This window comes from Mesorhizobium sp. (assembly GCF_024509055.1).
Classification (GTDB): Bacteria; Pseudomonadota; Alphaproteobacteria; order Rhizobiales; family Rhizobiaceae; genus Mesorhizobium.
In genome coordinates this window covers 1-42,719 of the sequence record NZ_JANINM010000208.1, presented here as the reverse complement: position 1 = coordinate 42,719, position 42,719 = coordinate 1, and the positions used below count along the sequence as shown (strand labels likewise).

The following is a 42,719-nucleotide window of genomic DNA, read 5'->3' as shown; positions in this document are numbered from 1 at the left end:
AAAAGCTGGATGCCCGCCGGCAGGCCGGCGAGGAACTCGTCGAAGCGCATCAGCGCCTCGTCGGCGCGGCGCGTCTGACCGAACGCCTTGAGCAACGCCGGCGTCAGCTCGGTCAGCCGCTCGCGCGCTTCCGCCGACTGGGTGACGCGGTAGCGGCCGAAATGCCAGCCGCGGATGACGCGGCAGATATCGCTCGGCCGCTGGAACCCCAGGCGATGCAAGGTCTGCAGCGTATCGGGGTCGTCGACATCGCCGGTGAAAACGAGGTTGCCGACACCGGCGGAAAGTTCCGGCGCAGTCTCGAAGAGCGCCGCGTAATGCCGCTCGACCTGCTGCAGCGAGGCGCGGAAGGCCCCGGCGAATTCCGCCTCGCCGGCAAAGCCCAGCATCAGCGCGATGCGCTCCAGTTCCTCATCGCTGTCCGGCAAGGTATGTGTCTGCTCGTCGGCGACCATCTGGATGGCGTGCTCGACGCGGCGCAGGAACCAATACTGGCTGGCAAGCGCATCGCGCGCGTCGGTCGTGATCCAGCCTCGCGCGGCAAGTTGGCCGAGCATCGGCACCGTCTCGCGGCCGCGCAGTTCCGGGAATCGGCCGCCGGCGATCAGTTGCTGCGTCTGCACGAAGAATTCGATCTCGCGGATGCCGCCGCGGCCGAGCTTGACGTTGTGGCCCTTAACCGCGATCTCGCCATGGCCCTTGTGGGCATGGATCTGACGCTTGATCGAATGGACGTCGGCGATGGCCGCATAGTCCATGTATTTGCGCCAGACATAGGGCTGCAATTCCTTGAGGAAGGCGGCACCGGCAGCAAGGTCGCCTGCCACCGGGCGCGCCTTGATCATGGCGGCGCGCTCCCAGTTCTGGCCGCGCGCCTCATAGTAGCGAAGTGCCGCCTCGACCGGGATCGCCAGCGGCGTCGAGCCGGGATCGGGCCGCAGCCTCAGATCGGTGCGGAAGACATAGCCGTGCTCGGTGCGGTCCTGCAGGATGCGCACCAGCCGACGGGTGAGACGCGAGAACAGTTCCGTCGCATCGAGCGGATCGACGACCGCCGGCGCTTCCGGGTCGAAGAAGACCACAAGGTCGATGTCGGAGGAGAAGTTCAGCTCGTGCGCGCCAAGCTTGCCCATGCCGAGCAGGATCCAGCCCGAGCCGCGCGCGGGATCTTCCGGATCGGGCAGCCTGAGCTTGCCTTGCCCATGCGCGTCGAGCAGCAGGAAATCGACGGCGGCGCGCGTGCAGGCGTCGGCCAAATCGCTGAGGCGACGCACCGTCAGCGCCGTCTCGGCCTCGCCTGAAAGGTCCGCCAGCGCGATCAGGAAATGCGCCTCGGCCTTCCACTGCCTGAGCGCCATCATCAAGCTCGATTCCGAAACGGACTCGGCCCGCCCGGCGCGGCCGATTGCCTCGCCGATATCGGCGAGCCGCGCCTCGACGGTCTGCTCGAAAAGCGCGTCGAGAATGGCAGGCCGCCGGCGGGCTACATCGCGCAGGAAAGGCGAGAGGTCGAAGACGGCCGCAAGCAGGTCCTGCGACGGCCCCTCACCGGCAAGGAACGCCGCCAGCCGCGAAAGGCCTTCCTCATCCGCGGCATCCGCGATCTCGGACAATTCCCGCCTGGCGTGGCCCTTGTCCAATGGACGAAGCGCCAGCGTCGGGCGCAATTGCCATTCGGATTCTGCTGCTTTCCTTGCCATCCTCACCGCCATCAGTGTGTCTCCCGTGCGGGGAAACTCATGACCACGGACAATCCGGGATTGGCGGGCAGAAGATCAAGCCTGCCGCTGTGGAAAGTCATGATTGCCTTGGCGAGGCTGAGGCCCAGGCCCGACCCCGGCTGCGAGCGGCTCTTCTCCAGCCGCACGAAACGTTCGGTGGCCCTGGCACGGTCGCTGTCGTCGGGGATGCCATGGCCGTTGTCGGCGACGGTAAGCTTGATATCGCCGCCGGCGCGCTCCAGCGTGACGCGCACTTTCGGGTTCTCGGCCGCGTCAGTCGAGTATTTGATGGCGTTGTCGACGATGTTGGACAACGCCTGACCGATCAGCTCGCGGTTGCCGTTGATCGTGAAGGCTTCCGGCACCGTGGTTTCCAGCGCGACGCCGGCCTCTTCGGCCACCGGCTCGTAGAGCTCGACCACATCGCTCACCGTCGCGGCAAGGTCGACAGGGGTGGTCTGCTCGGACGAATAGCCGGCCTCCAACCGCGAGATCATCAGGATGGCGTTGAAGGTCTTGATGAGCTGGTCGGACTCCGCGATCGTGTTCTCCAGCGCCTGGCGATAGTCGGTCGTTTTGTGCGCGCCGGCCAGCGTCGCCTCTGCGCGGTTGCGCAGCCTGGTCAGCGGCGTCTTCAAATCATGGGCGATGTTGTCGGAGACCTGCTTCAGCCCCTCGTTCAGCATCGCGATCCTGGCCAGCATCGTGTTCAAATTTTCCGACAGGCGGTCGAACTCGTCACCGGCGCCGGTCACCGGCAGCCGCCCGGTGAGGTCTCCGCCCATGATGCGGCGACTGGCCTCCGAGACGCCGTCGATGCGCTTCAGCGCCGCGTGCCCGACGAAGAACCAGATCAGCAGCCCGCCCAGCCCCATCATGCCGAGCGCCAGCATCAGCGAACGCTTGATGACGGCACGGAAGCGCTCGGGCTCGCCGAGGTCGCGGCCGACGAGCATGATCATCTGGTTGGGCAGCCTCAGCACCAGCGCGATGGCGTTGTGGCCCTTCTCGCCTTCGGATTGCGTGCCGGCGGCGCTGGGCGCCGGCCCGGGCTGATCTGGCGTGCCGTTGCGCAACCGGTCGAGCTCACCTTCGCCGAAGCGCTGGTAGGAGAAAGGCTCGGTCGTCCAGCCTTCCGTCTCAATGACGCCGGGCTGCAGGCTCTGCACGTTTCCGGTCAATATCTGGCCGTTGGCGTCGGCAATCAGGTAGAGATTGGCGCCAGGCTGGCGCGAACGCGCTTCGACCACACGCACCAGCACCGGCAGGCCGCCGCGCTGATAGGCGCGGGCCAGCCCCAGCACCTCGTCGTTGATGGTTTCCTGGGTCTGCGTGGTCAGCATGCGCGCCGACAGCGACGTCATGTAGAAGACGAGCAGCACGGCGCAAAGGGCGAAAAGCAGGAGATAAAGCGCCGAGAGCCGGGCCGCCGTCGTCTTCATGATGGCCGGCAGGGAAAGAGCCATGACGGGCCTTACCCACCTTTCAGCATATAGCCGGCGCCGCGGATCGTGTGCAGGATCGGCTTGTCGAAGCCCTTCTCGATCTTGCCGCGCAGGCGCGAGACATGGACATCGATGACATTGGTCTGCGGATCGAAATGGTAGTCCCAGACATTCTCGAGCAGCATCGTGCGCGTCACCACCTGGCCGGCATGACGCATCAGATATTCAAGCAGGCGGAACTCGCGCGGCTGCAGCGTGATCTCGCGTCCGCTGCGCTTGACCGAATGCGACAGCCGATCGAGCTCGAGATCGCCGACGCGGTAGACGGTCTCCGATTCCCGCGCGCTGGCGCGCCGGTTCAGCACCTCGACGCGGGCGAGCAGCTCGGAAAAGGCATAGGGTTTGGTGAGATAGTCGTCACCGCCGGCGCGCAAGCCCGTGACGCGATCGTCGACTTCGCCGAGCGCGGACAGGATCAGAACCGGCGTGGTGTTGCCCCGCGAGCGAAGTGCCGCGATCACCGACAGGCCGTCGCGGCGCGGCATCATGCGGTCGACAACCATGACGTCATAGTCGCCGGCATCGGCGAGCGTGAAGCCGGTCTCGCCGTCACCGGCGACATGGGCGGTGTGGCCCGCCTCGGCGAAGGCTTTCTGGAGATAGTCCGCCGCCTCGCGATCATCTTCCATGACGAGAATCTTCATGGAGCCGTTATACGCGATTTCGCTGGAATATTGAGGGGCGGCCATTCCTCTTCGCCTTTGTAGTTACCGGTCGCATGTCGTGGCCCCAAAACCGGGATCCACTTTGGGCGACACGCAAGAAAGCGGCAGCGGGTGATGGGAAACCCGCTGCCGCCGGGAGCGAAACACGGTGACTGACTGACGTGTTCGGCCCCATGTTTTCCCCACGTTGGCTCGGGGGTGTGAAACCACCGCAGGGAAAAGCCTTAAGTTCTGGGCGGTGCATGATCCTCCCCGAAAACCGCTCGTGGCTTTCGGGGATCATGCGATCAGCCCTTGCCGACCGGCAGCGCGACGAAGCGGTTGGTATCGTCGCGGCTGATCTGCATAAGCACTGCCTTGCGGCCGGCCTTGGCGGCGTCCGCCATTGCCTTGGAAACGTCGTCGGTGCTGTTCACCTCCGCCGCGTTGATCGTGGTGATGACGTCGCCGGGCTGGATGCCGCGATCAGCGGCTGCGCTGTCGGGATCGACATCGGTCACAACCAGGCCCTTGCCTTTATCCGCCTTGGTGACGGTGAGGCCGAGATCGGCGAGCGTGTCGGCCTTGGCGTCAGGAGCCTGCTGCTTGCTGCTGTCGTTGTTCGAGGCCTGCTTGTCGCTGGCGGGCAACGTGCCGAGATCGACCTTGACCGTCTGGCTCTTGCCGTCGCGCAGCACGGTCACGTCGACCGACTTGCCCGGCGGATAAGCGCCGATCATGCGAGCGAGCTCCTTCGGCGAGTCGACATCCTTGCCGTCGACCTGGGTGATCACGTCACCGGCGGTGATGCCGGCCTTTTTGCCGGGACCGGCGTCCTGGGCGCTGGAGACCAGCGCGCCCTTCTGCGACTTCAGGTTGAGCGATTCGGCGATGTCGGAGGTGACCGGCTGGATCTCGACACCGAGCCAGCCGCGCTGGACCGTGCCGCTCTTCATCAGGTCCTCGACGACCTGCTTGGCGGTCGAGGCCGGAATGTCGAAGGCGATGCCGACGCTGCCGCCCGAAGGCGAAAAGATGGCGGTGTTGATGCCGATCACCTGGCCGTTGAGATCGAAGGTCGGGCCGCCCGAATTGCCACGATTGACCGAAGCGTCGATCTGGATGAAGTCGTCATACGGGCCGGCGCCGATGTCGCGGCCGCGGGCCGAGACGATACCGGCGGTGACAGTGCCGCCAAGGCCGAACGGATTGCCGACGGCCACGACCCAGTCGCCGATGCGGATCTTGGAATCGTCGGCGAAGTCGACATAGGTGAACTTGCCGCCACCATCGACCTTCAGCACGGCGAGATCGGTGCGCGGATCGGCGCCGACCAGCTTGGCGTCGAGTTCCTTGCCGTCACTGGTGACGACGGTGTAGTTCGAGCCTTCCGAAACGACGTGGTTATTGGTGACGAGGTAGCCGTCCTCGGAGATGAAAAAGCCGGACCCTTGAGCGACCGGGCGCGGTTCGTCATTGCCGTGGTTGCGGTGGTGGCGCATGCCGAACTGGCCGCCCTGGTCGCCAAAGCCACGGAATTCCTTGAAGAAACGGCGCAGTTGCGGATTGTCGGGCAGGTTGTCGAAGCCATTCTGGTCGTCGGAGCCGTCATCGGCCGTCGGCTGGACCTTGGCCTTGACCTTGACGCTGACGACAGCCGGCGAAACATGCTCAACGACATCGGCAAAGCTCGGCATCTGCGGCGCCTGGACACGCACTGCGTCAGCCAGCACGGGGGCAGTGCCGGTGGCGAGCGCGCCTGCGCCGATCGCGCCCACAACCGCCAGGGAGGCGACGGCCGCCATCAGGCGCTTGCGGGTGCTGGAATATGAATTGGGGGCAATATTCATGGGGGTCTTATCCTCTTTCGAAGTGGATGCGCTCAGGCGAAGCATCCTCGGGCAAAAGGATTAGAGAGCCGCACATTACGGCGCCATTTCCGGTGCATGAAAGTTTTGTAATGTTGGGGGAGTTTCGTCATTCCAGGGCGAAGCAGGAGCAAAGCTCACTGCTCCGCGACAGAATGACGGCCATGGGAGCGGTTGCGGCCAAGGCCCGCAATGGCGTTAATCGCTTAGCATCTTGTCCAGCGCGGCCTGCTCCTCGGCGGAAAGCGCCGGCGATGCCGGGCGGCGCGAGCGGGAGCTGAGCAGGATGAAGACGCCGCCAGCAAGCAGCAGAAGCACCGGCGTGCCCCACAAAAGCGCGTTGCGCAGGCTGAAGCGCGGCTTCAAAAGCACGAACTCGCCATAGCGCGAAACGATGTAGTCCATCACCTGCTGGTCGGTGTCGCCAGCCACGAGACGCTGGCGCACAAGGACGCGCAGGTCACGGGCAAGATCGGCGTCGGACTCGTCGATCGACTGGTTCTGGCAGACCATGCAGCGCAGGCCTTCCGAAAGCGCGCGCGCCCTCGCCTCCAGTGTCGGATCGGCCAGCACTTCGTCTGGCTTCACCGCCTGCGCCGCCCCGGCGAAGAACAGCGCCAGCAGCAGGATCAGCGAAGCGATCGAAAACCTGGTCTTCATGCCGGGCTCGCAGGGACCGCAGCGGGGGCTGGTTTGCGACGCCTAGCCGGCGCGCCGACGCGCAGGCGGCGGTCGAGCAGCGACATGGCGGCGCCAGCCATCATCACAAGGCCACCACCCCAGATCAGCGTCACCAGCGGCTTCCACCACAGGCGAACGACCACAGAGCCGTCATTGTTCTCGTCGCCGAGCGCCAGATAAAGCTGGCTCAGGCCCAGCGTCCTGATGCCGGACTCGGTCGTCACCGTCTGGCGCACCGGATAGAAGCGTTTCGCGGAGGTTATCTCGCCATTGGCGTTGCCATCCGCGCCCACCAGCAGGAAGCGGCCGCGATCCTCGGTGAAATTGGGGCCTTTCTGGGGGAAGAGCCCTTCGAAGCGCAGCGTGTGGCCGGAGAGCTCTACCGTCTCGCCGACACGCATGGTGAGGATCTTCTCGGTGCCGAAGGAGAGCGTGGCGACGATACCGAGCAAGGTGAGCCCGAGACCGAGATGCGCTAGCGCGGTGCCGAAAACCGAGCGCGGCAGGCCGGCGAAGCGACGGAGCATGATAGCCGGTGCCACCGAGCCAACGCCCGACTTGATGGCAAGGTCGGTGAGCGCGCCGGCGACCAGCCAGACCGCGAGGCCGATCCCTAGCGCTGCGAAGACCGACGCGCCGTCGATGAACAGACCAGTGACCAGCATCGCGCCAAGCGCCAGCGCGAAGGCCGCCATCAGGCGCTGCGAGGCAGCGATGATGTCGCCCCGCTTCCAGGCAAGCAGCGGCCCGAAGGGCACCAACAGGAGCAAAGGCAGCATCAGCGGGCCGAAGGTCAGGTCGAAGAACGGCGCGCCGACCGAGATCTTGCCCCCGGTCAGCGCTTCCAGCGCCAGCGGGTAGAGCGTGCCGACAAGCACGGTCGCGGTCGCGGTGGTGAGGAACAGGTTGTTCAGCACCAGCGCGCCCTCGCGCGAGATCGGATGGAATAGGCCGCCGGCGGTGAGCCTGGAGGCGCGCAGCGCGAACAGCGAAAGCGAGCCGCCGATGAACAGCGTCAGGATGCAGAGGATGAAGACGCCGCGCGTTGGATCGGTGGCGAAGGCATGCACCGAGGTAAGCACGCCCGAGCGCACCAGGAAGGTGCCGAGCAACGAGAGCGAGAAAGTGAGGATGGCCAGCAGCAGCGTCCAGATCTTCAGCGCCGATCGCTTCTCCATGACGATCGCCGAATGCAGCAGCGCGGTGCCTGCGAGCCAGGGCATGAAGGAGGCGTTCTCGACTGGGTCCCAGAACCAGAAGCCGCCCCAGCCGAGCTCGTAATAGGCCCAGTAGGAGCCCATGGCGATGCCGCCGGTGAGGAACATCCAGGCGACCAGCGTCCATGGCCTGACCCAACGCGCCCAGGAGGCATCGATGCGGCCTTCGATCAGCGCGGCGACCGAGAAGGAAAAGCAGATCGAGAAGCCCACATAGCCGAGGTAGAGCATCGGCGGATGGATGGCGAGCCCCATGTCCTGCAGGACCGGGTTGAGGTCGCGGCCCTCGATTGGCGCGGGATTGAGCCGGACAAAGGGATTGGAGGTCGCCAGGATGAACAGGAAGAAGGCGGCCCCGATCATGCCCTGCACGGCCAGCACATTGGCCTTGAGCGTTGCCGGCAGGTTAGCGCCGAACGCTGCGACGAGTGCGCCGAAGAAGGTGAGGATCAGCACCCAGAGCAGCATCGAGCCTTCGTGGTTTCCCCAGGTGCCGGTGATCTTGTAGATCATCGGCTGCAGCGAATGCGAATTCTCCCAGACATTGGCCACCGAGAAATCCGAGCCGGCATAGGCGGTTGCCAGTGCAGCGAAGGAGAGCGCGGTAAGCGCGAAGCCGGTGATCGCGACAGGACCGCCGACCGCCATCAGGCGCTGGTTGCCGGTGCGGGCGCCGACCAGCGGCACCAGCATCTGCACCAGCGACAGCGCGAAGGCGAGCACCAAGGCGAAATGTCCGGTTTCAACCAAGTTATTCATCCGTCTTGCCGCAGGTTCTGGCCGCAAAACCGCGTTGCACTTTTGCGGAACCTGCTCATTCGCTCTTGCTTTCCTGCCAGACACCCTTGGCCTTCAGGCCATCGGCGACTTCCTTGGGCATGTAGCGCTCGTCATGCTTGGCCAGAACGCTGTCGGCGACAAAGACGCCGTCCGGGCCGAACGTGCCCTCTGTGATGACGCCCTGCTCTTCGCGGAACAGGTCGGGCAGGATGCCGGTATAGGTGACCTTGACCGATTTCTGCTTGTCGGTGACCGAGAAGGCCACGGTCGCGCCCTGCCCGCGCACGATGGTGCCTTTCTCGACGAGGCCGCCGAGACGGATGCGCTGGCCGGGCTGGACTGTTGCCGTGGCGAGATCGGCCGGCATGTAGAAATAGGAGGCCTTCTGGCCCAGCGCGTAGAAGGTCAGCCCGGCGGCGGCGCCGAGGAAGGCCAGCCCCGCCAGGATCACCGACAATCGCTTCTGCTTGCGCGTCATCCTCTACTCCGTCGCCGTCACGCCAAGCGAGGCGGCAAAGGCGGTGAATTTCTTCGCCTCCGGGCTGTCCGCGCCGAAGACTGCTACAGCACGACCCAGCGCATCGCGCGCCTGGTCCGCCTTGCCGAGCACCACATAGGAACGAATGAGCCGCATCCATCCTTCCTCGTCGCGGGGATTTTGCTTCAGCCTGTCGTCGAGGCTGGCGACCATGGTCTGGATCATCGCCTGCCGGTCTTGCGGCGACATCTGCTGCGCCGCCTCGACCTGCTGTGCGTCGGGGCCATTGGCCGGCGCGCCCGCCGCGACCGCAGGTTCGCCCGCCTGGGCGAGCGCCTGCTGGACGGCGCCGCGCCAGGGCGAGTCCGGCGCAAGCTGGCCGAGCATCTTTTGCCAGGCGGCGACAGCTTCGGCCTTCCTGCCCTCCTGGGCCAGGCCCATCGCCAGGTAGAAGCTTGCCTTGGCGTTGGCGGGGTCGAGCTTCAGCGCCGCTTCGAACGCCTCCTGAGCATCGGCCGAAACGACACCGCCGGCGGCGTTGGCGATCGCCTCGCCGAGGCCGGCGCGGCGGGAGGCGCTGTCGCCATCGAGGCGGATGGCATTGCGATAGGCGGTCACGGCGTCGGGATAGCGCTGCAGGCGCAGATAGATCGGCGCCAGCACGTCCCAGCCCTTGCCGTCGGAAGGATTGGCGGTGAGGTGGGCCTCTGCGCGGGCCACCAATTCATCGACCGAGGAATCGGCCGGGTTCTTGGCAAGCCGCTCGGCCAGCGGTTGCGAAGGCAGGTCGGGAGAGCCCAGCACGCCATAAAGTCCCCAGCTCACCAGCGGCACGGCCAGAACGGCGGCGCTGGCAATCAGCCTTGCGGTCCGCGAGGGACGTGACGCCTCGCTGTAGGGCGCCGCCCCGCCGAGGCGCAGGATGCGGCGGCCGATCTCGGCGCGCGCTTCTTCCGCTTCGCCCGGCTGGATCAGCCCGCGCGCCATGTCACGGTCGAGCTCGGAAAGTTGGTCGCGATAGACTTCGAGGTCGTGATCGCCGGCGCTGGACGCGCCTTTCTGGCCGCCGGCCAGCGGCAAAAGCACCGCCAGGCTGGCGCCCAGCGTGAGGATTGCGGCTATGACCCAGAACAGCATGGCTATTCCAATAAAGGCAGAGCCCTGCCCTGCCAACACAGGCATCCTGCGACGCTTTGACGGCGCCGCGTCCCCGGTGGTTGTCGGCGGCGGTTCAAGCGCCGCCCCAAAAGCGTCAGGTCAGCGGCGTCCAGCTGCCGTCGGCATTGCGGCAGGCGGTGCCGCGCGCGGTAGTGCCGGCGCCGCCGGTATAGACGGTATGCGTGTATTGGCGGCAGTCCTGCGAGCCGACCCGGTAAGGCTGGGCCGCGACGACCTCACCATAGTGGTTGGCGCTGTCGCCCTTCCACGTTACCTTCTGGCCGCTGGTGTTGTATTCCAGCGCCTTATACTCGGCCTCGAGCCCCTTGCGTTTCTCGGCATCGCTCAGGCCCGAGCCGATCGATCCGCCGATGAGCCCTCCATTCATCGCAGAGACGATGCTGGTCGAGACCTTGCCGCCGGAGGGCAGGGTGGAGACGGGCGTGGCGGGGGAGCCTGGCCCGCCTTTGCCCATTGTGGTGCAGCCGGAAACGGCCAGCAGGGCGGAAACGAGCGCGACGCGAATCTTCATGCCAACAACCGGTTCTCTTGAGCAGGATGAGCTGGGGGCCGCGTCATCGGGGAGGATGTCGAGGCCATAGTATTGATATTTGTCGGAAATTTGGCCGCGCGCCGCCGCGCGGAAATCAATGGGATTCATCACTGGAGGCTCCGCAATCCAACCACCGCCCTCAAGCCGCCCATGCCGGATCGTTCCAGCGCCAGGGCGCCTCCATACTCGTTGACGAGGTCGGCTACAATGGCGAGCCCAAGCCCGGTACCGGGCTTCGTCTCGTCGAGGCGCCTGCCTCGCTTCAGCGCCTCGCGCGCCTTGTCCTCGGGAATGCCCGGGCCGTCGTCCTCAATAACGATCTCGAACAGGCCGGCGCTTCCCGGAACCGTGGCGACAGAGACAAAAACAGAAGCTTTGGCCCATTTCACGGCATTGTCGAGCAGGTTGCCAAGCAATTCCTCAAGATCCTCGCGCTCGCCGGCAAAGACGATCTCGGCCGGCGGCAACGCCAGCGTCAGTTTCACCTGTGGGTTGAGCTTTTGCAACACGCGCACCATGCGCTCGACCAGCGGCGAAACGGGCGTGCGGAAAACGACGCTGTCTCGCTGCGCGGCGACGCGGGCGCGCTGCAGGTAGTGGTCGACCTGCTTCTGCATCGAGGCAGCCTGCTCGGCGATAAGCTGGCCCTTGGCGCCGCCAAGCGCCCGGCCCTCATTGATGAGCACCGCCAGCGGCGTCTTCAGCGAGTGGGCGAGGTTGCCGACCTGCGTGCGCGAGCGTTCGACGATGCGCCTGTTGTTCTCGATCAGCGCGTTGGTCTCGTTGGCCAAAGGCTCGATCTCGGCGGGAAAGCGCCCATCGAGCCGCTGCGCGGTGCCCTCGCGCACCATGGCAAGCGCATTGCGCACGCGGCGCAATGGCTGCAGGCCGAGCAGGATGGCGATGGCGTTGATGGCGATCATGCCGACGCCGAAGAGAGACAGGTAGGTGAGAAGGCGACGCTGGAAGCTGGCGATCTCCTGTTCGAGCTCGGTATGATTGCCCATGACGCGGAAGCGCGCGGCACGGTTCTTGGCATCGAGCACGAACTCGCTTTCGAACACCTGCAATTCCTCGCCATGGATGCCCTCGGTGGCGTAGCTGCGCTGGAAGTTCGAGTTGAACGGGACCTCGGCGACGCTCGGCGACAGGATCGAAGTCGTCATCGAGGACGAATGGAGCTCGCCATGGACCCCTTCCGAGGCCGGCTCCACCGACCAGTACCAGCCGGAATTCGGCTCGGAAAAGCGCAGGTCGCCGAGGTCCGGCGAGCCGGTGAGCGCGCCATTGTCCGAGATGCCGACCGAGCCGATCAGATTGAACAGATGCGCCGAAAGCAGGCTTTCAAAGCCCCGCTCGCTGGCCTGGCGGTAGAGCGTGGTGATGAGCGTGAAGATGACCACCAGCGTCAGGATGGCCCAGACGGTGGAAAAGCCGATAACGCGGAAGGTCAGCGAGCGCGGCAAGAGCCGCAGCCTCGAAAGCCGCGTCCTAACGATTGGCGTCAGCGGTTCCGAGTCACGCCTCCGGCTCACGCATGCGATAGCCCATGCCACGCACGGTTTCGATCATGTCGATGCCCATCTTCTTGCGAAGCCGGCCGACAAAAACCTCGATGGTGTTGGAATCGCGGTCGAAATCCTGATCGTAGAGATGCTCGACCAGCTCAGTGCGCGACACGACATTGCCCATGTGGTGCATCAGGTAGGCGAGCAGCCGGAACTCGTGCGAGGTCAGCTTCAGCGGCACGCCGTCGACATCGGCCTTGGAAGCCTTGGTGTCGAGCCTCAGCGGACCGCAGGTGAGCTCGGACGAGGCATGCCCGGCGGCGCGGCGGATCAGCGCCCTGACGCGAGCCAGCACCTCCTCGATGTGGAAGGGCTTGGTGACATAGTCGTCGGCGCCCGCGTCGATGCCGGCGACCTTGTCGCTCCACCGGTCGCGCGCGGTGAGGATCAGTACCGGCATCTTGCGGCCGCCGCGACGCCAGCGCTCGACCACGCTTATGCCGTCCATCTGCGGCAGGCCGATATCGAGCACGACGGCGTCATAGGGCTCTGTATCGCCCAGGAAATGCCCCTCTTCGCCGTCATAAGCGCGGTCGACGACATAGCCGGCGTCGACCAGAGCATCACCGATCTGCCGGTTGAGATCCTTGTCATCCTCGACGACGAGCACGCGCATGATTTGTAGCCTGTTGAGGGGAGAGATATAGGCCGATTCCGCCGGCCTGGGAAACTTCAGCCTAGTCAGTTCAGTGGAACGACGATCTCCGAGCGGCGCGGACGCTGCCCGTCCTTGCCGGGCACCAGCACGACCACGACGCAGACCTGCTGGCCGCCGCGCGTCGCCTGCGAGGCCTTGGCCAGCGTGCCGCCATTCTCAGCGGCCACCTGCTGACCGATGGCGTAGCAGTCACCGGCGGCCACCACGATGGGCTGGTCGGCCGTCGGGTCGACGGCCTGCTCAGCCGTCGCCTGCGACACGAAAGGGCCGGCTGCGGCAAGCGCCAGTATCGCGGTGCGGAGATGGGAGCGGAACGTTTTCATGATCACGGTTCTAACGCATCCGTGCTGAACGTGAAATGAACGGTGATCAGTCGAGAATCCATGGCCGCCCTACCCCCTAAACGCGTGACGAAAACCGCGATCATGCCGGCCAATGCCCCTTAGGCCAAGCGTCGAATTCATAACCGCAAAATCGGCTGCCCCGCTACGCCTTTTGGGGTGCCGATTTGGGATGCCGATCCGCTATCCCTGCCCTAGCTAGGGCAGTAGAACGCCATGACTATGGGAAACGCGATGACGAATGACGATCTTGCCGATCTCTACCGGGGTTACATCGCCTGCCTGAACGCGCAGGACTGGACCAATCTCGGCCGGTTCGTCGGCGAAAAGGTCCAGTATAATGGCGAGACGATCGGGCGTTCGGGCTACCGCGGCATGCTGGAGGGCGATTTCCAGGCCATTCCCGACCTTCGGTTCAAAATCGAGCTGCTGGTTTGCGAGCCACCGCGCGTCGCCAGCCGCCTGCATTTCGACTGCCAGCCCAAAGGCATGCTGTTCGGCCTGCCGGTCAACGGCAAGCGCATTTCGTTTGCCGAGAACGTCTTCTACGAGTTCCAGGACGGAAAGATATGCGAGGTCTGGTCAGTCATCGACAAGGCCGCCATCCAGGCGCAGCTCTGACTCCGGCGCCGACCTTTCAGGCGGCATCCTGCGTGAGCGCGCGAAAGCGCATCAAGCCGTGATGAACCGCAAGGTCCTCGTCGTAACGCGCCTCGGCGAATTCCAGCGACAGGCGGGTCTGGCCGCGCGGGCCGATTGACAGCGCCGCGCCGTCCAGCCTCGCCCCGATGCTGTCCATGATCAGGCGCGTCTCCGCCTCACCCTGGGTTTTCGACCAGATGTGGAAGGTGACAAGCTGGTCATTGTCGTTGTCGGCGCCTGTTTCCAGATTGAAGGCGCTGGTCCGGCCATAGGTGACATGCGGAAAAGCCGCCTTGTCGCTGGCGCGTTCGAGCAGACCCGCTCCACCGAGCAGCGCCGACAGCGACGCGTCGCTCTTCAGCCTCAGGAACAAGGCCTGCATGAGATCGCCAGGCGCCGTCATTTCCCGTCCATCGCCAACAAGTCCTTCGCATCGTCACCCGCAAGAGCTGGCAACGTAACCGCGACCGCGATCCGATGCCAGATCACGAATCGCCGCGACTGTAGCGTGAACGGCGAAGGTCTCGATAATATTACGTTTTCGGCACTACGAAACCGGCAGCGCGCCGCCCTCCTCAGTGCGCCTTGCTATGAAGTCGTCGAGCATGCCGGCAGTGGCGATGGCGGATGCCGGCGGCTGGAAATCGGAAACAATCCGCTTCCAGACGCCGGTTGCGCGCTCGGTGGCGGTCTTGGAACCGGCCTGCGTCCAGTTGCCGAAATTCGACCAGTCGGCAACCAGCGGCTCGTAGAAGGCGGTGCGGTAGCGCGTCATGGTGTGGGCGGCCGAGAAGAAGTGGCCGCCGGGCTGGACTTCCGCGATGGCATCGAAGCCGATTGCGTCGGCGTCGCCAGGCGTCCTGGCGCAGAGCTCGGCAACGGTCTGCAGCGCCTCGATATCGGTGATCAGCTTCTCGAAGGAGACACTGAGGCCGCCTTCCAGCCAGCCGGCGGCATGGATACAGACGGTGGCGCCGGCAAGCACCGAACCCCACAGGGCGAACTGCGTCTCATGCGCTGCCTGAGCGTCCGAAATGTTGGCGGCGCTGCCGCCGCCCGAGCGCCAGGGCAAGCCGGTGAAGCGCGCAAGCTGGCCTGCCCCCAGCGTCGCCTTGACGTGCTCGGGCGTGCCGAAGGCCGGCGCGCCGGACTTCATGTCGACATTGGAGGAGAATGAGCCGTAGATCACCGGCGCGCCGGGACGCACGGCCTGGGCAAGCGTCAAGCCGGCCAGCGCCTCCGCATGCTGCAGCGTCAGCGCGCCGGCGACCGTGATCGGCGCCATGGCGCCGGCCAGGCAGAAGGGCGTGATGATCGACACCTGCCCGGCGCGCGCGAAATCGATGATGCCTTGCGCCATCGGGATGTCGAGTTGGCGTGGCGAGTTGGTGTTGATGACGGTGTAGCAATGCGCGGCAGCTCGGAATTCATCCTCGGAGATGCCGCGCGCCAGCCTGATCATCTCAAAACCGTCCTCAACCTGCGGCGTGCCGCGGGCGAAGACGAAGGGCAGCTTGTCGGACAGCGTCAGTTGCGCGCGGTTGACGGCGTAGTGGCGGAAGCGGTTGTCGACATCCTGTGGCTCGATGCAGGGGCCGAGCATGTGCAGCACGTCGAAATGCTGCACCAGGCGAATGAAGTCCTCGAAGGCGGCGAGCGTGCCCGGCCGCCGGCCGCGCTCCAGGTCGGTGACGTTGGGCGCGCCGCAACCGGCGAGGAAGGTCATGGTGCCGAGCTCGATGTCGAGATCGCGGGAGCGGTCGCCGGCACGCGTCGGGATCGAGCGGGGCGCCGAGGCAAGCGCCGCCGTGACGATGTCGCGGCCGATGCGCACCATCTGGCTGTCCTCGTCGACCAGCGCGCCGGCCTTGGCAAAGATGGCGCGGGCTTCGGGCAGCAGCACCTTGATGCCGAGCTCTTCCAGGACGCGCAGCGCGGTGTCGTGGATCGCGGCGACCTGGTCGTCCGAGAAGACCGGCTGCGGCAGGAACGGGTTCTTCAGCGAGCGATAGTCGGTGTGGCGGCTCGACTCGGTGCCGGCCTCGCCCGTGCGTCCACGCCGGCGTTCGCGTCTGTCGCGTGCAGCATTGTCAACCATGCCCAATCCTCCCTATTGCCGCATCGCCTTGCCTTCGGGGTCGTAGGGCGAGGCCGCGATGACGCGCGCCGGCCGCTCGACACCGACAATGTGCACCGACAGTTCCGTCCCCTCCCCGGCGAAATCGCCATCCACCAACGCCAGGGCGACGCTCTTGCCGATCGTGTAGCCGTAGCCGCCGGAGGTGACGAAGCCGACGCGCCGGCCCTTGTGCCAGACCGGCTCGAAGCCGCTGGCGTCGGCGTCGACGGCATCGATCTCCAGCGTCACGATCCGTCGCGAGACGCCCGCCTCGCGCTCCTTCAGCGCGGCCTCGCGGCCGATGAAATCGCCCTTGTCGAAGGCGATGAAGCGGTCGAGCCCGGTCTGGCTGGGCGTGTAGCCTTGGGTGAACTCGCGCGACCAGATGCCGAAACTCTTCTCCAGCCGCAGCGACCCCAGAGCGTAATAGCCGATCTCGGCAAGCCCGAGGTCCTTGCCGGCGGCTAGCAACGTCTCGCGCAGGGTCGAATGGAGCGTGGCCGGGCAATTGATCTCGAAGCCAAGTTCGCCGGCGATGGAGAGCCTTGCCACCCGGGCGCGCACCATGCCGATGTCGAACTCGCCGCAGGCCATGAAGGGCAAGGCTTGCGCCGCAATGTCCTGATGCGTCGTGCGCTCGATGATCTTCCTCGCGTTCGGTCCGGTGACGAGGAAACCCGACACGGAATCTGAAATGTCGGCGACGGAGACACCGTCGATCATATGCGCCTCGAACCAGCGCATGTGGAACTCCCTGAGGTAATAGGAGCCCATGATCCAGTATTCGCCACCACCCCAGTTGAGCACGGTGAGATCGCCCTTCAACCTGCCGTCAGGCCCCAGCATCGGCGCGAGCTTCGCGCGTCCGGGCTTCGGCAACCGGCAGGCGAGCAGCCTGTCAAGCCAGGCCTCGGCACTCGGCCCGGACACGGCGTAGCGCGAAAAGGCGGTGGTATCGACGAGGCCGGCGGCGCGGCGGACCTGCAGGACTTCGTCACCAACGATGTCGAAGGCGTTGGAGCGCTTGAGCGTCGTTTCCTCGCGGAAGCCCATCGGCGCGAAGTAGGCCGGGATTTCCAACCCCCACGATGCCGTCCATTCGCAGCCGGCGGTCGTCATGCCGTCATAGGCGCCGGGGCGCTTCAGCAGCCGGCCGGCAGGCAAGCGCTCGTTGGGGAAGGTCATGACGAAGCGGCGTGCGTAGAACTGGCCCGTCGTCTGCCGCAGATATTCGCGATTGGCGGCAAAGGCGCCGTAGCGGGCGATGTCCATGCCGAAGATATCGGCCTGCGGTTCGCCATAGATCATCCATTCGGCGAGCGACTTGCCGACGCCGCCACCTTGACTGAAGCCGGCCATTACGCCGCAGGCGACCCAGTAGTTCCTCAGCCCCCTGACCGGGCCGACCGCCGGATTGCCGTCCGGAGTGAAGGTGAAGGCGCCATTGACCCATTTGCGGATGCCGGCGTTGGCGAGGCAAGGGAAGCGCTGATAGGCCCGGGAGAGTTCCGGGCTGATGCGGTCGATGTCCTCCGGGATCAGCTCGATGCCGTAATCCCAGGGCGCGCCGTCCATGTTCCAGTGCTTGGGGTTCTGCTCATAGACGCCGAGTAGCACGCCTTTGCGTTCCTGCCGCAGATAGGAGAAGCCGTCGAGATCGACGGCAAGGCCGAGTTCCTTGTCGAGCGCGGCGACCTCGGGAATGTCCTCGGTGACGAAGTAGTGGTGCTCCATCGGTGTCACCGGCAGGTCGACGCCGGCCATGAGGCCAACCTGCTTGGCCCAGAGACCTCCGGCATTGACGACATGCTCGGCAACGATAGTGCCTTTCTCGGTGACAACGTCCCAGCCGCCGTCGGCGCGCTGCTTCAACTCGACGACGCGATTGCGCAGGATGACATCGGCGCCGCGTTTCTTCGCGGCGCCGGCATAGGCATGCGTCGTGCCGTAAGGGTCGAGGTGGCCTTCGTTGGAATCGTAGAGGCCGCCAAGCACGTCGCTGACATCGACGATCGGGCAGATCTCCTTGATCTCTTCCGGCGTCACCAGCCGGGCTGTTTCGATACCGACCGACTGGAACACGGCCCAGGCCGATTTCAGCCACTCCCAGCGCTGCGGGTCGCTCGCCATGTTGACGCCGCCGGTCATGTGCAGGCCGGCATTCTGTCCGGACTCTGCCTCGATCTCGCGATAGAGCTTGATCGTGTAGTCCTGCAGCGCCGCAACATTGGGATCGGCATTCAGCGCGTGAAAACCGGCCGCCGCATGCCAGGTAGAGCCGGCGGTCAGTTCGGCGCGCTCGATGAGCGCGACATCGCTCCAGCCGAAGCGCGTGAGGTGATAGAGCACCGAGGCGCCGACGACGCCTCCCCCGATGACGACTGCGCGATAGTGCGACTTCACGAGTCTCTCCCTCTCGTTGAAGGCGCTACGATACACAGTCTGGACATTTGTGTCTAGACACTTCTGTCCAGAGCTTGCGCACTGCTTCGCACCTTGGCTATTGTGCGGCCATGACGATGACTTCCCTCCGGGACGAACAGACGCCCGGCAACATCAAGGTGACGCGCCGGGACTGGATCGACCTCGCGCTGCGCACGCTGATCTCGGACGGCATCGGGAGCGTGCGCGTGCTTACGCTTGGCCAGAAGCTCGGCGTCTCGCGTTCGAGCTTCTACTGGTATTTCAACAGCCGGCAGGATCTGCTCGACCATCTGCTCGCGCATTGGCACGACACCAACACCACGGCGATCATCGAACGTGCCCGGCGCCCGTCCGAGACCATCATCATGGGCGTGATGAACGTGTTCGAATGCTGGGCCGACGAGCGGCTGTTCGATCCGAGGCTCGATTTCGCCATCCGCGAATGGGCCAGGCGCTCTGACGACGTGCGACGCATGATCGACAAGGCCGACGACGATCGCCTGACTGCGATCCGAGACATGTACCGCCGGCACGGCTATGACGACGAGGACGCCTTCATCCGGGCGCGCGTGCTCTATTACATGCAGATCGGTTACTACGTGCTCGACCTGAAGGAGCCGGTCGAGGCGCGGGTCAGCCACCTTGCCGCCTATCTGCGTTCTTTCACCGGCCTGGAGCCGAGCGAGGCGGATGTGGCGCATTTCATGCGCTTCATCGCAGCGCGGTGATATCGCTTCGTAAGCACAATCAACCTTAGCGTTCAACAAAGCTTGTGTGTGGCTTCGCTGCCCTTGTGAGCGGTGCTAAAATGGTCGATTAGTCGTGCAGGGGTGGCACGCGAAACTGTCCATGCAGTTTTCGGTCGAAAGTGCATTGGGGCGCAAGTCAGTAAATGGCAAGTCCATCGAAACCACGCAAGAGAAGAGGCCGGATCGCCTCAGCGGCTCTTGCCGTCGATGCCTGGCTCGACTCCTCGCTCTACGAGATCGGCTTCAAGGCCCGCGAATTCTGGGAAGCGGCCACCATCTTTTCACGCCGTTTCCGGCTGCATGGCTGGCGGCGCAGCATCATCGAAGTGCTGAGCGAAGGCTTCACCATGGGCGCCGGCGGCTTCGTGGTGCTGCTCGCACTCGCCATGCCGGCATTCCAGATCACAGCCGGCGACTGGCGCAACCAGGGTGACTTCGCCGTCACCTTCCTCGACCGCTACGGCAACGAGATCGGCCAGCGCGGCATCATCCAGCGCGATTCCGTGCCGGTCGACGAGATGCCCGACCATGTCATCAAGGCGGTGCTGGCCACCGAGGACCGGCGCTTCTTCGACCATTACGGCATCGACATACTGGGCCTGTCGCGTGCGATCTTCGAGAATGTGCGCGCCAATTCGGTGGTCCAGGGCGGTTCCAGCATCACCCAGCAGCTCGCCAAGAACCTTTTCCTGTCGAACGAGCGCACCTTCGAGCGCAAGATCAAGGAGGCCTTCCTGTCGCTGTGGCTGGAGGCCAATCTCTCCAAGAAGGAGATCCTGCAGCTCTATCTCGACCGCGCCTATATGGGCGGCGGCACGTTCGGCATCGAGGCGGCGGCGGATTTCTATTTCGGCAAGAGCGTCAAGGACCTGAACCTCGCCGAGGCGGCGATGCTTGCCGGCCTGTTCAAGGCGCCGACCAAATACGCCCCGCATATCAATTTGCCCGCTGCCCGCGCGCGCGCCAATGTGGTGCTGTCCAACCTCGTCGACGCCGGCTTCATGACCGAGGGCCAGGTGCTGCAGGCCCGCCTGCATCCGGCCGACGTCGTCGACCGCGGCGAGCAGAAGAGCCCCGACTACTTCCTCGACTGGGCCTTCGACGAGGTTAAGAAGATTGCTAAGACCGGCCAGCATTCGCTGGTCGCCCACACCACCTTCGACGCCAACATCCAGAAGGCGGCCGAAGAATCGGTCGAATTCCATCTCCGCCAGTTCGGCAAGGAGTACAACGTCTCCGAAGGCGCGGTGGTGGTGATCGAGACCAACGGCGCGGTGCGCGCGATCGTCGGCGGCCGCGACTACGGCGCCAGCCAGTTCAACCGCGCCACCAAGGCGCTGCGCCAGACCGGTTCTTCCTTCAAGCCCTATGTCTATGCGACCGCCATGGAACATGGCTTCACGCCGGACTCGGTGGTTTCGGGCGGCCCCGTCAGCTGGGGCAACTGGTCGCCCCACAACTACAGCGGCGGATCGGCAGGCAACGTGACGCTGCTGACGGCGATCGCCAAGTCCATCAACACCGTGCCGGTGCGGCTTGCCAAGGACCATCTCGGCATCGCGCCGATCAAGGCGATGGCCGAATCGATGGGCGTCGAATCGCCCTTGGAATCGCACAAGACCATGGTGCTCGGCACTTCGCTCATGACGGTGATGGACCAGGCGACGGGCTACAGCGTCTTTGCGCAGAACGGCTTCGTCGGCTCCAGGCACGGCATCACGCAGCTCGTCACTCGCACCGGCGAGGTGGTGTATGACTGGACCAAGGACGCGCCGCCGCCGCACCGCGTGCTGTCGGAAACGGCGCTGAAATACATGAATACGATGCTGGCGGCAGTGCCGGTGATCGGCACGGCGCGCCGCGCCCAACTGCCCAACATCGTGGTGGCCGGCAAGACTGGCACCACCCAGTCCTACCGCGACGCCTGGTTCGTCGGCTTCACCGGCAACTACACGGCCGCTGTCTGGCTCGGCAATGACGACTTCTCGCCGACCAACAAGATGACCGGCGGTTCGCTGCCCGCGATGGTCTGGCAGCGGCTGATGGTCTACGCGCACCAGAACATCGACCTGAAGCCGATCCCGGGTCTCGACCACCCCTTCGTCGACCCTCAGGTTGCGGCGAAGGCTGAAGAGGCCGCGAAGAAGGAGTCCGCCGATGCCACGGCGCAAGCCGAGGCCGAACGACCGCCGGTGCTCTCCGGCCGGACGACGCAGACGCTGAGGGACATGACCAAGGTGTTCCAGGCAGCCCCCGCACTCAACGCTCCCGCCCCTCCGGAGACGCTATCGGCGCTTTAAGGATAAGCCGGCTTGCCACGGCACCCCGCGCCGCGATATCCCGAGAAACCTCCTCTTACCCGGCTCTTCATGCTCAAGAACGCCATCCTGACGCTGCTTTCGCTTGCCATGGCCATCGGGCTGGGCGGCTACAGCGTCTGGTACGCTCTGAACGCCCAGGATGGCGTCGGCGCGATCCGCATCGGCCAATGGACCGCCTTCCCCGAAATCGGGACGCAAGCCGCCGACCCTTACTCGAAGGCGCGCGTGGCGCGTGAGGGCGTGCTGGCGCTCGGGCAGGCCGAGGGGCTCGCCTTCGTCGCCGAGCACGACGAGGCCGGCGAGCCATTGAAGCGGGAATGCGCCTACACGATCTCGGGTGGATATCCGACCGCCCGATTCTGGACACTCTATGCCGCCGACCAGTCGCTCGGCGTCATCGACACCGGAAAGGCAAGGCTCGCGGCGCTGCAATCCTACGACGTGCTGCGCCAGCCCGACAACACGGTCGTCATTTCCGTCGGCAACCGCCCCGCCCCCGGCAACTGGCTGCTCACCAGCGGCTCGGGCAAGATGTATTTCGTGCTCACCTTCTACGACACGCCGATCGCCTCGAGCACCGGGCTGTCCGACGTGACGCTGCCGCGCATCCTGAAGGCTGGCTGCAATGCGTAGGCTGCTGCACGCGCTCATCCTCGGCCTGCTCGGCGCCGGCATCGTGCACATCGTGGTGCTGTTCCTGGTGCCGGAGTTCTCCGAGCGGGACGCGTGGTCGCGGCTGGCGATGGCCTCCGACCTCTACAAGATGACGCGCCTCGACGCGGAGGCCGGCGGCGCGCCGGTGGTGAAGTCGGTGGATCCGCTGTTTTACGCAGCCGCCTGCCGCTTCGACCTATCCGACGGCATGGTGCGCATCAGAGCGCCCGGCGACGTGCCGTTCTGGTCGGTCTCGGTCTATGACCGCAGCGGCCACAACATCTATTCCTTCAACGACCACAATGCGAACGGTGACAAGCTCGACACCGTGGTGCTGACACCGGCGCAGATGATCGATGTGCGGCGCGATCTTCCCGAGGACCTGCAGGGCGCGATCTTCGTCGAGGCGCCGATCGAGGAAGGCATATTCGTCGTCCGCGCCTTCGTGCCCGACGAAAGCTGGAAGCCCATCGTGTCGCGCTTCCTCGAGCAGAGCGCCTGCGAGTTGCAGGACTACTAAGGATCTCGGCCGGTCAGTGGTGGGGAACCGGTGGTCGCGGCGAGCCCGGCTTGTCGGGGCCGCCCGGACGCGCCTCGCCGACCTGTGGCCGCGGCTCGTAGCGGACGCCGGGGAAAATGATGACCGCCGCCGCCGTGTTGGTGTCGTGATTTACCCGATTTACAGGTGCCGCTCTCGGCACAAATGACAGGACCATGCCCATGGTATGCGCATTCCTCTCGGTTTTCCCGGAGCACAACGCAACGCCTCCAAAGTTGATTAAGGCGGGCAGAGGGTTAACGGAGCGCTAACGGATCGTCGCTAATTTGATGTTTGTTCCCTGGAGACGCGAAACCGGCACAGCCGGATCGAGCGGGGCCAGGATTGTGTCGAGTATCGGGCGTATCCTCCGTGTCTTCTTCGGACTTCAGGCAAATCGCTATCAGGACCGAAGCGGGAAAAGCCGAAAGGCTGTTCCGCGCCGCGGTGTCGGCCTTCTGCTCGCTGACACGTCCATCGCGCCGTGAGATCGCCCAGCTCGAGGACCTGACGCTGCCCTTGTTCAACGACGTGTCCGTCGAATCCCGTCGCTATGTCGCGGCCGCGCTGTCCGAATGCGAATATGCGCCGGCCGCGCTGGTGCGGAGGCTCGCCGAAGAGCCGGTCGAGATCGCGGCGCCGCTGCTCACCCGCTCCAACGCGCTGAGCGACATCGACCTCATCGCGCTGATCGGCCGCCACGGACTGCCGCACGCCCGCGCGATCGCGCGGCGCAAGGAGCTCAACCCGACCATCGCCGACCTGATCCGCGCGCTGGAGAGGCCGACGCTGGTGAAAACCCGGCCGGCGGAGACGGTGACAAGGCTGGCGCCGGCGAAGCCGGAGTCCGTTGGTGAGACCGACGACAACCATCCCCTCCCGGGCGAAGGCGCCGAAAACGCCCGCCGCCGCCTCCGTTCGATGATGCGTCCTGCGGGCGAAGGCGTCGCCGTCAACACCTTCCTCGGCCAGTCCGCCTACGCGAAGCTGCGCGAGACCGCGCTGACCGGCAATGCCGCCTTCTTCCAGACTGCCCTTGCCGATGCGCTGCAGATCGATTTTTCAATCGCGCGTTCGGTGACCGAGCAATCGGGCTACGCGGCCTTGCTTGCGGCCCTGCGAGCCCTCGACCTCAGCGAGGACAGGGCTTTCCTGATCGCGGTCGCGGTCTATCCCGGCGAGTTCCCGCATCCGCAGGCGATCCGGCTGTTTCTCGATCGCTACCGGCTGCTGCACCGCGAAGCGGCGATTGACAAGGTGCGGGCCTGGAAAGCCGAAACGCTGTCGCGGGCCATACGTGGCAATGCGCCGGACGCCGAGCGCCGTGACGCGTCGAACAGCGACGAGGCGTCCGCCAGTCTCAAGGCCTCCTGAGACGAACCTTAATCGGCCTTCACCGACAGAAGCTCTTCGACCGGCACTGCCCCGGCCTCTATCTCGACCACCCAGATGTCGGGGTCGAACCTCTTTTCCTTTTCAAGGCGCGCGTCGAACGCCAAGCCGTCGTCGCTGGTATCGAGCAAGGTGAAGAAACGTTCGTCCGGCTTGGCGGAATCGTAGCTCGTCTGCGGCGCCGGCCCGTAGAGAGCCACCTCCCCCAGCCTGCCACGCGACAGCACGAAGACTGCGCCTGCCTCCGTCGCGCCGCGCTTGACCACCGCGGCAAAGCCGCCGGCGCCGAAGACGCGGCGGACAAGGGCCGACACCCAAAGATCGGTGGTCACGCGCATGGCAAGGCTCCGGATGGTGTGCCCGGCTGCTTACAGCATCGCCCGACGAACCGAAACGGATAAGGCCGCTCCGTCAGTTCGTCAGGCCGATCTCGCGCATCTTGACGTAGACGGCCTGGTCCGGCTCGCCCGTCTCGGGCAGTCCGAACAGCGCCTGGAATTCCTTGATCGCGGCCTTGGTGCGGGCTCCGACCTTGCCGTCGAGCTGCATGTCGTCATTACCGAAAGCCTTGAGGCCGGCCTGGATCTTGACGATGCGGGCGTCGGGGGCCGCGCCATTGGCCGGCGCTGAAACCGGGATCGGCACCGGCGCGGAGGCCGGGGCTGCCGCGGTGCTGTCGGGACGCGGCGCCGGATGCGGAATGGCCGAGGTGGTCTGCCTGGAGCCGAGCTGGTCGAGCAGCGCGTTGTCGATCTCGCCGGTCGCCGGCAGCCCGACCTTCGACTGATAGGCCTGGATTGCCTTGCGGGTCGCGGGACCGGTGACACCATCGACAGTGCCGGCGTAGAAATTCAGATCCTTCAGGATGCCTTGTACTTCCTGAACGATCGGATCCGGCTTGATGGCCGGGGCTTGGCGCACGATGTTGATAGTGGTCTCGGGCTCGTTGGAAACGTTGCGCGGGAAATTCTCGATGCTGCGGGTGGCGAAGAATGCGCCGGTGTGCGGAAAGGGCTGATACCAGAGCGCGTTGGCGGAAACGTAGAACAGCGTGACCAGGAAGGCGGTAGAGCCGCCGACCAGCACCGGATTGCGCGAAATCATCTCGCCGACGGCAACCGCGCCGTCGACAAGGACGCTGCGCTCGGGCTCGACCACCTTAGGCCGTTTTGCGGAGCGCGCCATTCCTCTCCCCATTTACATCCCCCTTCGGCTTCGCCGCAGGCATGGCCAGCACGCCGTCCGAGGGCGCGCCGGCGCGCCGCTTCGGCCCATTGACCGGCAGGCTGATCGTCACCGTGGTGCCTTCGCCCGGCGCGCTCTCGATGGACATCGTGCCTTCGTGGAGTTCCACGAGGCCCTTGACCAGCGACAGGCCGAGCCCGGTTCCCTCGAAACGGCGCGTATAGTCGTTCTGGATCTGCGTGAAGGGCTTGCCCAGATTGGCAAAATCTTCTTCGGCGATGCCGATGCCGGTGTCGCTGACCCAGAAATGCAGCCGCGAGCCGACGCGTTTGGCGCCGATCACCACGTCGCCGCCGTCGGGCGTGAACTTCACGGCGTTGGAAACAAGATTGATCAGGATCTGCTGTATGGCGCGGCGGTCGGCGTTGACCTCGCCCGTGTCCGGCGCGATCTGCGCGGCGATGCCGATGCACTTGGCCTCTGCCAGCGGCCGCATCATCGAGCGGCACATGTCGACCGCCTCGACGAAGCGGAACGGCTCCAGCTCGGTCGCATAGGCGCCCGCCTCGATGCGCGAGACATCGAGGATCGAGGTGACGACGGACAGGAGGTGCTGGCCGGAATCCCTGACCAGCCCGACATATTCCTTTTGGCGTGGGTCGCTGAAGGCGCCGAACATCTCATGCAGAAGCATGTCGGAGAAACCAATGATGGCGTTGAGCGGCGTGCGCAGCTCGTGGCTGACAACAGCCAGGAAGCGCCCCTTGGACACCTCAGAGGCCGAGGCCGTCTCCTTGGCAGTGGCGAGTTCCTCGCGCAGCGCGGCGACATCGTCGTTTTCGCGCAGCACCAGCGTGAAGATGTCCTGATCGCTTTCACCGCGCATCAGTTCGAGTCGGAAAGGCTGGAAATTGTCGGCCGTGCCGGCGCCATCGCGCGGCAGCCGGACACGGAGGTCGACCCTGCGCCGCGGCGCGCCGTCGCGCAGATCTGCGAGCGCGGAGAGATAGGCGACGCGGTCGGAAAGGTGGACGCGGTCGAACAGGCCGGTGCCGAACAGAAGCTCCGGCGCCAGTTTGAGAATCGAGCGCGCTTTGGCAGAAGCGTCCAGCACCTCGCCCTGGCGGCCGACGCGCAGCACCACGGCCTCGATGATCTCTTCCAGGCGATCGCCGGCGGGCTGCGCGGCCCGCGCGCTGGCCGGATCGGAAAATGAGGCCGCCCGAGGCAACAGCGTCAGGGCCCAGGCCGCCGGCAGCAACCAGTGCCAGGCGACGACGCCGGCATGGAAGGGAATGAATGCATCGGCAAAGGGCTGCACCAGAATGGCGGCAAGCGCTGCCAACGCCCCGGCAAACGCCGCGCGCCTGGAACCGGTGATCCACCACGCCTCGAACGGCAACGCCACTGCGAGCAACGCGACCGGCGAAGCCAGCCCGCCTGCCGCGGCGATGGCGCCGGCAAGCGCGAGGCCGCCAATCGCAACCGCGGCCCGGGCGGCAAATGCCATGTGGCCCGTGGCCGCAACCAGAAGAGCCGCGAACCAGCAAAGACCGAACGCAGCGAAGATCGCCGCCACAGTGACGGCCGCGCCAAGGCTCGAGGTGACCAAGGTTACCGCCGCGCCAGCGGCCAGGAAGGGAGCGGCCAGCATGACGCCGATGAAGCGGCGCTGGCGCAAGCGCTCACCCTCACCCGCGACAGTCGGATGAACCATGCGTTCACAGCCGGCGGCTATCGCGCCAGGCAATTGAACGTATCTGGCCGTCATCGAACTCAACGTACTCGTACCCGGTCGTGAACTGCCCCTGCTTTGCAGGTGACTCCTTAACTGGCTTGAAACTCGCATTCACCGTTTAAGGAAAGGATAAGGCTGACGGCGCCGCGCCCTGCCCCTGAGCAAATATTGTGACGCCGACCGCGCGTCGCATGCCGAGTTGGCGCCATGGTAAACGGTGCGTTAGCCGCAATGGGTGTGCCGAAATTGGCCAGAACCGAAGCCGGCTATCTGTTACGGATCGAAAAATCGTTCAAAAACAGAAAGATATATGGTTATCGTAGAGTTAATGCGATCGATGAGATTCGAGATAAATCGACAGCAAAACCAATCCTTTCGAATTTGTATAAAATTTGAGGAAAATCCGCGCTTTCCACGCAAGCCGTCCTTTGCGCGCCCGTGCCACTATCCCGCCCATAAAAGAGGTCATGCCGGCTGATGCATGATCCGTCGCGAACGAGAGGCATTGAGATGGGCTTTCTGATCAGGATGGCTTTCTGGTTTTCGCTGGTGCTGCTCGCCCTGCCGCTGGGCGTCGGACCGGACGAGAACGGGCACGAGAGCGTCGGACCGATCCAGGCGCTGTTCGCGGCGCGTGAAGCTGTCGGCGACATTGCCGGCATCTGCGAGCGCAAGCCCGATGTCTGCGAAACCGGCAAATCGGCCATGTACACCATTTCAGTCCGGGCCAAGGAAACCGCAAGGATCGCCGCCTCCATGCTGGACGACCAGCAGTCGCAACAGGCGGCTGCGCCCGGCACCAAGGTCGCGGATGCGCCGGCCTCGACCGGCAGCGTCGCCGAGGACATCGTGCTGCCCGCCAAGGTCAACATCCCGGTGATGCTGACCGCCAAGAACTGAGACCTTCCTCGGCCGTTTGCTCTCTCTTAGCTTGGCGCAATTCCGGGCGGAAAACCGCTAGGCACTTTTCCTGGAATTGCTCTACCGCCGCGGGCCCGTCCGACCTCTCAACGCCCGCGGCGTCTTTCTTTTTCCGTGACGCGGCCGCACCGTGTCACTATATCCGGGACTATGACGACCCCGATCCAGACGATCCGTGACGACTTTTCCCTGCTCGACGAGTGGGAAGACCGCTATCGCTACGTCATCGAGCTCGGCGAGGCCCTGCCGCCCTTTCCTGAGGCCGAGCGCACCGCGGCCAACAAGGTGCCGGGCTGCGTCAGCCAGGTGTGGCTGACGACGGAACAAGGACCGGGCGTCGATCCGGCCATCACCTTCCAGGGCGATTCGGACGCTCATATCGTGCGCGGGCTGGTCGCCATCATGCTGGCGTTGTTCTCGGGCCGGCCGGCCAGTGAGATCCAGGCGACCGATGCCGAAGCGACGCTCAAGGAGCTTGGCCTCGACGAGCACCTGTCGCCGCAACGAGCCAATGGCCTGCGCTCGATGGTCAAGCGCATCAAGCGGGACGCCGAGGCGGCGTTGAAGCAGACCGCCTGATTCGCGGCCAGGCTATAACCCTTCACCGAAAAGCAAAACGGCGCCCGGAGGGCGCCGTCGAATTGCCTGTTTGGCGTCGCGCCGTCAGCGGCCCTTGCGCTTGCGGCCAAGGCCCATCTTCTTGGCGAGCTGCGAACGGGCCGCCGCGTAATTGGGGGCGACCATCGGGTAGTTGGCATCCAGGCCCCACTTCTCGCGGTATTCTTCCGGCGTGAGATTATAGTGGGTCATCAGGTGGCGCTTCAGCGACTTGAACTTCTTGCCGTCCTCCAGGCACACGATGTAGTCATCGTGCACGGAACGCTTCGGGTTGACGGCCGGCTTCTGCTTCTCGGTCGAAGGCTGCTCCGTGCCGCCGCCGACACGGCCAAGGGCGGCATGCACATCGGCGATCAGATTCGGCAGTTCACCGACCGGCACCGGGTTGTTGCTGACATAAGCAGCGACGACATCGGCGGTCAGCTCGATCAGCGCGTCACTATTTCTTGAAGGTGTTTCGACGATATCCATTGTGCTCAGGCCCCAACGAGAGTTGATTCTTAACTGCGCCCTTTTTGTAGGATCGGGCATCGCGCGAATTTCATGCAGGAAACGCTCCACGATTCGCGTCGCATCATCTTAATGACGCTGAGCTGCAAGTAAGTCAATTCGCCGATTGACTATATTCGGTGATATTCATCAAATATTGCCGATTCAGCTTCAAAAAATCGTGCACTGTGTAACTTAGCGAGATTCTTCTGGCCGGACCAGCCAGCGCTGACGTCGCGTCAATGCGGATTTACACGCCCGGCGGCCTCCAGCACGCCTGTTGATGCTTGGCTAATGCTTGGCCGCCGACAGCGCCGGCATGATGAATCCTACAGTCCAGGGGTTGCAGGGCACGTTTCCTACACTGCCACAAGCATCGGGCTGGCCGCGGTCGATCTCTCAATACCGCGCGATATACTTGCCGCAGACCCAGCCGGTGACGAAGCGACGGTTCCTCGCCGGTCGTGCCAGATCCCGAACCGGCGGGAGCGAACCGCCTGGCGCTGTTTCCAGCGCGGCTGGCCGGCAATATCGTGCAGACCGACGCCGCCGGTGCAACGGCCCGTCATCTGAAGGACCGCGTCGTTCGGATAGGCGCCTGCCTGTGCGACGCGCTGAGGGATACTTACGCGCGTTGAGCGTATCGCCGAACGGCACGCACGCCACTTGCCATGCGGCGAACACGGTTGCATGAGACTGAGTGGAGAAGGCCGGGGCTGCCGAAACGACAGCAAGGGCCAAGGCGGCATTGACACAGGACTTCATCTTTTCCCTTTCGACTTATGCTTCCCTGGACTTCCTTCAAGCACGCCCTTGAACCCTCAATCGAGCGGCGTGTTCATTCACCATTCAAGCAATCCTTAGCGAGACGTAATGAGCAGATCTTCCGCTTTCCCGGACGCCAGCCCGCCGAAGCCAGAGAAACTTCCGGTCTCCGATACGCACCACGGCATCACGCGCACGGATGACTACGCCTGGATGCGGGCCGACAACTGGCAGGCCGTGTTCCGGGACCCTTCCCTGCTCGACAGCCGGATCCGCGCGCACCTCGAAGCGGAGAACGCCTACCAGGCCGCGCTGATGGCAGACACGGCCGAGCTGCGCGCCAAGCTCTTCGCCGAGATGAAGGGGCGCATCAAGGAGGACGACTCGACGGTGCCGATGAAGGACGGGCCCTATGCCTATGGCTCATCCTTCCGGCAAGGCGGCGAGCAGCCGCGCTATTTCCGCACGCCGCGCGACGGCGGCGCCGACGAGATCCTGCTCGACGGCGACGCGGAAGCGGAAGGGAAGCCCTATTTCCGCCTCGGCGGCGTCGACCATTCGGCCGACCACAGGAAGCTGCTCTGGGCCTTCGACGACAAGGGCTCGGAGTTCTTCACGCTGCGCGTGCGCGACATCGCAAGCGGCGGCGAACTCGCCGACCAGATCCCGGACACGGGCGGCGGCGGCGTGTGGACCGCCGGGGACGACGGGTTCTTCTACACCCGTCTCGACGACAACCACCGCCCCTCCAAGGTATTCTTCCATGCGCTCGGCGACAGCCCGGAGAACGACCGTCTGATCTACGAGGAGACCGATCCCGGCTTTTTCATGGATGTCGGCGGCACGCGCGCCAATGACTGGATCATGATCGGCATCAACGACCATGAGACTTCCGAGTATCGGTTGCTGCCCGCCGGCGAACCGTTCGCCGAACCGAAGCTGGTGGCGGTGCGCGAAACCGGCCTGCAATACGATCTCGAGGAAGGCGGCGACGTCTTCTTCATCCTGACCAACGCCGACGGCGCCAAGGACTTCAAGATCATGACGGCGCCAGTCGAAAACCCGGTGCGCGCCAACTGGACGGAACTGGTGCCGCATGAGCCCGGCCGGCTGATCCTGTCGGTACTCGGCTTCAGGCACTACATGGTCAGGCTGGAACGCAAGGACGGCCTGCCGCGCATCGTCGTGCGTGACCGCGATAGCGGTGAGGAGCACATCATCTCCTTCGACGAGGAGGCCTTCTCGCTCGGCCTTTCCGGCTCCTATGAATACGACACCGAGATGATGCGCTTCACCTATTCGTCGATGACGACGCCGGCGCAGATCTTCGACTACAACATGCGCAGCCGCGAGCGGGTGCTGCAGAAGACGCAGGAAGTACCCTCTGGCCATGATCCGGAGCACTATGTGACACGCCGGCTGATGGCTCCCGCCGCCGACGGCGAACTGGTGCCGATCTCGCTTCTGCACCATCGCGACACGCCGCTCGACGGCTCCGCGCCCTGCCTGCTTTACGGCTATGGCTCTTACGGCATCACAGTCCCGGCCGCCTTCAATACCAATTGCCTGTCGCTGGTCGACCGCGGCTTCGTCTACGCCATCGCGCATGTGCGCGGCGGCAAGGACAAGGGCTACGGCTGGTACGACGACGGCAAGCGGTCGAAGAAGATGAACACCTTCACCGATTTCATCGCTTGTGCGCGCCACCTCGTCGCCGAGCGCTACACGCGGCATGATCGCATCGTGGCGCAAGGCGGCTCGGCCGGCGGCATGCTGGTGGGCGCAATCGCCAACATGGCGCCCGAATGCTTCGGCGGCATCATCGCCGAGGTGCCGTTCGTCGACGTGCTGACGACGATGCTCGACGCCAGCCTGCCGCTGACGCCGCCGGAGTGGCCTGAATGGGGCAACCCGATCGCCTCCGCCGAGGATTACAATACGATCGCCGCCTATTCGCCTTACGACAATGTCGGCGCGCTGAAATATCCGCCGATCCTGGCGCTTGCCGGCCTCACCGATCCGCGCGTGACCTATTGGGAGCCGGCGAAATGGGTGGCGCGGCTGCGCGAGCGAAAAGCGGACGACAACCCTGTTCTCTTCAAGATCAACATGGATTCCGGCCATGCCGGCGCTTCGGGCCGCTTCTCGCGGCTAGAGGAGATCGCCTATACTTATTCATTCGCACTGAAAGTGACGGGCAAGGCGCGCTTCTCCGAGGAGACACTCCGATGATCGATTTGTCGACATTGATCGCCTACATCGCGATTGTGCTCGGCTTTGTCTTCATTCCGGGTCCAGCCACGCTGTTGACGATCGCTCGCGCAACGAGTTCGGGAACCAGGGTCGGGATCGCCACCGGCACAGGGATCGCGGCCGGCGACGTATTTCATACCGTCATGGCGATGATCGGCATCTCGGCCATAATCGCCACCTCGGCAACGCTGTTCAGCATCGTAAAGTACATCGGCGCGGCCTACCTCGTTTATCTCGGCATACGCGCGATCATCGAGAAAGCGCCGGCCAATCCGGCTGCTGGCGCGCCTGCGATCTCCCCCCGCAAGGCGTTTCGACAAGCGGTCCTCACCGAAGTGCTCAATCCCAAGACCACGCTTTTCTTCCTTGCCTTCCTGCCGCAATTCGTTCGCCCGCAAAACGGGTCCGTGATGCTCCAGTTCATGACATTCGGGGTAATCTTTGTCTTATTGGGTCTTTTCAGCACGATCGTCTTCGCGGTGAGCGCCGGTGGCCTCGGTAAATTTCTTCGCCGAAATCCATCGGTGGTGAAATGGCAGGGCAAGGTTGTCGGCGGCATCTATTGCGCCTTGGGCGTCCGTCTGGTCCTGCAGCAGCGCTGACGCCATCCACCGAACGGCGAGGCCTGCCGGCGACCCTCGTGGTCATGATTTTTTGAACTCCGCTTTGCTCATTTTCACTCGCAATTGCGGTAGTCGCGCGCTACCCAAAGCACGATTTTTCCGGTAGCCCCGACAGGCTACAATCGCACAAGGGTCAATCATGCTGCTCGTCGACGTCTATCTCGACAAATCGCCCATCCAGGGCATTGGCGTCTTCGCCAAGCACGGCATCCCTCGGGGTACGCTGATCTGGAAGCTGGACCCGCGGTTCGACCGGCGCATCCCGGTCGAGACCTATGAGGGCGAAACCGGCCCGGTGAAATCCTATCTCGACCGCTATTCCTACCCGGACCGGCGCGATCCGAACTTCATCGTCTTCGAGGCGGACGACGCGCGCTACATGAACCACGCCGACGATCCGAACTGCGACGTGTCCTCGCCCGAGGAAGCCTTCGCGCTGCGCGACATCGCTCCGGGCGAGGAAATGACCTGCAACTACAATCATTTCTTCGAGAACGGCTTCGATTTCCTCGGCGACCGCCACCCATAAGGCGTAAACCGGTGCGCGCCAGGGATCGAGCCCCTGGCCGATTGTCCGGATACCTCTGCCGCTGCTAATCTGGCGGGCGATCAATTCGGGCCCAGGAATGCTGAGGTCATTCGAGCAACTGCGCGACACGGCAAGGGCCGACCTGCTGATCTCGGCCGACGAGGAGCATGCGGCCGTGGCCGGCAGCGGCGCCTACGCCATGCCGTGGCACTGGCATGATTGCCTGATGTTCATCCTGCCGAGCCAGGGCACCGTCGAGCTCAAGCACGAAGACCGGCGTGAGGGCGCGTGGCTGTCGCAGGACCGGTTCGCCGTGGTGCCGCCGAACCGGGCGCATGAGACACGGGCGGCGATCGGCGCCCATCGGCACGTCGCGCTCTACGTCACCGGCGCAATTCTTCGCCGCCTCGACCGGGAAGCAGGCTCGCTAAGCGAATTCCACCGCCGCACGCGCACCACGACCCTGGTCCGCCGTAGCGCCACCGTGCGGGCGCTGCAGGCGCTGTCGCTTCGCAACGGGCGCGGCGCCTATGGCAATTCCGGGGTCAAGCACTCCCTGACATCCGCGCTGCTCATACAGTGCATTGCCGAGGTGATGGCCGGAGAGGCCATGAGTGGCGCCACGCAACGCGAGCACGGCATGGCGCTGGTCGAGGACCTCAAGGAATATCTGACGCAGCACGCCGACGAGCAAATTCCGCTCGACGCGCTGGCGGACCGCTTCGGCATTTCCAGACGCCACATCACGCGCCTGTTCCGTGAAGGCACCGGTTTTTCGGTAGGCGAGTTCCAGCTGCGCATCCGCCTGCAGACGGCGCGCGAGCTCCTTGGCGGAACCGACCTGCCGGTCGGCGAGATCGCTTTCCGGGTCGGGTTCGAGAGCGGCGCCGCACTCGCCCATGCGATGCGGCGTTCGGATGGGCGCTCGCCTTCGGATATCCGCAGGCTGTTGGCCCAGTCGAGCAAAATCTAAGGCCCGTTCGAACGCGCGGCAGGACCGCCGCCCCGGTAGGCTTAGTGCAGTGAAATCCTGCGCGATGGCCATAGGGTAAGAATGGGTTCCGACGTCCAACTTGTCAGTGTGTTCGCGGCCGGCCCCCATGGCGGCAATCCGGCGCCGATCGTGGCCGATGCAGCCGGTATGTCGGATGCCGACATGCAGCAGGTCGCTCGCTCCTTCGGCCTCGAGAGCGGTTTCGTCCTTCCGCCGCCGCCGGCTTCGGATTGCGATTTCGAGTTCCGTTTCTGGGTTCCCAATCACGAAATGTCGATGTGCGGGCATGCAACGGTCGGCGCATTGTGGCTGCTCGACCGGCTGGGCAAACTGCCTGGCGACGAACTGGCAATCTGGACTAAGAGCGGCCGCGTCGAAGCCAGGATCCGCGAGCGGACCGAAAACGGCGCGGCCGTCGAGATTTCGCAGCCAGCGGGCCGCGTCGAAGCGCTGCCCGACGTCGACCGTGACCGGGCAGACATCATCGATATCCTCGGCATCCAGCCCGACGACCTCGCATCGCAACCGATCCGGAACGCGGCGACCAGCCGGGTCAAGACGCTCGTCCCGCTGAAGAGCGTGGCGATCCTCGACAGCCTCAACCCGGACTTCACGAGGATCGAGGACCTGTGCGAGCGCATCGGCTCCACCGGCCTCTATCCTTATGCGGTCTTCGACAAGGACGCGCGGATCGTCGACGCGCGCCAGTTCCCGAAATCGTCCGGCTATCCCGAAGACGCGGCCACCGGGATTGCCGCATCGGCGCTGTCGTTCGGCCTGCTCGCGGACGGGATGGTGGAGGCGTCGGAGCGACGGATCACCATCCGCCAGGGACGCGCCATGCAGCGCCCCTCGGAAATACTGGTTCGCTTCCGTCTCGAGGACGGACGTCCCAGCGGCTGCTGGCTGGGCGGCGCTGTGCGGCTGGAGGAAGACAGCGTGACCTCGTCCATGTGAGACAGCTTCGGCGAATGTTTTCGCGAGTCTTTGCCGCACGCCGACCGAGGGATTACCCATTCATGACTAAGCAATCGGCCTTCAAGACGACCTATGGTTTCGAGCGCGAAGAGGTGCGGCTCGGCAATTGGCGTGCCGCGCCCTGGAATGTCTGGGCCTTCCGCAACGTCTGCGAGCTCGCGCCGACAGCTCGAATCGCGGCAACAGCGGGGCTGTCGGAGGAACCGGCCGCCGACGCCGAAGGCCTGCTTCGGGAGACATTTCTGCTCGGCGATCGCCGTATCACGGTCGCCGAGGCCCTGCGTGAAACCTTCACCGACGCCATGGTCGTCATGAAATCCGGCCGCATCGTCGCCGACTTCCATGCGCCGAATTTCACTTTGCAGAGCCGGCACATCCTGTTCTCGGTCAGCAAGTCGATCACCTCGATCGTCGCCGGCATTTTGCGCGACGACGGCGTGCTCGATTTCGACGAGCTGGTGCCGCACTATGTTCCTGAACTTAAATCCTCGGCCTATGGCGACGCGCGGGTGCGCGATGTGCTCGACATGAGGGTGAGCCTTGATTTCGAGGAAGTCTATCATGACCCGCACGGCTCCCATGCCCGCTATCGGCGCGCCGGGCTGCTGGACCCGTCCGGCCCCAACGACCAGATCGAAACCGTCATCGAGTTCATTGCCGGATTGAAGAAGGGCAAGGGCGAGCACGGCGGCGCCTACCACTACGCTTCGCCCAACTCCGATGTGCTCGGCCTGATCATCCGTGGCGCCTCAGGGCAGCGCTTCGCGGACCTCGCTTCGGAGCGCCTTTTCCAGCCGCTCGGCGCCAGGCAGGATGCCTATGTCACCGTCGACAGGGCCGGCACGCCGCGCACGGGCGGTGGCATCAACATGACGCCGCGCGATCTTGCCCGCCTCGGCGAAATGATGCGGCAGGGCGGCGTGGCCAACGGCCGTCGGATTGTCTCGCAAGAATGGGTCGACGACACCGTCACCGGTGGATCGCGCGAGGCCTGGGCGCAAAGCACCTCCGTGTCATGGCTGCCGCATGGCCGCTATCACAACAAATGGTACCAGACCGGCACCGGCAACGGCGCCTTCTTCGCGCTCGGCATTCATGGCCAGTGGCTCTATGTCGATCCCCGTGCCGAGATGGTCATCGCCAAGGTCTCGTCGCAGCCAGCGGCCATTATCGACAACGCCAAGGATTTCAACCTCGCGCTGTTCGACGCGCTGGCGAACATCGTCTGATCAGCTCGCCGGCTTGCGCGCCGGGTAGCCATTGGGATGCGCCGGGATCGCCTTGAGATAGGCCGCGATCGCGGCGCGGTCGTCTGCGGTCAGTTGCGCCATGTTTCGCTGGACATCGACCATCGAGCCGCCGACGGAATCGAAATCGGGCGTGAAGCCGGTTTCGAGATAGTTGGCGATGTCGGCCTCCGACCAGCTCTTGATACCGCTCCCGCCTGGGGTGATATTGGGCACGATGCCTGAGCCTTCGGCGGCGATTGCGCCCGCCAACCACTCGGCTTTCTTCACGCCGCCGGCGAAGTCGCGAGGCGTATGACATTCGCCGCAATGGCCCGGACCCTCGACCAGATAGCGGCCGGTCAGCACCTTGTCCGGAGAGCCGTCCGCCAGCGCGACGACCGGTTCAGGGCTGAGATAGAGCCGCTTCCAAAGACCGATGCCGCGCCGGATGTTGAAGGGAAAGCTGAGCTTGTGATCCGGCGCCTTGCCGGCGACGGCCGGCAGTGTCTTCATGAAGGCGTAGAGGTCGGCGGTGTCGGCCAGCTTCATGCGCGCGTAGGACGCGTAGGGAAAGGCCGGATAGAGATGCTCGCCGGAGGGCGAAACGCCCTTCAGCATGGCGTTGGCGAAATCTTCCTCGCTCCACGCGCCGATCCCGTCTTGCCGGTCTTGCGAGATGTTGGGCGGCACGAAGGTGCCGAAGGGGGTTTTCAGTTCCAGCCCGCCGGCCAGCTCTAGGCGGGCATCGCCTTGGGCGCCGGGCCTGGCGTGGCAGGACGTGCAGCCGCCGGCATAGAAGATGCGTTTGCCCTTTGCGGCGTCGCCGGGGCCAAGCTGAGAGAGGGTCTCCCCGTCAAGCCGGGCCGGCGCCGACAGGACCCAGCCGGCGACCGCGCCGACGCCACCAAGCACGATGACGGCGCCGACGAGCTTCTTCAGCCAGCCCATGTCAGGCGATCAGCCCTTCTTGACCCTGTAGCTCTGGTGGCAGGCGCCGCAATCGCCGCCAAGCGTGTTGAGCTGTGTCTTTAAGCCGTCGACATCGCCAGGCGGCGACGCGACCGCGGCCTTGGTGTTCGCCAGGAACTTGTCCTCGGCGGCCTTGAAGCCGGACATGTCTTCCCAGATCTTGGGCGCCGCGGTGGTGTCGCCCTGGTCGCTGCCGGCAGGAAAGAGCTTCTGGACGTCGAACTTCTCGGCATTGGCCTGCATAGCCTGCAGGGTCTTCAGCACGGCTGCGGCGTCGAAATCTTCCTCGCCCTTCACCACCTTGGACAATTGCCCGGCAAGCTTGCCGCGCTCCTTCATCAGGTCCTGACGGTCCTTGACCGGATCAGCGAAAGCGGCCGAACCGGCAAATGCGAGAATGGAGATGGCGAGGACGAGCTTTCTCATTCAATGGCTCCGTAGTGAATAAAGTTCGCGACCAGATGTTAACGGAGCCAGCGGCACAAATATTCCCCCGGCGCCGTCACAATTTACCGGTCGCGATCAATCTCCTGTGTTGGCGGATAAAGAAAAGCCCCGGCATGCCGGGGCTTTTCTTCCAAGGGAGTCAGCCTTTGGCTTTCTCATACATTTCCAGGACATAGTCCCAGTTGATGAGGCTGTCGACGAAGGCCTCGAGATATTTCGGCCGCGCGTTGCGGTAGTCGATGTAATAGGAGTGCTCCCACACGTCGACGCCGAGGATCGGCGAACCGCCGTGGACCAGCGGGTTCTCGCCGTTCGGGGTCTTCGAGATCGCGAGCTTGCCATCCTTGACCGAGAGCCAGGCCCAGCCGGAACCGAACTGAGTGGTGCCGGCGGCGATGAAGTCAGCCTTGAACTTGTCGTAGCCACCGAGATCGCTGTCGACGGCCTTCTGCAGCGCGCCTGGCAGCTTGTTGCCGCCGCCGCCCTTCTTCATCCACTTCCAGAAATGGATGTGGTTGTAGTGCTGGGCGGCATTGTTGAAGAGCCCGGCATTCTTGCCGAAGGACTGCTTCACGACCTCTTCGACCGACAGGTCACCCATTCCGGCCTCGGCGGCCAGCTTGTTGCCGTTGTCGACATAGGCCTTGTGGTGCTTGTCGTGGTGGTACTCCAGCGTCTCCTTCGACATGTAAGGCTGAAGGGCCTCGTAGTCGTAAGGCAAAGCGGGCAACTCAAAAGCCATGGAAGATACTCCCTCGTGGAAAAAATCCGGGTGAAACTACCCGAATTAGATAGGTCTGGAATGGGCTGGGGCAACTCCGGAATGAAGCGCCAGCCGCCTTTTTAGGCAATTCCAGGAAAAGTGTGAAACGGTTTTCCATCCGGAATTGCCTAAAGATAACGAGGCGGGCGGCTCACCGTTTCCCTGAACGGCAAAACGCGCCAACGGTCAGGCGCCGGACGTCGAATGTGCCCAGTCCCAATAGAGCTCGCGCGCCTTCTTGGCCACCGGTCCGGGCTGCAGGTCGCGGTCCTCAATGCGGGTAATCGGCACAACCTTCGAATGGTTGCCGGTCGAAAATATCTCGTCCGCCTCCAGGAAGTCGCGGACCGACAGCGTCTTTTCCGTGGTCCTGAAACCGTAGTCGCCAAGCAGGTTGATGGTGCGCGAACGGGTGATGCCGGAGAGGAAGGTGCCATTCGCCGCCGGCGTCATGACATGGCCGTCCTTGACCAGGAAGATGTTGGAGGAGCCGGTTTCGGCAACGTTGCCCAGCATGTCCAGCACCAGAGCATTGTCGAAACCGCGCATCTTGGCTTCGAGGATGGCACGGCCATTGTTGGGATAGAGGCAGCCGGCCTTGGCGTTGGTCGGCATGGTCTCGAGCGTAGGCCGCCGGAACGGCGAGACGCTGATCGAGAAGCCGGAGGGCGCGATCATCGGCGATTCGTAGAGGCAGAGGCAGAAGCGCGTGGAGGCCGGATCGGCGGGCACGCCCATGTAACCGCCGTGCTCGGCCCAATACATCGGCCTGATATAGACGGCGGTGTTGCCATCGAACTTCTTCAAACCGTCCCAGGTCAGCCCGACGATCTGCTCCGCCGTCATCGACGGCTTGAGGCCAAGCGCAATGGCGGAAGCGTTGACGCGCGCGGCATGCAGATTGAGATCCGGCGCCACGCCCTCGAACCAGCGGGCCCCGTCGAAGACGCTGGTGCCCAGCCACATGGCGTGGCTGCGCGGTCCGAGAATGGCGACATTGCCTTCGTACCAGTCGCCGTCCACATAGGTCCAAGTCGCGGTTAGCGCCGCCGCCGCCAGTGTCATGTTTGCCGTCCAATGGATGATCGAGGGGCGTCATAGGACGATGCTCGACCGCCGGCGTCAACCGACATCCGGGAAAATCATTGAGGCCAGGGCCACTTGGCGCAATCAGCGCTTGCGCGCCGCGCCGGCCGGTCGCAAAACTCTTGCCATGCATCATGCGGCCTATGTCTTCGACGCCTATGGCACGTTGTTCGACGTGCACGCCGCCGTGCGCCGCCATGCCGGCGAGATCGGGCCGGATGGCCAATTGCTGTCCGACATATGGCGGGCCAAGCAGCTCGAATATTCCTGGGTCCGGACGCTGATGGGCTCCTATGCCGATTTCTGGCAGTTGACCGAGCAGGCGCTGGATTTCGCGCTGCGCAAGGTGCCTTCGGTCGACCGGGGCCTGAGGACCAGGCTGCTCGAAGCCTATTGGCGGCTCGACTGCTATCCGGAAGTGCCGGCGGTGCTGAAGGCGTTGAAGGCGTCGGGGGCGAAGCTCGCGATCCTGTCCAACGGCTCGCCGGAAATGCTGCAGGCTGCGGTAAAATCGGCGGCGCTCGACCAGATCCTCGACGACGTCTTTTCGGTCGATCAGGTCAAGCGCTTCAAGACCGACCCGTCTGTGTACGACATGGTGGTCACGGGCTGGCGGCTCTATCCTGGCGCGGTGTCGTTCCAGTCCTCGAACCGCTGGGATATCGCGGGCGCCGCAAAGTTCGGCTTCCGCACCGTGTGGATCAACCGGGCCAACCAGCCTGACGAATATCGGGATTTCCCGCCGGGGCTGATCCTGCCCTCGCTCGAAGGCCTTTTGGCAGGCGCCTGAGGAAGCTGTTGCCGCAGTGCAACATGTGTGGCGTCATCACAGCTTCGCCTTTTTCTGTCCACCCTCAGGCCAGAATTGGAACCGCCTATCGCGGCCGACTGTTATTGGAGCTGCCGGCGGCAAGCCCGCGGATTCATGCTTTCTTGCGGATTAAGACCTAGAAAAGGCAACCATGTCAGACGCTTCCTTTCGCATCAGCCGCCGTGGCTTCCTCAATCTGACTGCGCTCGGCGCTGCTTCGGCCGCGGTTTCCGCTTGCACCACCACGAGCGATCAAGGCCCCGCCCCCGTCCAGACGCCGCCGCCTCAGGCCTATGTCGAGCCGCCGCTCGGCGACTATGAGACGATGTATGGGGCGATGTCGGACAATGGCTTCGACCTTCCGGCGATTCCGGTGAAGAAGATCGATCATCAGTTCCTGCGCCAGATCGTTCCCGATCCGACCGGACGGCGGCCCGGCACCATCGTCGTCGATACCACCAACCATTTCCTCTATCTGGTGCGCGAAGGCGGCCAGGCGATCCGCTACGGCGTCGGCCTCGGCCGCGCCGGTTTCGAGTGGCAGGGCGACGCCGTGGTGCAGTGGAAGCAGAAGTGGCCGAAATGGACGCCACCGGACGAGATGGTCGCGCGCCAGCCGGAACTTACGCAATACAGCGCCAAGAATGGCGGCATGCCGGGCGGCCTGAAGAACCCGCTCGGCGCGCGCGCGCTTTATCTGTTCCAGGGCAACCAGGACACGCTCTACCGCCTGCACGGCTCGCCCGAATGGTGGTCGATCGGCAAGTCGGTCTCGTCAGGCTGCGTGCGCCTGATCAACCAGGACATCATCGACCTCTACGACCGCGTGCCGAACAAGACACCGGTGGTGGTGACAGCCGATGTCGGCGCCCCCGACGTCGTGGAACCGAACCACCAGGCCATCCCGATCGACAATGGCACACCGACCGGTTCGGTCCTGCTCGGCCCGGTGAAGCCTCTGAACGACGCGATCCTCTGAAACTGTCTGCCTCGCCCCAGCGACTGCAGTCGCCTCCGATGCTGTCGCGAGCTATGTCCGCAACGCTTCTCCGATAGCATCGTCGAGGCGTTCGACGATCGCGTCGATCGCGGCGGGATCACAAATGAATGGTGGGGCCAGAAGCACATGGTCGCCACTGGCGCCGTCGATCGTGCCGCCCATGGGGTAAACGAGAAGACCGTTCGCCATAGCGGCCTTCTTGATGCGCGCATGCAGCTTTCGTTTGGGATCGAAGGGCTGCTTGGTCGAACGATCCTCCACCAGCTCGACGCCCATGAACAGGCCGCGCCCGCGCACGTCGCCAACATTGGGGTGATTGCCGAAGCGTTCGCCGAGCCGGCGCGCCAGATGCGCACCCATGGCTTTGACGTTATCAAGCAACTTGTCGCGAGCGATGACTTCCTGCACGGCGAGCGCGGCCGCGCAGGCCATCGGGTGGCAGATGTAGGTGTGACCATGCTGGAAGAGACCGGAGCCGTTTGAGAAGGCGTCGAATATCTTCCGGCTGAGCAATACCGCGCCAATCGGCTGATAGCCGCCGCCCAGCCCCTTGGCGATCGTCGTCAGATCGGGGGCAACACCGTCCTGCTCGCAGGCATGCAGCGTTCCGGTGCGGCCCATGCCGCACATCACCTCGTCGAGGATCAGGAGCACGCCATGGCGGTCGCAGATTTGGCGGATGCGATGCAGGTAGTCCGCTACGGGCGGGACCGCGCCGGCCGTCGCGCCGACGACTGTCTCGGCGACGAAGGCCATGACCGTTTCCGGCCCGAGCTCGATGATCTTGTCTTCGAGCGCCTGCGCCGCGCGCGCCGCATAGTCCTGATCCGTCTCGCCGGCCTCCTGGAAGCGGTAGGCAAAGCATGGGTCGATGTGATGCGTTTCGATGAGCAGCGGCCGGAACTGCGCGCGCCGCCATTCGTTGCCGCCGGCCGCGAGCGCACCGAGCGTGTTGCCATGGTAGCTCTGCTTGCGCGCGATGATGTTACGGCGCTGCGGCTGGCCGATCTCGACGAAATACTGCCGCGCCATCTTCAGCGCCGCCTCGACCGCTTCCGAACCGCCCGATACGAAATAGCAGTGACTGATGCCGGCCGGCGCATCGGCGACGAGCTGGTCGGCCAAGGCTTCGGCGACATCGCTGGTGAAGAAGCTGGTGTGGGCATAGGCAAGCGTGTCGGCCTGCCGATGCATGGCGGCGATGACGTCGGGATGGCCATGACCGAGACAGGAAACGGCGGCGCCGCCGGAGGCATCGATATAGGCGCGCCCGTTGCTGTCGAAGAGCTCGATGCCCTTGCCGCCGCTGG

At 64.5% G+C, this 42,719-nt stretch carries 41 protein-coding genes; 17 read left to right on the top strand and 24 right to left on the bottom strand.

What is annotated here, in order from left to right:
• From Q0L57_RS09790 to Q0L57_RS09735, 12 genes are all read right to left on the bottom strand, one after another.
• A partial coding sequence (locus Q0L57_RS09790) for a bifunctional [glutamine synthetase] adenylyltransferase/[glutamine synthetase]-adenylyl-L-tyrosine phosphorylase (RefSeq protein ID WP_296741679.1) occupies nt 1–1,712 on the bottom strand: 1,712 nt, incomplete at its 3' end.
• The gene (locus tag Q0L57_RS09785; protein WP_296741677.1) at nt 1,712–3,187 is read right to left on the bottom strand and encodes a HAMP domain-containing sensor histidine kinase; all 1,476 of its coding nucleotides are present in this window, start codon (nt 3,185–3,187) and stop codon (nt 1,712–1,714) included. The genes Q0L57_RS09785 and Q0L57_RS09790, both read right to left, overlap by 1 nt.
• An 8-nt stretch (nt 3,188–3,195) precedes the next feature.
• Nucleotides 3,196–3,870 (bottom strand): response regulator transcription factor, encoded by a 675-nt coding sequence (locus tag Q0L57_RS09780; RefSeq protein ID WP_296741688.1) that lies wholly within the window; start codon nt 3,868–3,870, stop codon nt 3,196–3,198.
• A gap of 308 nt (nt 3,871–4,178) precedes the next feature.
• On the bottom strand, nt 4,179–5,720 hold the full coding sequence (locus Q0L57_RS09775; protein ID WP_296741675.1) for a Do family serine endopeptidase: 1,542 nt from the start codon (nt 5,718–5,720) through the stop codon (nt 4,179–4,181).
• 216 nt (nt 5,721–5,936) lie between these two features.
• A complete protein-coding gene (locus Q0L57_RS09770) occupies nt 5,937–6,398 on the bottom strand; it encodes a cytochrome c-type biogenesis protein (RefSeq protein ID WP_296741672.1) in 462 nt (153 codons plus the stop codon).
• Nucleotides 6,395–8,386 (bottom strand): heme lyase CcmF/NrfE family subunit, encoded by a 1,992-nt coding sequence (locus Q0L57_RS09765; protein ID WP_296741687.1) that lies wholly within the window; start codon nt 8,384–8,386, stop codon nt 6,395–6,397. The genes Q0L57_RS09770 and Q0L57_RS09765 overlap by 4 nt, the downstream gene beginning before the upstream one ends.
• A gap of 64 nt (nt 8,387–8,450) precedes the next feature.
• Nucleotides 8,451–8,894: a cytochrome c maturation protein CcmE gene (gene ccmE / locus Q0L57_RS09760; RefSeq protein WP_296741669.1), complete on the bottom strand. Its 444-nt coding sequence runs from the start codon at nt 8,892–8,894 to the stop codon at nt 8,451–8,453.
• Nucleotides 8,895–8,897: 3 nt separating this feature from the next.
• Nucleotides 8,898–10,031, bottom strand: a complete 1,134-nt coding sequence (gene ccmI / locus Q0L57_RS09755) for a c-type cytochrome biogenesis protein CcmI (RefSeq protein WP_296741668.1) — start codon at nt 10,029–10,031, stop codon at nt 8,898–8,900.
• Between the two features lie 115 nt (nt 10,032–10,146).
• Nucleotides 10,147–10,584 carry a hypothetical protein gene (locus Q0L57_RS09750; protein WP_296741666.1) on the bottom strand — a complete coding sequence of 146 codons (438 nt, stop codon included), beginning with the start codon at nt 10,582–10,584 and terminating at the stop codon, nt 10,147–10,149.
• Nucleotides 10,585–10,712: 128 nt separating this feature from the next.
• Complete coding sequence (locus tag Q0L57_RS09745; RefSeq protein WP_296741684.1) at nt 10,713–12,080, bottom strand: ATP-binding protein; 1,368 nt, start codon at nt 12,078–12,080, stop codon at nt 10,713–10,715.
• 43 nt (nt 12,081–12,123) lie between these two features.
• Complete coding sequence (locus Q0L57_RS09740; protein WP_296741664.1) at nt 12,124–12,789, bottom strand: response regulator transcription factor; 666 nt, start codon at nt 12,787–12,789, stop codon at nt 12,124–12,126.
• 65 nt (nt 12,790–12,854) lie between these two features.
• Nucleotides 12,855–13,154, bottom strand: a complete 300-nt coding sequence (locus tag Q0L57_RS09735) for a hypothetical protein (protein ID WP_296741683.1) — start codon at nt 13,152–13,154, stop codon at nt 12,855–12,857.
• Between the two features lie 252 nt (nt 13,155–13,406).
• Here Q0L57_RS09735 and Q0L57_RS09730 point away from each other — a divergent pair, with 252 nt between their 5' ends.
• Nucleotides 13,407–13,793, top strand: coding sequence for an ester cyclase (locus Q0L57_RS09730; protein WP_296741662.1), 387 nt, complete (start codon nt 13,407–13,409; stop codon nt 13,791–13,793).
• Nucleotides 13,794–13,809: 16 nt separating this feature from the next.
• Here the strand turns inward: Q0L57_RS09730 and Q0L57_RS09725 are convergent, their stop codons facing one another.
• The 3 genes from Q0L57_RS09725 to Q0L57_RS09715 form a co-directional block, all read right to left on the bottom strand.
• The gene (locus Q0L57_RS09725) at nt 13,810–14,217 is read right to left on the bottom strand and encodes a DUF3168 domain-containing protein (RefSeq protein ID WP_296741661.1); all 408 of its coding nucleotides are present in this window, start codon (nt 14,215–14,217) and stop codon (nt 13,810–13,812) included.
• A gap of 144 nt (nt 14,218–14,361) precedes the next feature.
• Nucleotides 14,362–15,912, bottom strand: coding sequence for a trimethylamine methyltransferase family protein (locus Q0L57_RS09720; protein ID WP_296741659.1), 1,551 nt, complete (start codon nt 15,910–15,912; stop codon nt 14,362–14,364).
• A gap of 12 nt (nt 15,913–15,924) precedes the next feature.
• Nucleotides 15,925–18,336: an FAD-dependent oxidoreductase gene (locus Q0L57_RS09715; RefSeq protein WP_296741657.1), complete on the bottom strand. Its 2,412-nt coding sequence runs from the start codon at nt 18,334–18,336 to the stop codon at nt 15,925–15,927.
• A 110-nt stretch (nt 18,337–18,446) separates the two neighbouring features.
• On the opposite strand from Q0L57_RS09715, the gene Q0L57_RS09710 reads away from it, so the two are divergent.
• The 5 genes from Q0L57_RS09710 (at nt 18,447) to Q0L57_RS09690 (ending at nt 23,993) form a co-directional block, all read left to right on the top strand.
• Nucleotides 18,447–19,085 carry a TetR/AcrR family transcriptional regulator gene (locus tag Q0L57_RS09710; RefSeq protein WP_296741656.1) on the top strand — a complete coding sequence of 213 codons (639 nt, stop codon included), beginning with the start codon at nt 18,447–18,449 and terminating at the stop codon, nt 19,083–19,085.
• Between the two features lie 164 nt (nt 19,086–19,249).
• Complete coding sequence (locus Q0L57_RS09705) at nt 19,250–21,406, top strand: transglycosylase domain-containing protein (RefSeq protein WP_296741653.1); 2,157 nt, start codon at nt 19,250–19,252, stop codon at nt 21,404–21,406.
• Between the two features lie 69 nt (nt 21,407–21,475).
• The gene (locus Q0L57_RS09700; RefSeq protein ID WP_296741651.1) at nt 21,476–22,060 is read left to right on the top strand and encodes a DUF1214 domain-containing protein; all 585 of its coding nucleotides are present in this window, start codon (nt 21,476–21,478) and stop codon (nt 22,058–22,060) included.
• Nucleotides 22,053–22,601 carry a DUF1254 domain-containing protein gene (locus tag Q0L57_RS09695; RefSeq protein WP_296741649.1) on the top strand — a complete coding sequence of 183 codons (549 nt, stop codon included), beginning with the start codon at nt 22,053–22,055 and terminating at the stop codon, nt 22,599–22,601. Before Q0L57_RS09700 ends, Q0L57_RS09695 begins: the two co-directional genes overlap by 8 nt.
• Nucleotides 22,602–22,991: 390 nt before the next feature.
• On the top strand, nt 22,992–23,993 hold the full coding sequence (locus tag Q0L57_RS09690; RefSeq protein WP_296741648.1) for a DUF2336 domain-containing protein: 1,002 nt from the start codon (nt 22,992–22,994) through the stop codon (nt 23,991–23,993).
• Nucleotides 23,994–24,001: 8 nt separating this feature from the next.
• On the opposite strand, the gene Q0L57_RS09685 is transcribed toward Q0L57_RS09690, so the two are convergent.
• The 3 genes from Q0L57_RS09685 to Q0L57_RS09675 form a co-directional block, all read right to left on the bottom strand.
• The gene (locus Q0L57_RS09685) at nt 24,002–24,349 is read right to left on the bottom strand and encodes a DUF1491 family protein (protein ID WP_296741646.1); all 348 of its coding nucleotides are present in this window, start codon (nt 24,347–24,349) and stop codon (nt 24,002–24,004) included.
• Nucleotides 24,350–24,422: 73 nt separating this feature from the next.
• On the bottom strand, nt 24,423–25,196 hold the full coding sequence (locus Q0L57_RS09680; RefSeq protein ID WP_296741645.1) for a peptidoglycan-binding domain-containing protein: 774 nt from the start codon (nt 25,194–25,196) through the stop codon (nt 24,423–24,425).
• Nucleotides 25,171–26,913, bottom strand: a complete 1,743-nt coding sequence (locus Q0L57_RS09675) for a HAMP domain-containing sensor histidine kinase (RefSeq protein WP_296741644.1) — start codon at nt 26,911–26,913, stop codon at nt 25,171–25,173. Before Q0L57_RS09675 ends, Q0L57_RS09680 begins: the two co-directional genes overlap by 26 nt.
• A gap of 531 nt (nt 26,914–27,444) precedes the next feature.
• On the opposite strand from Q0L57_RS09675, the gene Q0L57_RS09670 reads away from it, so the two are divergent.
• Both Q0L57_RS09670 and Q0L57_RS09665 read left to right on the top strand, forming a co-directional pair.
• Complete coding sequence (locus Q0L57_RS09670; protein ID WP_296741643.1) at nt 27,445–27,834, top strand: DUF5330 domain-containing protein; 390 nt, start codon at nt 27,445–27,447, stop codon at nt 27,832–27,834.
• Between the two features lie 171 nt (nt 27,835–28,005).
• The gene (locus tag Q0L57_RS09665; protein ID WP_296741642.1) at nt 28,006–28,434 is read left to right on the top strand and encodes a SufE family protein; all 429 of its coding nucleotides are present in this window, start codon (nt 28,006–28,008) and stop codon (nt 28,432–28,434) included.
• 84 nt (nt 28,435–28,518) lie between these two features.
• Here Q0L57_RS09665 and Q0L57_RS09660 read toward each other — a convergent pair whose 3' ends face one another.
• Nucleotides 28,519–28,944, bottom strand: coding sequence for a MucR family transcriptional regulator (locus Q0L57_RS09660; protein WP_296741681.1), 426 nt, complete (start codon nt 28,942–28,944; stop codon nt 28,519–28,521).
• Between the two features lie 482 nt (nt 28,945–29,426).
• On the opposite strand from Q0L57_RS09660, the gene Q0L57_RS34235 reads away from it, so the two are divergent.
• The 7 genes from Q0L57_RS34235 to Q0L57_RS09625 all read left to right on the top strand — a co-directional run bounded on the left by Q0L57_RS34235 (nt 29,427) and on the right by Q0L57_RS09625 (nt 36,333).
• A complete protein-coding gene (locus tag Q0L57_RS34235) occupies nt 29,427–29,600 on the top strand; it encodes a hypothetical protein (RefSeq protein WP_366940886.1) in 174 nt (57 codons plus the stop codon).
• Nucleotides 29,601–29,835: 235 nt separating this feature from the next.
• Nucleotides 29,836–31,959 carry a S9 family peptidase gene (locus Q0L57_RS09650; RefSeq protein WP_296741633.1) on the top strand — a complete coding sequence of 708 codons (2,124 nt, stop codon included), beginning with the start codon at nt 29,836–29,838 and terminating at the stop codon, nt 31,957–31,959.
• On the top strand, nt 31,956–32,582 hold the full coding sequence (locus tag Q0L57_RS09645; RefSeq protein WP_296741631.1) for a LysE family translocator: 627 nt from the start codon (nt 31,956–31,958) through the stop codon (nt 32,580–32,582). Before Q0L57_RS09650 ends, Q0L57_RS09645 begins: the two co-directional genes overlap by 4 nt.
• Nucleotides 32,583–32,742: 160 nt before the next feature.
• Nucleotides 32,743–33,132, top strand: a complete 390-nt coding sequence (locus tag Q0L57_RS09640) for an SET domain-containing protein-lysine N-methyltransferase (protein ID WP_296741629.1) — start codon at nt 32,743–32,745, stop codon at nt 33,130–33,132.
• A 97-nt stretch (nt 33,133–33,229) separates the two neighbouring features.
• Complete coding sequence (locus Q0L57_RS09635) at nt 33,230–34,105, top strand: helix-turn-helix domain-containing protein (protein ID WP_296741628.1); 876 nt, start codon at nt 33,230–33,232, stop codon at nt 34,103–34,105.
• A gap of 81 nt (nt 34,106–34,186) precedes the next feature.
• The gene (locus tag Q0L57_RS09630) at nt 34,187–35,083 is read left to right on the top strand and encodes a PhzF family phenazine biosynthesis protein (protein ID WP_296741619.1); all 897 of its coding nucleotides are present in this window, start codon (nt 34,187–34,189) and stop codon (nt 35,081–35,083) included.
• A gap of 62 nt (nt 35,084–35,145) precedes the next feature.
• A complete protein-coding gene (locus tag Q0L57_RS09625) occupies nt 35,146–36,333 on the top strand; it encodes a serine hydrolase (RefSeq protein ID WP_296741616.1) in 1,188 nt (395 codons plus the stop codon).
• Here the strand turns inward: Q0L57_RS09625 and Q0L57_RS09620 are convergent, their stop codons facing one another.
• The 4 genes from Q0L57_RS09620 to Q0L57_RS09605 form a co-directional block, all read right to left on the bottom strand.
• The gene (locus Q0L57_RS09620) at nt 36,334–37,281 is read right to left on the bottom strand and encodes a cytochrome c (protein ID WP_296741614.1); all 948 of its coding nucleotides are present in this window, start codon (nt 37,279–37,281) and stop codon (nt 36,334–36,336) included.
• A gap of 9 nt (nt 37,282–37,290) precedes the next feature.
• A complete protein-coding gene (locus tag Q0L57_RS09615) occupies nt 37,291–37,728 on the bottom strand; it encodes a cytochrome c (protein WP_296741611.1) in 438 nt (145 codons plus the stop codon).
• 160 nt (nt 37,729–37,888) lie between these two features.
• Entirely contained in the window at nt 37,889–38,491 is a 603-nt protein-coding gene (locus Q0L57_RS09610) for a superoxide dismutase (RefSeq protein ID WP_296741608.1), read from the bottom strand.
• A 207-nt stretch (nt 38,492–38,698) separates the two neighbouring features.
• Complete coding sequence (locus tag Q0L57_RS09605; protein ID WP_296741605.1) at nt 38,699–39,577, bottom strand: branched-chain amino acid aminotransferase; 879 nt, start codon at nt 39,575–39,577, stop codon at nt 38,699–38,701.
• A 148-nt stretch (nt 39,578–39,725) separates the two neighbouring features.
• Between Q0L57_RS09605 and Q0L57_RS09600 the strand changes: the two genes are divergently transcribed.
• Nucleotides 39,726–40,388 (top strand): haloacid dehalogenase type II, encoded by a 663-nt coding sequence (locus Q0L57_RS09600; protein ID WP_296741602.1) that lies wholly within the window; start codon nt 39,726–39,728, stop codon nt 40,386–40,388.
• Between the two features lie 172 nt (nt 40,389–40,560).
• Nucleotides 40,561–41,388, top strand: a complete 828-nt coding sequence (locus tag Q0L57_RS09595; RefSeq protein ID WP_296741599.1) for a L,D-transpeptidase — start codon at nt 40,561–40,563, stop codon at nt 41,386–41,388.
• Nucleotides 41,389–41,439: 51 nt separating this feature from the next.
• Here Q0L57_RS09595 and Q0L57_RS09590 read toward each other — a convergent pair.
• A partial coding sequence (locus tag Q0L57_RS09590; RefSeq protein ID WP_296741597.1) for an aspartate aminotransferase family protein occupies nt 41,440–42,719 on the bottom strand: 1,280 nt, incomplete at its 5' end.

Excerpts from the sequence above, each read along its gene's own strand:
- Q0L57_RS09625 (WP_296741616.1), top strand. The coding sequence starts at position 35,146 with ATGACTAAGCAATCGGCCTTCAAGACGACCTATGGTTTCGAGCGCGAA.
- Q0L57_RS09670 (WP_296741643.1), top strand. The coding sequence starts at position 27,445 with ATGGGCTTTCTGATCAGGATGGCTTTCTGGTTTTCGCTGGTGCTGCTC.
- Q0L57_RS09695 (WP_296741649.1), top strand. The coding sequence starts at position 22,053 with ATGCGTAGGCTGCTGCACGCGCTCATCCTCGGCCTGCTCGGCGCCGGC.
- Q0L57_RS09665 (WP_296741642.1), top strand. The coding sequence starts at position 28,006 with ATGACGACCCCGATCCAGACGATCCGTGACGACTTTTCCCTGCTCGAC.
- Q0L57_RS09770 (WP_296741672.1), bottom strand. The coding sequence starts at position 6,398 with ATGAAGACCAGGTTTTCGATCGCTTCGCTGATCCTGCTGCTGGCGCTG.
- Q0L57_RS09605 (WP_296741605.1), bottom strand. The coding sequence starts at position 39,577 with ATGACACTGGCGGCGGCGGCGCTAACCGCGACTTGGACCTATGTGGAC.
- Q0L57_RS09650 (WP_296741633.1), top strand. The coding sequence starts at position 29,836 with ATGAGCAGATCTTCCGCTTTCCCGGACGCCAGCCCGCCGAAGCCAGAG.
- Q0L57_RS09635 (WP_296741628.1), top strand. The coding sequence starts at position 33,230 with ATGCTGAGGTCATTCGAGCAACTGCGCGACACGGCAAGGGCCGACCTG.
- ccmI (WP_296741668.1), bottom strand. The coding sequence starts at position 10,031 with ATGCTGTTCTGGGTCATAGCCGCAATCCTCACGCTGGGCGCCAGCCTG.
- Q0L57_RS09640 (WP_296741629.1), top strand. The coding sequence starts at position 32,743 with ATGCTGCTCGTCGACGTCTATCTCGACAAATCGCCCATCCAGGGCATT.
- Q0L57_RS09700 (WP_296741651.1), top strand. The coding sequence starts at position 21,476 with ATGCTCAAGAACGCCATCCTGACGCTGCTTTCGCTTGCCATGGCCATC.
- Q0L57_RS09675 (WP_296741644.1), bottom strand. The coding sequence starts at position 26,913 with ATGGTTCATCCGACTGTCGCGGGTGAGGGTGAGCGCTTGCGCCAGCGC.
- Q0L57_RS09685 (WP_296741646.1), bottom strand. The coding sequence starts at position 24,349 with ATGCGCGTGACCACCGATCTTTGGGTGTCGGCCCTTGTCCGCCGCGTC.
- Q0L57_RS09680 (WP_296741645.1), bottom strand. The coding sequence starts at position 25,196 with ATGGCGCGCTCCGCAAAACGGCCTAAGGTGGTCGAGCCCGAGCGCAGC.
- Q0L57_RS09750 (WP_296741666.1), bottom strand. The coding sequence starts at position 10,584 with ATGAAGATTCGCGTCGCGCTCGTTTCCGCCCTGCTGGCCGTTTCCGGC.
- Q0L57_RS09660 (WP_296741681.1), bottom strand. The coding sequence starts at position 28,944 with ATGGATATCGTCGAAACACCTTCAAGAAATAGTGACGCGCTGATCGAG.
- Q0L57_RS09725 (WP_296741661.1), bottom strand. The coding sequence starts at position 14,217 with ATGACGGCGCCTGGCGATCTCATGCAGGCCTTGTTCCTGAGGCTGAAG.
- Q0L57_RS09740 (WP_296741664.1), bottom strand. The coding sequence starts at position 12,789 with ATGCGCGTGCTCGTCGTCGAGGATGACAAGGATCTCAACCGGCAGATC.
- Q0L57_RS09775 (WP_296741675.1), bottom strand. The coding sequence starts at position 5,720 with ATGAATATTGCCCCCAATTCATATTCCAGCACCCGCAAGCGCCTGATG.
- Q0L57_RS09615 (WP_296741611.1), bottom strand. The coding sequence starts at position 37,728 with ATGAGAAAGCTCGTCCTCGCCATCTCCATTCTCGCATTTGCCGGTTCG.
- Q0L57_RS09630 (WP_296741619.1), top strand. The coding sequence starts at position 34,187 with ATGGGTTCCGACGTCCAACTTGTCAGTGTGTTCGCGGCCGGCCCCCAT.
- Q0L57_RS09730 (WP_296741662.1), top strand. The coding sequence starts at position 13,407 with ATGACGAATGACGATCTTGCCGATCTCTACCGGGGTTACATCGCCTGC.
- ccmE (WP_296741669.1), bottom strand. The coding sequence starts at position 8,894 with ATGACGCGCAAGCAGAAGCGATTGTCGGTGATCCTGGCGGGGCTGGCC.
- Q0L57_RS09785 (WP_296741677.1), bottom strand. The coding sequence starts at position 3,187 with ATGGCTCTTTCCCTGCCGGCCATCATGAAGACGACGGCGGCCCGGCTC.
- Q0L57_RS09600 (WP_296741602.1), top strand. The coding sequence starts at position 39,726 with ATGCATCATGCGGCCTATGTCTTCGACGCCTATGGCACGTTGTTCGAC.
- Q0L57_RS09620 (WP_296741614.1), bottom strand. The coding sequence starts at position 37,281 with ATGGGCTGGCTGAAGAAGCTCGTCGGCGCCGTCATCGTGCTTGGTGGC.
- Q0L57_RS09735 (WP_296741683.1), bottom strand. The coding sequence starts at position 13,154 with ATGAAAACGTTCCGCTCCCATCTCCGCACCGCGATACTGGCGCTTGCC.
- Q0L57_RS09710 (WP_296741656.1), top strand. The coding sequence starts at position 18,447 with ATGACGATGACTTCCCTCCGGGACGAACAGACGCCCGGCAACATCAAG.
- Q0L57_RS09610 (WP_296741608.1), bottom strand. The coding sequence starts at position 38,491 with ATGGCTTTTGAGTTGCCCGCTTTGCCTTACGACTACGAGGCCCTTCAG.
- Q0L57_RS09645 (WP_296741631.1), top strand. The coding sequence starts at position 31,956 with ATGATCGATTTGTCGACATTGATCGCCTACATCGCGATTGTGCTCGGC.
- Q0L57_RS09720 (WP_296741659.1), bottom strand. The coding sequence starts at position 15,912 with ATGGTTGACAATGCTGCACGCGACAGACGCGAACGCCGGCGTGGACGC.
- Q0L57_RS09780 (WP_296741688.1), bottom strand. The coding sequence starts at position 3,870 with ATGAAGATTCTCGTCATGGAAGATGATCGCGAGGCGGCGGACTATCTC.
- Q0L57_RS09595 (WP_296741599.1), top strand. The coding sequence starts at position 40,561 with ATGTCAGACGCTTCCTTTCGCATCAGCCGCCGTGGCTTCCTCAATCTG.
- Q0L57_RS09705 (WP_296741653.1), top strand. The coding sequence starts at position 19,250 with ATGGCAAGTCCATCGAAACCACGCAAGAGAAGAGGCCGGATCGCCTCA.